A 47,574-nucleotide genomic window follows, 5' to 3' on the forward strand; every position below is an offset into this window, starting at 1 on the left:
GCGTTGATAGCTGAGCCCATGTAGGAGCTGGCTTGCCAGCGATTGGCGGCCATTCGCTATTCTTGCAGTCTGGCCGCTCTCGCGTCGGCGCCGAGTGGCGTAGCCGGCGGGAATGGCGCAATACATCCACCACCGCATCGCCGGCAAGCCGGCTCCTACGCGATCGCGTTGATAGCTGAGCCCATTTAGGAGCTGGCTTGCCAGCGATTGTTGGCCATTCGCTATTCTTGCAGTCTGGCCGCCCTCGCGTCGGCGCGGAGTGGCGTAGCTGGCGCGAATGGCGCAACAGACTCACCACCGCATTGCCGGCAAGCCGGCTCCTACGCGATCACGTTGATAGCTGAGCTCATGTAGGAGCTGGCTTGCCAGCGATTGGCGGCCATTCGCCATTCTTGCAGTCTGGCCGCCCTCGCGTCGGCGCCGAGTGGCGTAGCCGGCGCGAATGGCGCAATACATCCACCACCGCATCGCCGGCAAGCCGGCTCCTACGCGATCGCGTTGATAGCTGAGCCCATGTAGGAGCTGGCTTGCCAGCGATTGTTGGCCATTCGCTATTCTTGCAGTCTGGCCGCCCTCGCGTCGGCGCCGAGTGGCGTAGCCGGCGCGAATGGCGCAACAGACTCACCATCGCATCGCCGGCAAGCCGGCTCCTACGCGATCGCGTTGATAGCTAAGCCCATGTAGGAGCTGGCTTGCCAGCGATTGGCGGCCATTCGCTATTTTTGCAGTCTGGCCGCTTTCGCGTCGGGGTCGGGTGGCGTAGCTGGCGCGAATGGCGCAATACACCCACCACCGCATCGCCGGCAAGCCGGCACCTACGCGATCGCGTTGATGGCTGAGCCCATGTAGGAGCTAGCTTGCCAGCGATACACGTTCAGCCGACACGTCGTAACGGAGCGAGGTCAGCCTCTCCGAAACCACCACCCCTTACGCCAGCAGCTAAACACGGTAACCTGCCCACCACGTTTCCAACGGCAAGGAGCTCACCATGAAGCTGGGATACACCATCATCTACGTGCCGGACGTCGCGGCCTCGCTGGCCTTCTTCAAACAGGCATTCGGCCTGGAACAACGTTTTCTGCACGAGTCCGGTACCTACGGCGAGTTGGACACCGGTGCCACCACGCTTGCCTTCGCCGCACACGAACTCGGCGATATGAACTTCCCGGGTGGACACGTGCGAGCCGACACGTCCATCCAGCCGCTGGGCATGGAAATCGGGCTGGTTACGGAAGACGTAGCCGGTGCACACCAACAAGCGATCGCCGCAGGTGCGACGGAACTCAGCGCCCCCACTCAAAAACCCTGGGGCCAAACCGTCGCCTATATCCGCGCCCCGGACGGCACGCTGATCGAACTCTGCTCACCGATCGGCAGCTGAGCGTTGCCGCCCCCTCTATCTGGCGGCTGCAAAGGTTGCCATCACCTACCCCGCGAGCTAGAGTGCGCCCGTCACGGTCTATCCCGTGACCGGGTGTAGCAACCTGAATGTTCGAGACGCGGTGCGTCCAATTGCCTAGCCGGTATCGATTGCCGTGCTACCGCATTTTTGGGCACGCCGTTCAAGGCAGGCCTCGGCTTGTCTGGCACTCAATCGTTCAAGGAGCATAAGGACAATGCGCTACCTCACTTTCAGTTCAGAGCACCACCCACCCCGCAAAACTACGCCAATGACCTCCCCCCAGGAGGTGCACCATGGCTGATTCACCAGGCCGCGTACTGCCCTTCCCGTCACGCCCGAGCCCAGCCCGCGTCACCAGCTACAAGGCCTGCCCCGCCCAGGCGGATGCCGAACTGCGTGCCGATATGCTGAGAGAGCTGCTGGATGATCTCGTCATTCAGGAGCAGTTGGAAACCGATTACCTGCGAATACTCGCGGCTTCGCTGGCAGCCAATGCACTGCTGAATGAATTGGTGGTGTTGTACCGGCGAGCGATATCACAGGTTCAGGGAGGAGCTCGAGGTGAGTAGTCGGACCGTCACCACTCTGCTTGCCAGAGGGCTGAAACATGGCATGGCCTTAGAGCTAGTGCACCGCAAACCAACCGCTGCACGCCAGGCTACAGGGCTGAAGCCCAAGCACTAAAACAACGATCCCCATCGTTGCAAGCTAGCGCAACGATGGGGATCGTCTTTCCGCGGCAGTAGAAGCGCGTTAAACCAGTGGCTTCTTGGCTGCACGACGCACATGCATCCAGTCGACGATCTCGCCCTCAGGGGTGTAGCCGCAGACAGTGTCACGCAGCAATTGCCGCACGCGATCGTAATCGTCCTGCTCCACGGCCTTGAGCAAATCCGCCATGACGATCTTGAACGTTTCCCAAGGCAGGTGCTCTTCGTTGGCGCGCATGATCATCGGGTGATCGGTAGGGCTCACGTTGTCGCCGATCAGCAGCTCCTCATACAACTTCTCACCAGGACGCAGCCCCGTGAACTCGATGGCGATATCGCCGCTGGGGTTGTGATCAGAAGCCACGCTGAGGCCTGTGAGATGAATCATCTTTTCGGCCAGCTCGGCGATCTTCACGGGTTGCCCCATGTCCAGTACGAATACGTCTCCACCCTGCCCCATGGAGCCAGCCTGGATCACCAGTTGCGCGGCCTCGGGAATCGTCATGAAGTAGCGGGTGATGTTCGGATGAGTGACGGTAACCGGTCCGCCCTTGCGGATCTGTTCGTAGAAGCGTGGGATCACAGAACCCGATGAACCCAGCACGTTGCCAAAACGCACCATGGTGAAACGGGTTTTGTTGACCTGATGCAGCCCTTCTTTATCACCGAACAATACCGGCGCCGTTTCTTCGCTCAGGGCCTGCAGCACCATTTCCGCGAGACGTTTGGTGCTGCCCATTACGTTGGTGGGGCGAACTGCCTTGTCGGTCGAGATCAGCACAAAATGTTCGACGCCTGCGCGTAACGCAGCCTGGGCCGTGCACATCGAACCAAACACGTTGTTCAAAACGCCTTCGGCGACATTGTGCTCAACCATTGGCACGTGCTTGTAGGCTGCTGCGTGATAAACCGTATTGACATCCCAGGCGCGCATCAGCTCGACCTGGCGATTCTGGTTACGAACCGAACCGAGAATGGGCACCAAGCGAACGGGCAAAGACTCGCGGCGAATCCGCTGCTCCAGCTCACTGTGGATGGAGTAAAGATTGAATTCGCCATGCTCGAGCAGCAGCAACGTTCTTGGCCCGGAGCCAAGGATCTGCCGACACAACTCGGAGCCAATCGAGCCACCCGCCCCGGTGACCATGACCACCTGATCGCGTATGCATCGTTCGAACAACTCGCGCTGTGGGGGAACGGCGTCCCGCCCAAGCAGATCGGCAATGTCGACCTCCTGAACATCCTCGACCTTCACACGACCGCTGGCCAGATCCATAAAGCCCGGGACCGAACGTACGTGTAGCGGGTACTGTTCGAGTAGCTGCAATACCGAGCGGCGTCGAGTACGAGAAACGGATGGCAGCGCGAGCAATATCTCGACGGCGCCCGTTTCATCGATCATCTGCTGAATATGCTTGGGCGAATAGACACGCAGACCGGCAATGATTCGATTGGAAATGTTCGAGTCGTCATCGATGAACGCGACCGGCCTCATCGAGCGGCCCAGCCGCAAGGAGGCGGCCAGCTGATTACCCGCCGAGCCTGCACCGTAGATGGCGACAGGCGGCAACCCGGCATCGCGACTACTCAATTTGAACGGCTGATCGGCGGCGAACCAGTGGCCCATGAAGAACTGCCGCATCCCCAAACGCAGCCCACCGATGAGCATGATGCTCAGCCACCAGTAGTTGAACACCATGGAACGTGGGATTACTGCGCGTGCATCCTGATGCCAGTAAATGGCCAGCGCCAGAATCAAGGCGGATAGCGACACGGCCTTGGCGATGGCAATGAGTGCTTCGGTACCGAAGTACCGCATCACGGCCCGGTACATACCGAAACGGATGAACATTGGAATGGAGATGAGAGGTGCTAGCGCGAAGAGCCATAGGTGCCCGTCCAGCGGATAGACCTCTTCGAAATCCCCGAGGCGAACGACAAAAGCCAACCACAGTGCAGCCCACACCAACATCACGTCGATGGCGACCTGAATCAGGCGCTTCTGACGACGGCGCAGCCGTACCAGGCGAGTACGTAGCAGCTCAGCAAACCTCAACACAACGACACCTCATATCCCTATAGCGAGCCAGTGCCAGGTTCACACCCAGCAGCACAAGCATGAATGGTTCTAAACCATCTCACGGTAACGATTCAACACTTCAAGGCCGTTCCGGGTGCATGCACCGCACCCTCCTCGACCACTACATGATAGCCAGCGCAGCAGCCGGCCTGCAGCCAGGCTCTGGCACCGACCTTTACACCTCCGGCAAGCTGTACGCCGACACCGAGGTGGGCGTAAGCGCCCAGCACCGCATCATGGTCAACGGTGGCATTCGCGTTCACGATAGCACCCTGCCCCAGGATGGCACCTACGCCAACCATCGCCATCGCCATTACGGCAACGCCGCGCCCCACCTCGGCATCGTCGCTGACGAAGGCCCTTGGATGGACGACGGTCGCCAACGACAGCCCAGCAGACTCGATCAGCTGACTCCACCGTTCACGCAGGGCATTGTTGCCAACGGCGGCAATCGCTGCATTGCCAGAGCCAGCATGAGCGCTGAGATCATCAGGCTTGCCGACAAGCGGTATCCCATAAAGCTCGCTCAAGCCCGGCCAGCGATCGTCCAGAAAACGAACCGACTGCCACTGGCCGGATGCCAAAGCCGCCTCGGCAACGGCCCTGCCATGCCCCCCGGCTCCCAGTATCAGCAATGTGTTGTCGATCATTTAGGCTCCAAAGACCCGGCGTTGAACTTGATGGCCAGGAAGACCAGCGGAAGATAGGCCATCACCAATCCAATAGTTCCGTCCACGCCACCCAACCCGACCCACAGTGCGATGGGCAATAGCCATAACAGGTTGATCGCGGTCACCGCCAAGGTGACAGGCAAATGGCGACCGTAATGACGCGAGGCGTACTGATAAGCATGACTTCTGTGGGCCTCGTAAACCCGATCGCCACGTACTAGCCGACGCAGCAGGGTGAAGGTCGCGTCGACGACAAACACGCCGAGCAATATCAGCCAGGCCCACAGCAACTGAGGAAACGCAGCAGCAGCCTGCAAGGACAGAACACCGAGCGTAATGCCCAGAAAGCCACTGCCCGCATCGCCCATGAAAATACGAGCCGGAGGGAAATTCCAGATCAGAAAGCCGAGCACGGCGGCTGCCAGCGACAAGACGATAATCAGTGAGCCATCGGCATTTCCGAGCCAGACGTATAGCAAGGCTCCTCCAATACAAACGCAGATGGCCTCCACACTGGCGATACCGTCAATGCCGTCCATGAAGTTGTACAGGTTGAGCAACCAGACCAGATAGATGGCTGCCAGCACATGGCCGAACCAGCCTAGATCGACCACGGAGCCAAACAAACTGATTGCCGGCAGGCCACCCAGCCAGAAAAGCGCCCAGGTAGCGGCCGCAAAATGGCCGAGCAGCCGCCAGCGAGCCGCGATGTGCCCGTGATCGTCAAGAAAGCCAACCACAGCCACCAGCCCGCCTGCCCCGCCCAATGCAAAGGCTGTAGCACTGTCGACTCGACCAAGTAACGCTAGGCCGAACACGGCAAGGATGAAGCACACCACGATGGCCACACCGCCACCGCGAGGTGTAGGCACCGAGTGTGAGCTGCGTGCATTGGGGATATCCATCAGGCTGCTAGCCAGGGCGTAGCGCCTCAACAACCAGGTCAGTAGACAGGACGTGCTGGCGACTACCAGCAAAACAGTGATCAACAATTAATCTCTCCTAACCCCCGCCGCTCACGGCAGGCATTGCTGTTCAGCCAGCGTCGAAGGCAAGTGCCGTTTTGCGCAATGCGTCATCGACGCTCACGGCCGGCGTCCACCCCAGCAGTTCTCGGGTTTTAGCGATGTCCACCTGCAAGGAACCACATAGCCGCTGAGCGATGGCGCGTCGGCCAAGCATTGCCGCACCGGCTTGCAGCAGAGTGGCTGGCACCGGGAGCAATCTTGCGGGTCGCCCAAGCGCGTTACCCATGCGCTGCAGCAATTGAGTCGTGGATAGGTCCTCACCGTCACTGACCAGAAATGTCTGGTTGGCCGCCGCCGGGTGATCGATACAAGTGGCTATCAGATCCACGAGGTTGTCCACTGCAACCAGACTGCGCTTGTTTCCTGTAGCGCCAAGCGGCAGTGGTATGCCTTTGCGCAACCAGCTCATCATGCTGCGGAAGTTGGCTTTCACGCCCGGGCCGTAAACGAGCACGGGCCTGATGATCACCACCTGCATGCCGGTCTCGTTCGCCAGTGAGCGCAGGCCCTGCTCGGCCTCCATCTTGGATACGCCATAAGGGTCCTGGGGGGCGGGCGTATCGTCTGCCCGATAAGCATGCCCTGGCTGGGTGCCCTCGCCATTGACCTTGATCGAACTGATGAACACGAAGCGCTGCACGCCAGCTGCGGCCGCCTGCCTGGCAAGGCTCAGGGTGCCGTCAACGTTGGCCTTGCGAAATTCCACCAGAGGATCGGCGGCCGTATCGTTCATGACGTGAACGCGAGCTGCGCTGTGGATGACGACCGAAACGCCCTCGAGCGAGGTGGTCCAGTCCACATCTGCCGCCAGCCCACCTACCAGCGGGTTAACGACGCTCACTGGTGCCTGGGTCAAGGGGGAGCGCGAGGGGGCAATCAACTCGTGGCCTTCCTGATGCAAACGTTCGAGCAGTGTGCGGCCGACAAAACCACTGCCACCTGTAACCATTATTCGTTTCATGATTGCTTTCGATCCCTGCGCGTTCCCTGCCGGAACAGGCGCTCCAGATTAGAGAAGATCTTTTCCTTGGAGAACTGATCATCGTAATAGCGCTTACCTGCTTCCCCCATAGCAACGCGCTCCTGCGAGGTCATAGCCGCCATGCGTTGCACGATGAGAGACAGGCCCTCCTGATCGCCAGAAGCGCAGGCGAGCCCTGCTCCCGACTCCTCGATGACACGTGCGGCCTCGCCACCAATCATCCCGAGCACAGGCTTGCCTGACGCCAGATAAGCCTGAACCTTGCCCGGAATGGTCTTGGCGAATACCTCGTTGGTCTTCAGCGAAACCAGTAGCGCATCCGCCGTGGCGAAAAGCCCCGGCATGGCATCCAGCGGGTGGCGACCAAGCAAAAGCACGTTGTCGAGGTTGCGTTGCGCGACCTCACGCTGCAGCCAATCGCTCATGCGGCCGTCCCCTACCAGCACCCAGCGGACCTTGACGGTGTCTCGCAGGGCCTGAGCCACATCGAGAATCGCGGGAAAATCCTGCGCTTCGCCCAGATTGCCGGCGAACAGAATGGTGAATTCGTCCGGAGAGCGCGCCAGCAAAGGCGATGCCCCTTCAGGTAGCTCGTTGAACCCGTCTTCTGCCCAACTGGGGAAATACACCAGCCGCTCGTCATCGATAGGCCGGGTACAGTAAGAACGCACGCTATCCAGGAAAGCGCGTGATTGAAGCAGCAGGTAATCGGTACGGTTGTAGATCCAGGAAACCATCTTGCCCACTAATGCGAGGGCCCGGTCATCATGGACTACACCGACCGCGCGCAGGGTCTCCGGCCACAAATCCAGCACCCACACGCTGACTGGTGCCTTTTTCAGCCTGCCGATCACCAGAGCCGGAATGGCCGACATGATCGGCGAGACTGCATAGACGAAAACCCCATCGAATTCTCGGCCCCGCAGCTTCCAACTGCCCAGCAACGAACCACTGACTACGAACGACAGGTAGTTGAGAATAAGGGTGAGGCTGCGCTTGCCGCGCGGGATGAACGGTACGCGCACCACCTCCGCGCCGCGATAACTGGCGAATTGCTCCGGCGCCTCGCGATAAGCCTCGAATACCTGACCCTCAGGGTAATTCGGCAATGCCGTGAGCACGGTAACCTCATGCCCTCTACGCACCAGCTCTTCGGCCATGTCATTGACGCGCATGTTCTCGGGCCAGAAATACTGGCTGACGATCAATATCCTCAGTTTTCCCTCTCGCATGCGCGTCAGTCGTTCCGTTTCCATACCGTGCGCATCACGTAGTCGCGATAGCTATGAACGATCCGTACGACTTTGTCCGCTACATTGGGCATGCTGTAATCGGCAACCAAGCGCAGGCTGCGTTCGTCACCGCGGCCCTGGGACTCGAGTACCTGAAGCGCCTGCATCACTCGCTCTACCTCTAGCCCCACCATCATCACCGAGGCTTCTTCCATCCCCTCGGGACGCTCATGGGCCTCACGAATGTTCAGCGCAGGGAAGTTCAGAATCGAGGACTCTTCCGAAATGGTGCCGCTGTCGGACAACACAGCTTTGGCGCAGGCCTGCAGCTTGTTGTAATCCTTGAACCCCAGCGGTTTGAGCAGCCGCACATTGGGATGGAAGGTCACGCCCAATGCATCCACGCGTTTCTGGGTGCGGGGGTGGGTAGAAACGATGACCGGCATGCCGTAATGCGCAGCGACCTGGTTCAAGGTCTCGGCCAGTTTGCGGAAGTTCTTTTCCGAGTCGATGTTCTCTTCACGGTGCGCGCTGACGACGAAGAACTTGCCCTCCTCCAATCCAAGACGCTGAAGGACGTCGGAGGCGTCAATGCCTTCACGATAGTAGGTCAACACTTCGAACATCGGGCTGCCGGTCTTGATCACCATATCCGGTGATAACCCTTCACGCAGCAGGTAGTCGCGGGCAATGGTGCTATAGGTCAGGTTGATATCCGCCGTGTGATCGACGATCCGGCGGTTGATCTCTTCCGGCACACGCATATCGAAACAGCGGTTGCCTGCTTCCATATGGAAGGTGGGGATCTTGCGTCGCTTGGCTGGAATCACCGCCATGCAGCTATTGGTATCACCCAACACCAGCAACGCATCCGGTTGGACTTCAGCCAACACCTTATCGACCGCGATGATCACATTGCCGATGGTTTCTGCGCCCGTGGCGCCCGCGGCGTTGAGAAAATGGTCAGGCCGGCGAATACCCAGGTCGTCGAAGAAAATCTCGTTGAGCTCGTAATCGTAATTCTGACCGGTATGGATCAACACATGATCGCAATGCTCGTCCAGCTTGGCCATCACTCGGGCCAGGCGGATGATTTCGGGACGGGTGCCAACGACCGTGGCAACTTTCAGCTTTTTCATGGTTTCACCTGGCAGGCGTAGGTATCAGGGTGAGCGCGGTCGAAGATCTCATTCGCCCAGAGCATCACGATCATCTCGTCATCACCAACATTGGTAATGTCGTGTGTCCAGCCGGGCACGGTTTCAACGATCTCCGGCTTGTCGCCTTCCGTAATGAGTTCATGGAGCTCGCCGGAAACTATATGCCGGAAACCAAAACGGGCGCGGCCCTTGATGACCAGGAACTTCTCGGTCTTGGTGTGGTGATAATGACCGCCGCGCGTGATGCCGGGGTGAGCCGTGAAGAATGAGAATTGCCCACTGTCGGGGGTTTTCAGCATCTCGACGAACACACCACGCGGATCACCATACTTGGGAACTTCGTAGGTGAATCGCTCTGGAGGCAGGTAACTCAAATACGTCGAGTAAAGGGCACGCACGAAGCCTTCACCTACCCGATCCGTAATCAGGGTATTGCGACTTTCCTTGAAACCACGCAAACGATCAGCGATCTCGCCAACACTGACCCGGTATTGCGGTTCAACGTCAACGCCTTTGGTTTCTCCCGACATTAACGCAAGGAAGTGGGCAATGACGTCGTCGATATACACCAGAGTGATGACGGCTGCGGGGTCGTTGATCTGGATAGGCAGATCACGGGCAATGTTATGGCAGAACGTGGCCACCGCCGAGTTGTAGTTCGGCTTGGCCCATTTACCAAATACATTCGGCAAGCGCAGAAGATGCACAGCGCTGCCGTGCTGCTGTGCAAGTGCATGCAAGGCCTCTTCAGCTCCACGCTTGCTGACTCCGTAAGGGTTGTCCAGCGAGGCCTGGCTCGACGAGGTATATACAACCGGAATCTGCCGGCCGCTGGCTTCAATCGCCTTGCAAAGCTCAACGGTAAGCTCGGTGTTGCCCTCTCTGAACTCGGCAGGATCCTGAGGCCGATTCACGCCTGCCAAGTGGAAGACGAAGTCTGCCTGGGCAATACGCTCACCGAGCGTGCTCAGGTCGTCAGAACGGCCAAAAGTGAGAATCTCGACATCCTGGCGCTCCTTGAGATGAACGATCAGATTCTTGCCAACGAAACCATTAGCACCGGTGATCAGAACTTTCATGCTCACTCCTCGGGCGCCGCGTCTTCGCCGCGCTGAATGGCACGCATGAAATTCAACTTGAGCAACAGCTCCTGCATGCCCGGCACGTCCAGACGTTCTGTGTTGTGCGAGTTGTAATCTTCCGTGTGGGAGATGCGCTCTTCACCTTGCTCGACGAACTTGCTGTAGTTGAGATCACGCAGATCCGGCGGCACACGGTAGTACTCACCGCGATCTTCGGCGCAGGCCATCTCCTCGCGACTCAGCAGCGCTTCGTAAAGCTTCTCGCCATGGCGAGTGCCGATGACCTGGATGGGATGGTCGGGCTTGCCCAGCAGCGAGGTCAGCGCTTGCGCGAGCACCTCAACCGTTGCAGCCGGTGCTTTCTGTACGAACAGATCACCATTGCGGCCATGCTCGAACGCGTACAGAACCAGATCGACCGCATCAGCGAGTGTCATCATGAAACGGGTCATGTTCGGATCGGTGATAGACAGCGGCTTACCCGCGCGGATCTGATCGACGAACAGCGGGATCACCGAGCCACGTGATGCCATGACGTTACCGTAACGGGTACCGCAGATGACGGTGCTGGTTTCATCCAGGTTACGCGATTTGGCAACCATGACCTTTTCCATCATGGCCTTGGAAATACCCATGGCGTTGATTGGATAGACAGCCTTGTCGGTACTCAGGCAGACCACGCGCTTGACGCCATTCTGGATGGCAGCTTCGAGCAGATTCTCGGTACCCAGCACGTTGGTCTTTACAGCTTCCATCGGGTGGAACTCGCAAGACGGAACTTGCTTGAGGGCAGCCGCGTGGAAGATGTAATCGACACCACGGGTTGCATTCAACACGCTTTGATAATCGCGTACGTCACCGATATAAAACTTCAGTTTCGGGCTGGAGTAATGCTTACGCATGTCGTCCTGCTTCTTCTCATCCCGGCTGAAAATGCGAATTTCAGCGATGTCGGTGTCGAGAAAGCGCTTGAGCACGGCATTACCGAAGGAGCCCGTACCACCGGAAATGAGCAGTTTCTTTCCATTGAACATATGCAATCCTGAGATCTGAATGCGAAGCAGCCTAGCGGCGGCCTTGCAGGGCTGAATAAATAGAGTCACGTTTCTGCTGTGCGGTGGGGTAGCTGATCAGCACCGCACGATAAGGGCCTTTGAACACGAAAAAACTACCTGCAGCGACGCCCACAACCCCGCAGACAGCGACCACCTTGTGCATATCGTCGAGGCTACCTCCCCCGCCCAGCACCGTGAGTGGCACGGTCAGCACCTCACGCAAGTGAGCAGCCAGCGCTAAGTCATAGCCTTTCATCTTTCCATCGTTATCGATGGAGTTGATGACGATTTCGCCCGCCCCGAGCTTTTCCATCTCCAAGGCCACATCGACGACGCTGCGTTTTGTGTTGCGAGTGCCATTGTGCGTCCAGACGTCCTGGGTCTTGCCCAGCAACCGCTGCTTGTGATCAAGCACCACGACAACACTTTGGCGACCGATCTCAGCGGCGATTTCACTGATCAGGCCGGGGTTGGCCAGCGCAGCGGAGCTGATGGCTACCTTCTCGACACCTAGCGCAATGATGCGCTTGGCCTGCTCGGCAGTGCGCACGCCGCCACCGTAGCAAAGCGGCATTCTGCACTCCGACGCAAGGTGGGCGATCTGCTGATAGTCCGGCTCACGATCATGGGCACTGGCATCGATATCGATGACGATGAGTTCGTCCGCTTCCTTCTCATTGAAGATCTTCACGGCATTGATCGGATCGCCGACGTATTTGGGATCCTTGAATCGCACGGTCTTGACCAGACCGCTATCCTGGATCAACAAGCAAGGGATGATACGTGGTCTCAACATTTCACAATTCCGCGAAGTTCTTCAGCAAGTCGACACCGCAGTGGTGGCTCTTCTCGGGATGGAACTGCACCCCATACACGTTGTTCGAGGCAACGGAACAACTGAAACTGGCACCATAAGTCGCAGTCGCAGCGATATGCGCAGGCTCAGTGCACTCGAAAAAGTACGAGTGAAGGAAATAGAACAACCAGCTTTCCTGTTGGCCCTTGAACAGAGGGCTGCCAGGAGCAGGCTGTACATCATTCCAGCCCATGTGGGGCAATGCCAGCTCGCTCGATTCAGGTACCGAATGGAAGTTGCGCACTCGACCCGGGATCCAGCCCAAACCAGGTAGCACACCCTCGTCACTGGATTCGGCGAGCATTTGCATGCCTACGCAAATGCCTAGCACAGGAATGCCCTGGCCAAGAATCATGTCATCGAGCGTCTGCCGCATGCCTGACGCGTTCAGGCGCTGCATCGCATGGTCAAATGCGCCCACGCCGGGCAGGATCAGCTTGCTGGCACCGGTCAGCTGATCAGCATTGGTCGCTACCGTGACCGGTATATGCAGTCGCTTGTAGACGTTTACGAAGGCCTGAATATTACCCAGACCGTAGTCGATGATGGTGATCATCTGAAAAGCCTTCTCTCCAATCCGAGGGCGCTCATTACACGCGAACCGATACCGATTAGAAAGCGCTTGTTCTTGTAATCCTTATACGTTTTGTTTTCTCCCTCGAAAATCGCCTGCAATTCCGCGACCGACAGCCCCAATTTGTTGGCCACGAACTCGAATTCAGTTTTCAGGAACTGCTCATCCATCTCCGGCTTGGCAATACGCTCCAGAGCTTGGTCACGAGTCATTTGCCCGGTCATGATCAGGCTGGAGAAATGCGCGCGGCGCTTCTCATAACCGAATTTGCGCGGCATCCAGTAGTCTTCGTAGAAGCGCGTGAAGCGGGACTCGTGGTGCTTGTGCTGGAACTTCTGCCAACCGAAACGGCGTTCGAGCTCGGCTTCAGCCTCTTTCTTGACGTACGGCACCAGATTCAGCGGCTTGACGATCTCCATGCCCAGCACTCGCTGATAGAGGATCTTGTAGGTCATGATATCGACCAGCGGGAAGGTCTTGAGCGGACGCTTGCCGAAGCGCTTGTGGATGTCCGCGAACAACGTCTTGTCGATGCCCGGATAGCCGCCCCACTCTTCAGGCTCGCGGCAGCACTCGGTCGAATAGTTACCACCGGTCAATACGTACTTGATGCCATGCTTGCGTGCGAACTTATACAGGCCGGAAAAAAAGGCGGCATCCTGGGGTAGATCCTGGTCTGCAATCTGCGAACGCAGGAATGCCACCTGCAGATCCTTCATCTCCTCCCAGTTGATGACTTCGGTGTAGAGATCCAGACCAAGCCCATCCACCAGTTTTTCGATATTGCCAACCGCTTGGTCAGTATTCCAGCCTGCATCCACATGGAATAGCAATGGCCGCAATCCCATTTTCTCTTTGGCGATGTAAGCCGCATACGAGCTATCGAGGCCGCCACTCAGCCCAATGATACAATCGAAATCCTTACCTTCACCTTGTTTCTTTATCTTTGCCGCGAGATTTGCAAGCTCGGCCTCCCCGCGTGCATCGGGGTGCCAGTTAGGTGCAATTTCAGCTTTGAAATTATTGCAGTATTCGCATACCCCTTCAGGGTCAAAAGAGATACGTGGATCACTAGTGTCCATTATGCAATTACGGCAGATTGCACGTGACGATTGATTGGTCGACATATAATTAGCCTTTTTTCACTAACTGAATTACTTCAGCATATTGATTAGCTTGAGCTCGCCTTGAAAGACCTTTCGCGAAATCCGAGACGAAGCTATCTTTCCTCACATAGAAGTCCTCATCAAGGAAGGCATTCAAAAATACATCGGAATGAATTCCAACTACATGAGACTCGCTAGCACTAACCAAAAATGAGCCAGCAAGAGTTTGAGAAGATATATCCGCAACGATAGGACGACCGGAACCAAGATACTCGAATAGTTTAGTGGTCAAAATACCCTGAGCACTGAGTGTGCCCTGCGAAGATGTCTCAGAAAACAGCAAGTAATCCGCTGCAACTACAAGCTTCAGAGACTCTATGTACGGGACTGCATCGTAGAATGAAAATGCTCCTTGAATGCTTGGATAACTACTTGACAGAGCAGCCTTGATCAAATCAGCACCGCCATAAAACTCAAACCTGAGTTTCTCAAAGGCGGGTAGATTGACCTCACGCAGGCGCACAAGCGCTTTCATAACGTTATGCGGCACTCGTCCAGGCGATACAATTCCCATATAGCGAATGACGGTTAAATCCGAATCAAACGACGTAACTTTACTACGAGCAGCATCCAAAACCTCATGATCGTAGCCGTTCATTATCGTGGTGACTTCAGGAGTCATACCGCGATAATAGGAGCTCATCGGTTCAGAAATCGCAACAACATGATCAGAGTTCCTAACCAGCCACTTATCAAATCTTAACTCCAACCACTTTGCAAAAGCCCCACCAGGCATCTCATGGCACTCACTGAAGTGATCCCTATAATCTAGAATACAGGGAACACCGAATCTTTTTTTGCATATTACAGCTGCGAGAATCATGGGCCACGGCGGAGCAGACCCGATTACAACGTCTGCAGACTCCAATGCAAGCTTCACTTCAGGACTTAATGATGGCTTCAGGAAAGCGAGCGCGAAGGGTAAGCGGGGGTCAGGTATCTGGCCTAGTATCTTTAGGACAAAATCTTTGATTCGCCGCTTTAAGGACGGTGCTTTTGTATACATCGGCTCAAAAACACCATCAGTCGCGCTTGATACTTTTTTTCTACCAAAACCATCCAGCTCGATGACATTGACCCCTTTAGGATAAACCTCCGTAAATCTACCGTCAGAAGCAGTTTTTTTAGTTGTAATAACTGTAACAGAGTTACCATCCGAAGCGAGATACTTAGAAATCGCCTCAACACGCTTAGCCCCTGAGCTATTTACAGGTGGAAAATAGTGCACGATAAAAACAACATTCATAAAATAACCTCAGAAATATCTATATAAGCGGCGAATCATGCAGCCTTTATCTTGGGGCACAATAAATCCGGAGAAACAGCGCATGGAACAGTATGTATAGAAAGCCATTACTCATAAGCATTCCAATCAAAGAAGCAGAATATAGTGTCAAAGCAAACACGGGCCATAGCGACTTGAAGGCGATATCACTTGACAGCCTGAACCATCTGAAAACCTGACCGATAAGAAAGGAAAAGCAAAAAATGCCAACCCAGCCAAAATTAACATAGGCGTCAGATACAAAAACAGCATTAGCGTTCGCAATCTCATTCCAACTTCCAAACTGGTGCTGAAAAACATATCGTTCTATATTAATCCTATCCATACCTGAAATTAGTGACAGGAGGGTACTGGTAGCCCCCATCAGAAATTCTCCTTTGAAAATCTCGGAATGCACCAACAAAGTATCAGTAGCCGTAAAAAGCGGCACTGCAAATATGCGCCAAAACAAATAATCCATGCCACCAACCGGCAGATACTTAGAAGAAAAATAATAATCCAGCTTTACACCCTCACTCACTAAAGCGGTTGACGCGTCCCCGAGCGAAAGAAAAACAGCAGCTACCAAAATAAGAGGTATACCAAACAAGCAACCTAAAAACATACGAAGTGAAAGTCGACCCGTTATTGCAAAGCAAACTAAGACAGGCAAAAAAATATTGAGAAAAAGAGCTTTCTGCAAAAAACTGACGCAAAATGCAAAGGACATCAAAAACAAAAAATGCCTATATCTATTATTGTCCCTATACATTAGAACTAAACTATAAGGAATAAGCACTGTTGTAAAAATTGTACTCAAGTACAACAGCATTGATTCCGCACCTGTACGTCCTTTGAAAAAATCCCCTCTTTCCTGGCTTAAAGCATCTGCACTGGCGCCCAACAACGCACTATATAGCGGTATAGATTGAGCAGTATAAAACGTGTAGGCAGCAAAAACTAAAAAAAACGCCCACACCACAGAATTAAAAAAAGAGCTACTAATAACTATTCGACGCGCACCTTCAGAGAACTGACCATCAATTAATGGAGTGAAATACCCAACTATTAGTATGATAATGGAGAAAAAAGTCAGCCCCGATAGTTTTATAAAAAACTCATCCACTGAGAAAAACATGAAAAGAAAAAACGGGATGATGCAATAAGTAACACCAATAAACAAAACAAAAACAAAAAAACCAAACCCAGGAAAGAAAAGCCTCTCAGCTAGATTTTTTAAAATCAACATATCTATATCTCTAAGAGGCAGAGGCAGAAGTCAGTTATCGAGCGTTAGAGACCAATACATCTATAATTTTAGATGCTGTGTCACCCCGACCATATATAAACTCACTGAAATCGTATTTCTTGGAAGAGTTTATAGCATCCTTTATCAACTCAGCAGAATCACCAACCAAAACGTTAACACCTTTCTTCACAAGCTCGACCCACTCCGTTTCATTGCGCATAGTTACACAATATTTTTTATGGAAATATGCCTCTTTTTGTACACCACCTGAATCAGTAGCTATTAATCTACAATTAGCCTCCAGCCAGTTCATTTCGAGATAGCCGACCGGGCTCACTACTCGGACATTATCTGGTATTGATATTGACAACGAGTCGAGCTTCTTTCGGGTGCGAGGGTGCATGGGTAAAATCACGGGCAATTTAGAGCTGCCCAGCCCCAAAAGGATATTTCTAATTCTAACTTCAGAGTCAGTATTCTCAGCCCTGTGAACAGTGCAGAGAATAAATTCGTCAACCTCGAACCCACCGAGATCGAACCAACTAGGCTTAACAGCACGGTCCAAATAAAAAACTGTCGCATCGTACATTACATCGCCAACAACATGGATTTTTTTGTCAGCAATACCTTCCCTCAAAAGGTTTTCTTCAGCCACTTTAGTGGGAGAGAAGAGAAGCGACGACACATGATCGGTCAGAACACGATTAATTTCTTCGGGCATTGCACGATTGAATGAGCGCAGCCCAGCTTCAATATGCGCAATTGGAATATGAAGCTTAGCAGCAGCAAGTGCACCAGCAAGCGTGCTGTCAGTATCACCGTACACTAAAACCCAGTCTGGCTTTTCGGCAACCATCAACTCTTCAAGCTTTTCCAACATGCGCCCTGTGTTTTGCCCATGCGTGCCACCGCCAACAGCAAGATTGTAGGAGGGCTGAGGGATACTTAACTCACTAAAAAAAACATCTGACATATCGTTATCATAATGCTGCCCCGTGTGTACAAGAACCTCTTCAATGCCGTGCAATAAAAAAGCACGAGAAAGAACTGCCGCTTTTATAAACTGGGGCCTAGCCCCAACCACAGTAAGGACTTTCATTTAACCTCCAACGAGTTTCGATCAATCAAAATTAAAGTCACGACAACACTTACAGCATAGAAAAAAAACATCAAAATGCTGTAGATTAATATCGAAACAGAAAAACCAACCTGATAAATACCACAAGCAACGAGACAGCCCAAGACAACTATTAGCCGACAAAGATCCCAAATCAACTGAACATCTTGCCGTCCAATTACATTGAGAGTCTGACTTAATGGAGAGGCCACAAACTGCCCTAGAAAGAAAGGCGCCAAGACTATTACTAGAGCAGATATCCCGAACCACTCACCACCAAATATAAATTCTGCATAATAAAAAAGTATTAGCGTTGACACGGCAATCAAAGGCAACCCGGCCAACACTAAATTCCGAAGAGATTTTATGTAGAATTTTTTTGCTTCAGCTGGATCTCGCTGTAATATTCTTGGTAGCTCAGCCAAATAAACGTTTGCGATAGCAGCTCCTAGAAATGCCATAGGCACTCCCATGGCTCGCTGAGTCAGCGCAAAAAGACCTGCTTCTCCGACTGACCAGAAATAAATAATAAGAAAAGGCAGGGAGTTGGTAGCGGCTGTGTTCAGGGTGCTCGCGGAAGCGGAGAATTTGGGAAATCTTATATATTTCCGGCACAACACAAGCAGCCTCAAAAAACTTGGAAACTTAAATCCTTTCAAGGCACGATATAGAATCTCAAAACTTCCTAAAGCCTGACTAAAAACATAACTCAGTATAAGAGCGCCACCGCCTAGTGAAAAAATGCCCGAAAGGACTTGCAAAACTGCCTGTCCGGAGCTTCTGCTCACATTAGCCTTAGATAGTAAGTAAAAATCTTTTTCCTTAATCGAATAGTAGGTGGCAACTTGGAAAGAACCAGCAAAAAAAACGGCCAAAGGTAAGAGCCAAAAGTAAGCGTCCGCATGGTAGAAATCAAAAGCCCACAACAAAAACAAAGAAACCGCAACGAGAAGGGACATGGCAAACAATATATAAAGACACAAAACCGTTAATTCTAGTGAATGCTTTTTCGTTGAGACCTGTGGTATAGCAAATTCATACTTTAAAGATGAAAAAGAAATCAAAATTGTCAAAATCGCAACAAAAGCGCCCAGCACACCAAAGTCACTAGGCGAAAACAACCTGCTCAATAGAGGTGTTACTGCGAATGTAATGCCCTGAGCTAAGACAGTGCCCCCAAACATCACCGCTATCGAACGCGCCACTATTGAGTTGAATTGACTAAAAATATTAAGCTTCATTTTGATAGAGCTTTTACTATCAAACCAATATGTTCCTCCAACATATAAGGATGCATAGGCAAGCTCAACACTTTCTGTGAAAGTTTGTCACCGATCGGAAGATACTTCTCATTAGCAACAGCAGGCTGCTTGTTCAATGGTATAGGGTAATGTACGGCAGTTGGTACGCCCTCACTCTTTAGCCTATGCTGCAAGGCCTCACGCTCTTCAACACATATCGTATATTGAGCATAAGCACTTATATTATGGGGTTCAATATAGGGTGTTTTTATTTCATATGGTGCCAGCAGCTCACTATAAGAAGCGGCGACATTCAGACGAGCAGCTAATTCATCAGGAAAGATATCGAGCTTCGGTAGTAAAATGGCGGCCTGCAGTGTGTCAAGACGACTGTTTACCCCTACACGCATATGATGATAGCGGCGGTCTTGTCCGTGGCGGGCTATTTGGCGAAGTACTTTGGCGAGTTCATCATCGTTTGTAAAAATAGCTCCACCATCACCATAGCAGCCTAACGGCTTGCTCGGAAAGAAACTCGTACAAGCGATAGTCGATAGATTACACGAGCGACGCCCTTTGTAAGTAGCGCCGAAACTCTGTGCCGCATCCTCGATGACGGGAATGCCGTGTTTCTTCGCTATGGCATTAATGGCATCGAAGTCGGCACATTGCCCATACAGCGACACTGGGATGATCGCTTTGGTGCGAGGTGTAATAGCTGCCTCCAACAATTGCGGATCAAGGTTATAGGTACGCGGGCAGACGTCAACGTATACCGGTTTGGCTCCCAACAGTGCGACAGTTTCCGCCGTGGCGATGTAGGTAAAACCAGGGGTGATGACTTCATCTCCTGGGCCAATCCCGAGGGCCATCTGCGCGATCTGAAGCGCGTCGGTACCATTCGCCACGCTGATACAGTATTTGGCACCAACGAAATCGGCGAGTCGCTCCTCTAATTCAGAGACCTCAGGGCCGAGGATGTACTGCCCATGGGCTAGCACGCGCTGAATGGCAGCATCGATCCTATCCTTGATCAGTGCCTGCTGCGCTTTGAGGTCGATGAAATCGATCATTACAGATTTTCCTTGGAGAGAGTGTTGCCGTTAAGAACGTAGCGGGCGCCACTGTATTCACAGGTGGCTGCACCCTCACCCGTGACGGGCAAGGGCAGTTGTTCACCGTATTCACTCATCCAGCCGATCTGACGCGCGGGAACCCCCACCATCAGGGCATAAGCTGGAACATCCTTGTTGACGACCGCTCCGGCACCAATGAAGGCGTACTCGCCAATCACCACCCCACACACAATCGTGCAGTTGGCGCCTAGCGTCGCACCCTTTTTCACCAACGTGTTGCGATATTCGCTTTTGCGCTCTATCAACGAACGCGGATTGTAGACATTGGTGAACACCATGCTCGGACCACAGAACACACCTTCTTCAAGAGATACGTTGTCATAGACCGAGACATTATTCTGGATCTTGCAATTATCGGCGATGACCACTTTGTTGCCGACGAATACATTTTGACCAAGAGAAACACCGGCACCGATGCGTGCCCCCGAACAGATGTGCACGAAGTGCCAAACGCGTGAGTCCTGACCAATTTGTGCACCGTCATCAACTATTGCGGAGGGATGTTTATAGTAATTCATAGTTATTGGTGATCTTTAAGTAAGAGGGCCAAGTCCGATGCTACGAAACGCCCATAGTGCCTAGCACCTGTTTCATTGAGATGATGAGCGTCCATATACATTAGCTCGCCTTGATCGAACGGTGCATTCGCGAAAAAGGTTGAGCCGGAATAGTCGACAAACTGTGCGCCTGGAAATTTCGTGACCAGCTCCTTGATCTGCTGATTTGCATGTCTCCACTCCGCGTCCTCGTGGACTGCGACGGACAACCCCAGTGCTTCAAAGTGGCGAGCCCTCAGAAGATTGCCGTCGAACATGGGTATCTGCGCAAGGACAATGACTTTCTTACCCTCGGCAACCGAGCTGCTCACGAAGGACGCGATAGCACTGAGAAACCGCTGGCTTCCGAAGTGCCACCGCCATTTACCTGCTAGCACGATTACTTTGAAATCACTTAGCGAATCCTGTACAGCCTTGATCTGGTGGCGGCAGTCCTCTTGAGCGTAGTCAGGAAGACGCTCGACATCGAAGTCAGGTACAGGCACGCAACTGCTGCCAGTGATTAGCTTCACAGAGAAACCTTCGGCCTGGCCTGCGACATCGAAGAAATAATTGAGCTGGGCGCCGTGGCTGTCGCCAATAACCAACGCCTCTGGAGGTATGTGCTTGTCTCCCCGAACACAATTGCCCACCAAGCGTCCATGGCATATTTCTTCTGGTATTGCATACCGCGCCATAGCCGCGGGAACTTCCGCTTGCGGTCCGGAACCCAAGCGCGGCGAAGCCACCATGACCAGCACACACAGCGACGCCATGGCAGCGGCTATGCCAAAGCCCGACGCCGTCAACTTCAAACGTCTCGCGGGCGTCTCTATCCAGCGCAATGAAATCACGGAGATGATCAATGTCATTGCCACGATTACAACCACCGGCAACCATGAAAGCTCGTAACCTCCAGTGTAATAACGATAAATGGCAAGCAGCGGCCAATGCCACAAATAGATGGAATACGACAAGCCACCGACCCAAACAGCGGCGCGGTGAGACAATAGAATATTGATCCAGCCGTTGCGTGCGGCGATCAAGAGAGCTGTGCCTAGACAAGGTAATAGCGCCCAGAGGCCGGGAAATCTACCTTGGTCGACTACGGTGAAGCCCGCGATGAGCAGAACAAGACCTACTCCACCAGCAGCGGTGGCTAGAGCAATAGACCAACTTCGCCCCAGCGATAAGACCGCCAGCAAAGCCCCGATCAAAAACTCGCCGGCCCGGCCAATAGATGAAAAATAAGCGTGCGTGGCTTGATCTGCTAAAAGCTGGTACTGCGAGTACCCTAACGTGACGACTATTAAAAACGCTAGAGCTAGCGCTCGGTAGCGGACGGGAGTCAAACCAAAAAAGAGTGGAAAAAACAAATAGAACTGCATCTCGATGGCCAAGGACCACGTATGCAACAGAGGCAGTTCATGGCTTGCAGGCGCGAAATAACTACCGAAATCGGAAAAATAAAAATTGCTGTAGAAGCCCAGAGCGGAACCTAGGCTGTCTTGGTATATGTCGAAGTCAGGAGGCAGAAACATCCAGGCTGCCAATAAGGTAACCAAGGTCAGCATGACCAGATAGGCCGGCACAATTCTGCGTGCGCGTGCCCAGTAGAACAGCTTCCAATCGACAGCATCGCCTTGCTTCAACAACATTGACGTTATGATGAAGCCGGATATGACCAGAAACATATCAACGCCGGTAAAGCCTGAAGGCAGCCAATCCTTTTCGATATGGAACACCAAGACAGCCAGCACCGCCAATGCACGAAGCCCCTGAACATCGCGCCGAACATCGCGCGCAGAAGAGCGGCTGATTGTCTTGGTATTAAACATCGGAAATAGCCCGTGAGATCAGCGTCAATTCAAACGACCGAGAAAGGGATGCCCTTCTCCATTCACTGCAGTAACTGCAGTGGCAGAGCGAATGGTATCGACTGTCTGAACACAATGCCTGGCGTCCTCAATTCCGTAACCGCGACCCGCCAAAATTTCCTGGTAGCTGATGGTATGTAGGTCGGTGAAGCCTTCAGAAAACTCGATTTCATCGCCGTCCACGGTGATCGAACGATAGGTCGGCTTCTTACCCTTCACGCTTTCTGGCAAATCATCAGCGTCGATGGACAGGAACCAGCGCACACGTGCTTTCTCATATTCGAGGTAGCCAGCCGCTTTGTAGTCGTTAGCGTAATGCAATACATTGCGCTGCAGCTTGCCGAAGATGAAATGCAGCATGTCGTAGAAGTGCACACCTATGTTCGTAGCGACACCGTATGATTTGCGCGGATCCCCCTTCCAACTCTCCATATACCATTTGCCGCGGGACGTGATGTAAGTTAGCTCGACATCGTACTTGGCCTCGCGATTTTCGCTGGCAACCTTTTCCTTTAGGCTCAAAATTGCTTGGTGATGCCGCAACTGCAGAATGTTGTAAACACGCTTGCCGGTCTCCTTCTCTACGCGAGCCAGCTCATCCAGCACTTCAGACGTAGGTACCAGCGGCTTCTCGCAAATAACATCACATCCCAGCCGCAGACCGGCGGCGATATGCGCGTGATGCAAGTAGTTGGGCGAACAGACTGCGACATAATCAAGAGCCGTGGCCGGATCTCGCTTGATGCGGTTGGCATGCTCGGCGAAACGTTCAAACTCAGTGAAGAACTCGCTCTGAGGCGACAGGCTGTCGATGATCCCGACAGAGTCATTGATGTCATAAGCGGAGACCAACTCGTTACCCGTATCCTTGATAGCTCGCATATGGCGAGGAGCGATATAACCAGCGGCGCCGATAAGTGCAAATCGTTTCAAAATGACCTCCCCCACTTAAGCTTTGATTACGTTGGCAGCAGGCGCACGGTACTTACCGCGGCTATCGACTATCAACTTCGCATGCTGACTGATCAAATCGTAATCAAACTTATCATGATCAGTGGCGAGAATAACTGCGTCGAAGCGCTGGAGGTTCTCGGCGGTAAGCGGCTCGCTAGACAAATCGAAATTATGCTCACGCATTTTAGGAAATTTAGGCACATGTGGATCGCTATATGCGACTCGACATCCTTTCGCCTCGATCAACTCCATGATCTCCACCGAGGGCGACTCACGCATATCGTCTACGTTCTTCTTGTAGGCGATACCAAGTACGAGCACATTACTGCCTTTAAGCGGTTTACCCGCGTCGTTCAGGCCATCCATCAGCTTGGTGACGACATATTCAGGCATAGCTTGGTTGACCTCACCAGACAGTTCGATGAAACGGGTGTGCAGGCCATACTCGCGAGCCTTCCAGGTCAGGTAGAAAGGATCGATTGGGATGCAGTGACCGCCGAGCCCAGGGCCAGGATAGTAAGGAGTGAACCCGAATGGCTTGGTTGCTGCGGCATCAACGACTTCGAAGATGTCGATACCCATGCGATCAGCGACGATCTTCATCTCATTTACTAGGCCAATATTTACCGCACGGTGGATATTTTCGAGCAGCTTGGTCATTTCTGCAGCTTTAGTGGAGCTGACGGACACGACTTTGTCGATGGCCTGCTCATAGAGCGCAACACCTACATCGAGACAGGCAGGCGTATGACCACCAATTACCTTCGGAATGGTGCGTGTTTCAAAATTGGGATTGCCTGGGTCTTCACGTTCTGGCGAGTAGACCAAGAAGATATTCTCACCGACTTTCAGCCCTGCATGCTCGACACGTGGCAGCAGCTCCTCCTCGGTGGTGCCTGGATAAGTGGTGCTTTCCAATGACACAACCTGCCCCTCACGTAGGTAGGGTTTGATCGCGTCAGTAGTATTTATAACGAAGCTCATGTCCGGCTCGCGATACTTATTTAGCGGTGTCGGTACGCATAGAATCAAAGCGTCGCACTCACTGACGCGCTGAAAATCCGTTGTCGCTTCGAATCCCGAAGAACGTGCGGAAGCTACTTTTTGAGCGGGAATGTGCTCAATATAACTCCCGCCAGCATTGAGCGTATCGACCTTATTGACATCGATATCGATACCTAAAACGCGGAATCCAATTGCGTTGTAGCGCAACATAAGCGGCAACCCTACGTAGCCAAGACCGACAATACCAATCAGGGCCTCCCTGCTCTTGAACTTGGCAACGCTTGTCTGCTTGATAGCTGACGTCATGTAACACTCCAGATACTTATAGAATATAGATATAAAAATTAACCGGCGTCGCTAAAACGAGAGTGCGTTTTAGGCTTACTGGTCAAAACGCTCATCAGCGCAATGAATAGACCCAACATGGTGCCCAATACAGCACCTAGCGCCACCACCAAAATCCTCTTAGGCTTGATGGCAGAGCGTGGATATATCGCTTGCCTATCGATGTTCACCAATTGCAAGGCATTAAGGTTCAGATTGAGACCCTTGAGCTCCGCAGCCTCCTGATTCCATTTCGCATAGTTCTCGATATATACATCCTCATCAGCGCGCTGTTTGAGGAGTTCAACTTCGCGATTCTGCTCAAGCAACCGTAAGTCGGCTTGGAGCTTTGCAACACGGGGCTCGGTAAACTCATCCGAGCGGCGCTTTTGTAGCGCATCGCGCTCTGCTTCGAGCGCCTCAGTGCCCATGAAATAGAGAGGGATCTGCTGGTTATTGACCTCCGTGCGGATGACATTGCCAGAGCCAGACACTGGTGCGCTATCAGAAAGGGTGGATGGCGTACTCGGCTTCTCGATGCCCAGCGACTTCGCGATCATGACAGCTTCATTTAGTTGTGCGATTCGGTCATCACGACGAGTACGGAGTTGCTTGCGCAAAGAGTTCAGTTCGTCCTGCAGCTGAGCTCGCTTGAGAGCATCAGCCTCCGAAAGCGATGCAATCTTCGCTTGCTTGTCTGCCTGGTAGGCAGCACGCTCGGCTGCCATACGCTGCTCCAGCTTGGCCAAGCGGTTACGGATGATCACTTCCACGTCTTCAGCGAGGGCAGTACGCTCTTGCTGGATCACGTACTGGATCAGCCCATTGACGATATCGGCACCTTTCACACCCCATGGGTAGGTATAAGCGAGCCCTATATAGGAAAAACCACCGTCGGGGCGATTAGGGTCAGGCCGCAGTATTTCAAAGTCTTCGATGATTTGGTTCATCGCCTGCTCAGCGGTCTGCCCATCACTCATAGCATCTGGCCCAAATAGCTCCTGATTGGCATTGAAGTACTCGAGCCGATACTCGTAGGAGCTGATCCCCGCACCGACTCGCTGCAGCGCCTCTTCAGGCGTCAATTCGTAGAGGCCGGATGCATTGAGCTCATCCAATACATTCATCGCAACCGGGCGCAGGATGCTCTGGGTGCGATAGTACTTGGTAGCCAACAGCGCATAAGCAACTGCCAATAGGGTGACCACGGCAGCGACACCGATGATCAGCTTCTTGCGCTCCCACAGTGCGCGCATTAGCTCGCCGAGATCGATGTCATCGTTCTGCGGGCGGACGTTTGGGGCTTGCGACATGGGCTCAGTCATCCTGTTTCAAAGCGATTGGAAAATGAATGTCCACACCCCAGCTCACAGCGCCAGCGGGCCATGGGCAGTTCGGGGGTAATAGGGGCAACAGGCACTCAACAGGCATGGCGCATAACGTCCAGCTGTTTCATGGCGGAAATGGAGTCTTTTTTCTGGTTGCATGGCATGGCCCCGTAGCCAAGCTGGTCGATAACCAGGCGGGCAGAGGCTGCGCGAAGGGGGCGGCTAAGCTTGAAGAGCTTTAGCGAACGCAATGATTTCTTGATCGATTCAGGCATCGTTTTCCGGGATCCGGCAAAACCATTGCCGTCACTGCAGTCCTATTGAACCCACGTGCGTAGCGCGGGCTGTGATTTTCACCATCGGCCGACACCCGGTAGCGCAGATGCCATACACCTGCCGCCGAGCTGAAGTTTCTATTAGCGGTACCACTACCAGCGAACAGAATCTGTCGAGCGCGGCATTCTACCCAATTTTGTTTGTGGATTTCGTCATGGTTGTGATGAAAATCTCAGTGAAAAGCGCATTTTTCCAACGACTGCTCTTCACGGTTGGCGGCAACCTGCCTCTGAACAAGCCGATTGTCCACGCTCGTTCATATCCTCAGAGCTTGAGTTGCAGTTGATCGGCGGCTTGCATTCGGACGAACGGCTGGCGAGGTCAGCCTTTGGCTGCTTATAGCACGGCTCTTTCTCATGTGAATTTTATATCTACAATTTATTGCCGTTTTACGTATGAACCCTCGAATGCTCTGACCAATGCCTTTTGGCGCTCCCCCACCACCATGTCCGTCACAAGCTACCTCGCGCGGATCCTCAGCATGCGCCGAGGCGGGTCTTTAGGCGCGCCCTAAGCCGTCACTGGGGTAACACTCGCGCCAGGGTGGCGCTCGTGAGCAGGCATCGCGCGGAGCGCTGCGGCCAATGCTTGAGTTCGGTTTTTACCAGGCTTTCCGGGCAAAGCAATAACACATTGCCAAAACCGAACAGCTTGAAGGCTTCGATTCTGGCGGAGCCTTTCTGCCTGGCCTCGACCGACCATTCGCTCGAATCCAGTTCACCAAGCACATACGTGTCGGTGAGCATATAGGCCCGTACCTGATTATCACGCATGCCCATGGAGCTCGCCGCAGCATAGGTGATGATGCCTAGCGTGGCTGGCGACAGAACGAGGTACACCATTAGCGCAGCGACCAGGCTAGCCACGCATAACTGCCAGCGGCGGGCAAGATCACCACGCGCCTTGTAGAACACCCACACGGGCAGCAACGCAAGAATCATCGAAAGCACCGCAATCAGCATAAGTTGTCCCACGGCATCGGGGGTGTCTTCTCCTCGGTAAGCCATGAGCACCATTTGCGCGGGGAAAACACCTGCCACTACCGTGCCCAGCAAAGCCAGGAACAGGAAGAAGAGCAGAGCCCAGGGCGATGCCGCTTTGCCTTTTTTCGGCCTGAGCGCGGAGAGCACGACCGGAATGTGCAGGTTGGGATTAAGGAAGTAGAACAGCGTGGTCGCCAGGGCAGTGACCAGACAGACCGCCACCGCCACCCACTCAACCCCCCAATCGGATGCCCAAAGAATCAGACCACCGAAACAGGCATACCCGGCCGAGACGATGAACAGCAGCGAATTGATCGCTCGGCGCTGCAAGCGGTGATGAGTGTTGAGCATCGAGACCGCCAAGGCGAGTAACACGGCAGCGCTCGCCATGATAAGCATGAAGGCGACCGACATCAGCCCTACCCAGGCCAACCAAACGAGCAGCATCGATTGATTCGCCGCAGCGGCCTGAAAGAGATCAATACGGCCAATTGCATGGGTGTAACAGAACAGGCTCGCGAACCCCGCCAGTAATCCAAACAAACTGAGCAACCAGGCAATTGCGCCCCAGTGGGCTAGCACACGCTCCAGTTTCGACTTGGGTGAAGGATCGCTAGCTGGTGTGCCTTGCGCAGTTGCGGATATAGCGGTCATCGGGGCTCATGTTCCGTTTCGAGGTCAGAACACGCATTTTATTCGAAACGAGCGACAGAATAGGCTCGCCTCAAGGGGATCCCGGATGCCCCTCGGCTAACCGAGGCTATGGGTCTATCGGGTCAGTGATAACGACTGACAACCCCTCGCGGGCATATACAGCAAGCAGCGCTTGCCGCAACGCGGCTTTGGCCCCCTCCTCCCCATGCACCAACCGAATCTCCCCGGGCCACTGTTCCATCCCGGTCACGAACCCGACCAACCCCGCATGATCGGAATGCGCCGACTACCCGCCGATGCTGGAGGTCGATATCCACATATCCCTTCTTCGGCCCGAAGCGTTGTATGGCGTGGCCCGGCGTTCCCCTGGCCTGGTAGCCGACGAACAGCACGTCGTGTCGCGGGTCGCCGAGCATGGCCTTGAGGTAGTTGACGATACGGCCGCTGGAGCACATGCCGTTGCCAGCGATGACGATGGCGGGTCTGGCGCGGCTTGCCAAGGCTGAATCCAGGATGATGGGCAGGCGTGGCCAGTCGATTTCAGCAGGGTCATTTGGTGCAGTTTTGAAAGCTTCGCGGGCATGGCCCGCTCCCACAAAGGTTTCTGGTACGGCTGTAGTATGCAGTTTCTTGCTGTGGATGATGCCTTCCAGCTCGTAGAGCATCTCTTGCGTGCGGCCGACGCTGAAGGCAGGGATCAACCCAGGCTACGAAAACGGGTGCCAGGGCGATCAGCGGCATTGCGCCGCCGACGGCCCTGACTGGCGAGCGCCTTAAAGCTTGAAGGTGCTCACCAGGTTGTTGAACGAGATGGCAAGGCGCGACAGCTCCTGGCTGGAAGCGCTGGTCTGATGGGCACCTGCCGAGGTCTGGGTCGACAGGTCCTGGATGTTGACCAGATTGCGGTCCACTTCCCGGGCGACGTTGGCCTGTTCTTCGGATGCCGTGGCGATCAGCATGTTGCGGTCGTTGATCTCGGCGATGTTATGGGCGATTCGCTCGAGGGACTCACCGGTGGCCTTGGCCAGCTCTTGCGTGCTGTTGGCCAGGGTTCTGCTATTGCCCATCGCTTTCACTGCATCGTCGGCGCGTGACTGAACACTGGTAATCATCGACTCGATTTCACCGGTGGATGCCTGGGTGCGCGCAGCCAGCGCTCTCACTTCGTCGGCCACTACCGCAAAGCCCCGGCCCTGCTCTCCCGCTCGTGCAGCTTCGATGGCCGCGTTGAGAGCCAGCAGGTTAGTCTGTTCGGCGATACCGCGAATGACATCGAGCACCTTGGCGATATCGCGAACGCTACCGGCCAGCTCGTCGACGATGACGGTCGAATGGCCAATCTCGCTGTTAACGCTGGTGATCGCCTTGACGGCCTCGCGCGCCTGGTCGCGGCCGCTGGCGGCTTCCTGGCTGGTCAGCCTGGATGCTTCGGAGGTCGAGGTGGCGTTGCGGGCGACTTCCTCGACGGCTGCGCTCATCTCGGTTACAGCCGTGGCGGCAAGCTGGATTTCGTCGTTTTGGCGAACCAGCCCTCGGCTGCTCTCCTCGGTCACCACGTTGAGCTCTTCGGCAGCCGAAGCCAGCTGATCGGCTGCGCTGGCAATCTGCTGAATGGTGCCTTTGAGGCCACCTTGCATCGCACCGAGCGCTGTCAGCAACTGGCCGACCTCGTCGCGATGACCGCTGGCGATGGTGTGGGTCAGATCGCCGCCGGCAATGCGCTCGGCGTTGCGCACCGCCAAGGTGATAGGCGCGCTGATCACCCGGCTGATGAACATGCCCAGCAGGAAGGCAGCGAGAAACGCCAGGCCGATGCCGATATACAGGTTGAGCTTGGCGGCCGCCTCCCTCTGCCGAGCATCTTCGGCACCTTCGCCGATCTGGCGGTTGTTGGACTCCACCATGATGCCCATTTCATCGATGACTGTGCGGTAGGCCTGTGACACGTCACCGGCAATCAGCAGCCTGGCCGCATCGAAGTCGCCACTCTCGATCAGCGCCAACGCGCGCTCGACGAGTGCCTGATAGGCGGGCCAACTCTTGTCCATGCGGTCGCCAGCGGCTCGTTCGTCGTCAGCCAGAGGCGTGGCGCGGTACGTAGCGAAGGCACGTTCACTGGTCTGGCGGTTCTCCTTCATGGAGGTGAGGATGGCGCTTCGCTCAGATTGCGGAGCGCCAGCCGTGGCCGCATCCAGCAAGCGATACAGGTCGCGGTTCTGGGCAACGGCGTTGGAACGAGCCTCGGCGGTCTTGGCAACAGACACGAGGTTATTGGAAAAAACCAGCTGCAGGCTGGAGGACAGTGAGCCGATCCCCTGACTGCCTACCGCACCGACAACGAGAGTGATCGTGGCGCAGAGGGCGAATGCCAGGTACAGCTTGGTCGCGAGCTTGGCGTTGTAGAACCAGTTCATATGCAAACCTGTAGATAGGAGGGTGAGCTGCAATCGCAAGGTATGCGCTGGCATCGTTACCAGTATCGGCTAAGCCACAGGCGGCTGTAGGGCGGTATGGCGCTTTATTATTGGGTGAGTTAGATCTGAGGTGCCTTGGCTCGTTGCGAGCTCACGGCGTAGCCAATCCGAATAACGGTGGCATAGACGCGGGATGGTGCGCGAAAGACGTTGAAAGACCCAGGCTAGAGCGACACCGGGTACATCATCATTCCTCTTCTTCGTTCACTCGGTCGCGCAGTTCTTTACCGGGTTTGAAGTGCGGAACGAACTTGCCATCCAGACGAACGGATTGGCCGGTTTTCGGGTTGCGGCCTACACGCGGCGCCCGATAGTGAAGAGAAAAGCTGCCGAAGCCACGAATCTCGATGCGATCGCCGGTCGCCAGCGCCTGGGACATCTGTTCCAGCATGGTCTTGATGGCCAGCTCGACATCTTTGTTTGAAAGCTGTCCTTGGTGGGTGACGATTCTTTCGATCAGCTCCGACTTGGTCATACTTTTCCCTTCGTTTTCAAGCGGCTATGTCACTCGATGGAATGGTTGTAGCACGCTGATCAGCTTTTGAACAGTCTAAAAAACCACCAATTCGGAAAATGTGGTTCGGTTCTTGAATCGACTGCAGCAGATTCGGGCAGATGAACGTAAGTCGTTGTCTGGGCTGGAATGTTGCTTGGTCGCCAGGTTGGCTCGGGATAGTCGTCTGTGATGTTGCATGCCGAGCAGCGAAAGAGGTGATCAAAACAACGCGAGCGCCGTCCAAGAGAGCCAACGCAATTGATGGTAAGAGGCCGAGAGCGCCTTAGGAGAAAACCTTGCTGATCCCCGCCAATCTGCTAGAAGCAGACACCCTCACCCGCCTGATCGAAGACTTCGTGACCCGCGATGGTACCGACAACGGTGACGAGACACCGCTGGAAACCCGGGTGATCCGCGTACGTCGCGCACTGGACAAGGGCGAAGCGGTGATCGTGTTCGATCCGGAAAGCCAGCAATGCCAATTGGCGCTCAAGCGTGACGTGCCGAAGGAGTGGCTGGTAGAGGATGAGGAGTAGCGACGATTGGGTGATGGCTGCAATTGCCTTCGCGCCGGGGGCGACGCTCCTACGGCCGGACGAAATGCCGCATTGGCGTAGGAGCCGCGACCTCTCGGCGAATAGTGGTGGCGCTGCGGTGTTGTGAAATGGCCGCAATCGCCTTCGCGCCGGGGGCGACGCTCCTACGGTCGGAGGAAACGCCGCATTGGCGTAGGAGCCGCGACCTCGCGGCGAATAGTTGTAGCCCTTCGGTCTTGTGGAATGGCCGCAATCGCATTCGCGCCGGGGGCGACGCTTCTACGGTCGGAGGAAATGCCGCATTGGCGTAGGAGCTGCGACCTCGCGGCGAATGGTAATAGCGCTGCGGTCTTGCGGAATGGCCGCAATCGCCTTCGCGCCGGGGGCGACGCTCCTACGTCCGGACGAAATGCCGCATTGGCGTAGGAGCCGCGACCTCGCGGCGAATAGTTGTAGCGCCGCGGTCTTGCGGAATGGCCGCAATCGCCTTCGCGCCGGGGCGACGTCCGAGGAGCTAGCCGCGCAGGCCACCTTCTCGTTCCCAGGCGCAGCGCACGCGCAAGCCACCGTCGTGCGGGCTGTGCCGGCCGGTGTCCGACTCCCAGCGGAAGGTGTGGGTGCCGTTCAGCTCGGTTTCCAGATGCACCACGGCACTGGCCCAATACAGGCGTTTGAGCAGCGCCTCGAACTCGGCGACCCAGAGCTTCCATTCGTATTCGATGGTCTGGTAGCTCGCGCCGAAATGGATGACCTGGGTCTGGTACAAACCGCTGCCAGGCCGCTGGCAGCAGGAAAACATCTCGCGCCCGAGAAACGGCCAGGCATCACCGACAGGCAAGGCCTCCAGCACCTGCTGGTTGAGCAGACGCCGCAAGCGGCTCTCCGATGGGCTGTCCGACGGCCAGTCACGAATGCTGCCATAGACGATGGATTCCGATTCCACGGGTCACTCCGCAAAAAAACTGGCTGCCTTCTATCACAGGGAGCGATTCAGGGAAACTCCGCGGGTGAGCCCTGTGACGGGTTTGGTCATTGCGCACCTCCCCACCCTGCTACGGCCGGCGTGGCCCCTTGCGCATCGCCCAGGCCACCAGCACCATCACCGCAGCCATGCCGGTCAGCACCATGAACGGCACCTGGTAGGTACCGGCCATGTCCCGCGCCAGGCCGCTGAGCACCGGCGTGAGGCAGGCCACGCTGTAGCCCAGGCCGAGCATCATCGCCGTCCAGCGGCTGACCGCCATGGGCGAGCCCGCTTCGTAGATGGGCAGCAGCAGCGACAGGGCGAAAGATCCGCTCATGCCGAAGCCCAGGGTCAGCGCCCAGAACTCGGGGACGAAGGTAGGCAGGAAGGTGATCATGCTCAGACTGGTCAGCGTCATGGAACCGCAAGCGACCATCAGCAGATAAGGGTTGCTGACACGCTGCACCAACCAGGGCAGCAGAAAGGAACTTGGCAGGCCCATCAGCATGGCCAGGCTGAACAGCGTATTGCTGTGCATTGCCGACAGCCCGGCTTCCTGATAGCGCGCCACTGTCCAGGTGGCAATCGCGTAGAACAGCCCGGCCTGCAGCGAAAAGTAGCCGGCGATCAACCAGGCCCGCGCCTCGCGCCAGGGCAAGCCGGCGGATGCTTCTTCATGGCTCAGCGGCTCGGCCCGGTGCTTGGGCAGACGCCACCAGATGGCGACGGCTAAGGCGGCGGGCAATGCCCAGATGGCCAGGCCGTAACTCCAGTCATCGGCGAACAGATGGGTAACCGGCATGGTCAGCACCACGCCAACCGCCCCGCCGATAGCCATGCTCAAGGAGTACCAGGCCAGCACCTGCCCCATGCGCCCGACGAAATGACGCTTGATGAAGCCCGACAGCAGCGGCCCGGCAATGGCAATGGAGGCTCCCATCAGCACTGCGCTGCCGATCAGCATCACACTGGAATGGCCAATCAGGCGCAGCATCAACGCCAGGGTAATGGTGCCCAGGCACAGGGTGATGGTGCGCTCCAGACCGAACCTGACCGCCAGGCGCGGAGCCAGCGGCGCCAACAGCCCCATGCACAGCACCGGCAGCGCGGTAGTAAGGCTGATGAAGCCACGGCTCAGGGAAAGCTCCTGAGCGATGCGTTCGATAAGCGGCGCCAGCGAGGTAATGCCGGGGCGCAGGTTCACCGCTGCGGCCACGAGGGCCAACAGCAACAAAGCGCGAGAAACGGGTTTCACAGGATATCCTGATCAGGTGGCCAGGTTTAGCCGAGGCGGCAACCCTACCGGCAGACCTGGATTAGAGCAAGCCTGGCAGCGGCCTTGTCTCTAAAAGCGCTGCAGTCATGAGTCGGGAGGACCACATTTCCCACAGTCGGGCTCACCCAATAATGTAGGAGCCAGCTCGCTGGCGATTGCTGGCCATGGCGCACGATTGCATGACGGCTACGATCGCATCGCCCGCAAGCGGGCTCCTACATGGCGGTGCCGCGGGCGACAGGGGCTGGTCCTTGCTGGCGATTGGCGGCCATGGCGCACGAGTGCATGACGACTACGACCGCTTCGCCCGCAAGCGGGCTCCTACATGGCGGTGCCGTGGACGGCAGGGGCTGGTCCTTGCTGGCGCTTGGCGGCCATGGCGCACGATTGCATGACGGCTACGCTCGCATCGCCCGCAAGCGGGCTCCTACATGGCGGTGCCGTGGACGACAGGGGCTGATCCTTGCTGGCGGTTGGCAGCCATGGCGCACGATTGCATGGCGGCTACGATCGCATCGCCCGCAAGCGGGCTCCTACATGGAGGTGCCGCGGGCGGCAGGGGCTGGTCCTTTGTAGGAGCCAGCTTGCTGGCGATTGCTGGCCATTGCATGGCGGCTAAGACCGCATCGCCTGCAAGCGGGCTCCTGCAGGGTTGCGGCGGTACGGTTGCGTAGGGCTTCAGGATTCTCTGTGACCAGTTGCCTTGGCGCGCATCTTTTCGCACATGAGCGTCATTTCGTCATAGAGCAGTTGCGGGTTCTTCTGCTTCAGCGCCCAGGCCTGGCGGCCCTGCTCGTGGGGCAGGATCATGAACTGCCCGTCGGCCACCGCCTGGAAGATGTAATCGGCGATGAACTCGGCATTGATCGGCGAGCTCTCCAGCAGCTTGCCGACCTGAGCCTTCATGGCAGGCGTAGGGCCGCGGAAGGAATCGAGCAGGTTGGTCTGGAAGAACGACGGACACACCACGTGCACGCCAACCTGCAGCGGTTTGAGCTCGACCAGCAGGCTCTCCGACAACGCCACCACGCCAGCTTTGGCGACGTTGTAGTTGCTCATGCCCGGCCCCTGCATCAGTGCCGCCATCGAAGCGATGTTGACGATGCGCCCCTGGCTGCGTTCTAGCAGCGGCAGAAAGGCTTTGCAGCCTTTCACCACGCCCATCAGGTTGATCGCCAGTTGCCAATCCCAGTCTTCGAGGGACAGCTCGGCGAAGAAGCCGCCCGAGGCGACACCGGCGTTGTTGACGATGATATCGATGCCACCCAGCTTCTCTTCGCACGCCTGAGCGAACGCGGTGAGCTGGCTGTAATCGCGCACGTCACAGCGCAGGGTGAAACCTTCCCCGCCGGCGTCACGCACCAGCTTCAGGGTCTCGGCCAGCCCCGCATCGTTGACGTCCGACAGCGCCAGGCGCCAGCCCTCACGGGCCCAACGCAGCGCGATCTCACGCCCCAAACCGGACCCGGCACCCGTGATCATCATGCGATTGTGCATACGCAACCTGCCCTGCTGGCCAATGAAAGACAGCCCGAGTGTAGCGAAGGCAAACCCAGGCCCCAGCCATCATCAGCCTGTTGAATGGGCAGACCGCGGGCCGGGTATGGCGGGGAGATCGTGTGTCGGTCATGTCGTTGGTATCGCTTCGCTCGACCCAGGCCGCCATTCCGACGGTTGCTCGCACGTAGCCGGGGTCGAGCGCCGCGACACCCGGGAGTGTTTTTCACGTCACTGAAACAGCCGCGTACTCAGCTCATGGCTGGCTTCCAGCAGGATCGGCAGGAAACGATTCTCCAGCTCCTGTCGCGAAACGCGGCCAACGTGGGTACCGACATTCAGCGCTGCCAGCACCTGGCCGGCAGAATCCTTGAGCGGTACAGCGATGGAACGCAGGCTGACTTCCAGCTCCTGGTCGATGATCACCCACCCCTGCCGGCGAATCTCCTCGATATTGGCGCGCAGGTCTTCCGCCGTGTGCAGGGTGCGGCTGGTCTTTACCTGCAGATCGGCATGGCTCAGGTAATCGTCCAGCGCCGCATCTCCCAAGGCTGCAAGCAGGATGCGGCCCATGGACGTGCAATACGCCGGCAGCCGGCTACCCACGCTGAGGTCAACGGAGATGAGCCGCTGCGGCGTGGCCGAACGGGCGATGTAGAGAATCTCGTCGCCCTCCAGCGTGGCCATGGAGCAGGCTTCGTGCAGTTGCTCGCTGAGCCGGTCGAGGATCGGCTGGGCAGTGACCGCCATGGGCGTCGAGGACAGATAGGCGTGGCCCAGCGTCAGCACCTTGGGCAGTAGCGAATAGACCCGCCCGTCGGTGGTCACGTAGCCCAGCTTCATCAGGGTGTGCAGGCAGCGGCGCACGGCGGCACGGGGAATCTCGGTACGGTGGCTGATCTGCGCGATGGTCAGGTGGCGCTTGCGCTCCTGAAAGGCATGGATGACCGCCAGCCCGCGCGCGAGCGAAGTCATGAAATTCGGATCGCCCGTGAACGCTTCGATACGCTTAGCCGGCGATGCAATGATCGGTGGCGCCATCGGGCTTGGCAGGGAACGGGATTCGGTCATGGCTATCAACTCATCCTGACGATATGCGCGATTATCGAACTGCGGTGCGATAATCGCAAGGCAATCGGCAGCGATCCTGAGCTTGCCCCTGTATTCGAGGCTCAAAACTGGCACTCGGTGACAGCGAGACTGTCACTGGCAGAGCAAGTCATGCCTCTAGGAAAAAGGAGTGAGACGAGTGACCTCCAGGGCCAAGATCATCGAGCGGGTGATGCACCCCATCGCCCGCCGCTGCCTGACGGTGGCACGGGTAGCGGATGTCACCCCACGCATGCGCCGCGTGACCTTCACTGGCGAGGCGCTCGAGGGTTTCGTTTCCGCCGCTGCGGATGACCACATCAAGCTACTGTTCGCACACAACGAAGACGAACAACGCCGCCTCGATGATTTTCTGGCGGGCCGCGATGGCGAACGACCGTTAACGCGGGACTACACGCCGCGCCGCCACGACCCGCAGGCTGGTGAACTGGACGTGGACTTCGTCCTGCACGGCGACGGGCCTGCTTCCACCTGGGCGAGTCAGGTGCAGCCAGGGCAGCAGTTGTATATCGCCGGGCCACGGAGCTCTCTGGTGGTGCCGGATATCTTCGATGCCTACCTGCTGATCGGCGACGAAACCGCCCTGCCCGCCATTGGTCGATGGCTGGAGGCGCTCACACCAGGGCGCAAGGCGACGGTGCTGGTGGAGATCGAGAACGAGGCGGAAAAACAACGATTGCCCAGCGCGGCCGAGGTGCAACTGCACTGGCTGATTCGCGGCGAACGCAGCCTGCTCGACGCCACGCGCGCGCTGCGCAAGCCTGAAGGCGAGCTGTACGCCTGGGTCGCCTGCGAGGCCAATCAGTCTCGCAAGGTTCGTCGCCTGCTGATCGAAGAGCAGGAGATCGATGAGAAACGCATCAAGGCGGCAGGGTACTGGCGGCGGGATGACGCCTGATACGAAACGCCAGTGTTGGTGGGCTGAAGCCCACCCTACGCCGCTGGACACCTATCTATTGCATCGCCCGAAAGCGGGCTCCTACGGGCCGTAGGGTGGGTCGCGCTTCATCGACCCACCAAGCCACTCACCATCGCAGTGGCTGGATACCTACAATCGCATCGCCCGCAAGCGGGCTTCTACGGGCCGTAGCGTGGGTCACGCTTCATCGACCCACCAAGCCATTCGCCATCGCAGTGGCTGGATACCTACAATCGCATCGCCCGCAAGCGGGCTTCTACGGGCCGTAGGGTGGGTCACGCTTCATCGACCCACCAAGCCATTCAACGCGGTAGCGGCTGATGTTCACGCGGCGTCGGATACCGCGTCGAAGGCGACGCTTACTGGGCGTGATGCCGGTAGAGGGCTGGGGGTACGCCGCTGCTGTCCACGGTTTGCCATGGGCCCTGCAAGGTGCCAGCCCAGCTCCAGCCATCGCTCCAGCGATAGAAGGTGCGCTCGCGGTAGTAGGTGTCCCGCTCGGAGTCGACGACATAGACCCCCAAACCGCCATCCCAATGGCTGGAGACGCCCGGCGGCGGTGCGAAGCGCGGGTGGGATTTGCTGGCTGGCGGTGAGCCAGCAGGTGCCGAGGGGCCATCGGTACCGGGTGCGGGGCTGTGCAAGGTACAGCCGGCGAGGCTCAACAGGGTGGCCGCAAGGGCAGCCGACATCAGTTTATTCATGGTTGTTTGCCGTCAGCGCTATCGATGATCAGGCGCTGCACGGTCTGGGTGGTGCTGGACAACGGTTGCCCCTGGCCGACCCACTCGCCGCTCTTCGCATCGCCGGCGCGCGAAATGCGCGCTACCAGTTGAACCTGGTCGAACGCGGAAAGTTTCAGTTGCGGCATCATCGCATCGCTGTCCGAGAGGCTGACCTGCGCTGGCAGATCGGCCACGCTCAGGCGCTTGACCGCCAACGGCATGGGCGGCCCGGATGCAGCACGGGCGAAGACGAACACCGTGTCGCCCGGCTGCACCTTGTCACGCAGCGCATCCGCCAGTTCGACACGCACCTGCAGGCTGCCGATTTCCGGCGTCTGCGCGGTGGCGGCAGCGCCGGCTTGCGGGTCGATTTCCTGACGGGCACGAGCGATGCCGCCAGCGATTGCCTGACGGGACGGATCGCCCTCGGGCAAGATCGCGACGAGGCGTTCCCAATAGCTGATGGCGTCCTGAAAGCGCTGCTCCTCGTAAGCGGCGATGCCCAGCAAGCCCAGGCTGGTGACTTCTTCCGGGTCGGCCCTCAAGGCTTCGCCGGTCAGCGCATCCAGTTGCGCGGTCCACTGTTTATTACCGGCAAAGTACAGGGCCTGAGCCCACTGCCCAAGCAGCTCGGGCTCGCGACCAGCGACCTTTACCGCCTGCTCGAACGCGCGCGCTGCATCCGCCGGGCGCTCCTGCGCCATGTAGCTGCGACCCAGGAAGTACCAGCCCTCGGGGGACTCCGGGTTGCCTTGCACGGCCTGCTCCAGGCGCGCGGTCATTTCCTCGATGCTGCGCGGCTCGCCAGTGAAGGTCCGCGCCCGCTCGACCTCGCCGATAGCGCCCCACTGCGCATAGAGCAGCACGCCAAGCAGCGGAACCAGCACGGCGGCGATCAGCGGCACGGTGCGCCCCAGGCGCCCGGCCTTCGTCTCACCGCTGCCTTCGGTATCGGCAATCAGCTCACGCGCGGCCTCGTCACGGGCCGTTTGCAATCGGGCGTCATCCAGCGTTCCGGCCTGGTGCTGCTGCTCCAGCTCGCGCAGGCGCTCCTGGTACAGGGTGACGTTCAGGGCGGTGCGATCCTCCTCGGTTTGAACCTTGCGACCGCGCAGCAGCGGGATCAGCAGAAAACTCACGGCGAGCAGACACAGCAGCCCGGCGGACAACCAGAATTCGATCATGGCTCTTTCTTATCCAGAGGCGCCTGCTCGAGCAGTTGCGCCAAACGTTGCTGTTCATCGCTCGACAGACCGGTGGAGACCTCCCCGCCAGCCTTGCGACGGCGCAGGACGATCACCCCGAGCAGCACGAAGCCACCGACCAGAAGCGCTGCCGGGCCATACCAGAGCAACAGCGTGCGGCGGGTGACCGGCGGCTTGTAGAGCACGAAATCGCCATAACGGGCGACCAGGTAATCGATGATCTGCGCATTGCTGTCACCCGCCTCCAGCTTGCGGTAGATCTCGGCACGCAGGTCCATGGCGATCGGCGCGTCGGAATCGGCAATGTTCTGGTTCTGGCATTTCGGGCAGCGCAGTTCTTCGGTGAGTTGGCGGTAGCGGGCCCGTTCTGCCTCACTGGCGAACTCGTAGGTATCGATGGCCGCGTGGGCGACACCGACCAGCACCAGCAACAGGCTCAGCCCGATCAACAGGCGCTTCATCGCCCGGCCTCGTCGACCATCTGCTGGTACAGCGGCGCGAGCTTCTCACGCCAGATCGCCTCGTCGATCACGCCGACGAACTTGTGACGGATGATGCCCTTGGCGTCGACGAAGAAGGTCTCCGGCGCGCCGTACACGCCCAGATCGAGGCCCAGCGTGCCCTTCGGATCGCTGATGTTGAGCTGATAAGGATCGTGGAAATCGCTCAGCCATTTCTGCGCGGCAGCGTTGTCGTCCTTGTAGTTGACGCCATGGATGGTCACGCCCAGGGCGGCCAGTTTGTTGAGCACCGGGTGCTCGACCTTGCAGGCGACGCACCAGGTGGCCCAGACGTTGACCAGCGAAGGCTTGCCCAGCAGGTTTTCCTGGGTGATCAGTTGGTGGCCCTGCACTGCTGGCAGGGAGAACGCAGGAAAGGGCTTGTCGATCAGCGCCGACGGCAGCTCGGCAGGGTCGAGAAACAGGCCGCGGTACAGAAACACCGCCACGCCGAGAAAGATCACCAGCGGTAGCAACAGAATCAGCCGTCTCATGCTCGTGCCTCCTGCAGGCCCAGGGCGTCACGGACGCGCGTCTTGACCTTCATCCGGTAGCGTTTGTCGGCGGCGGCGAGAAAGCCGCCAAAGCCCATCATCAGGGCACCCAGCCAGATCCAGCGCACGAAGGGCTTGATGTGCACGCGCACGGCCCAGGCGCCCTGCTCCAGCGGCTCGCCGAGCGCGACGAAGAGATCGCGGGTCAGGCCGGCGTCGATGCCGGCTTCGGTCATCACCGATTGCTGCACGGTGTACAGGCGTTTTTCCGGGTGCAGCAAGGCGATCTGCCGCTCCCCTTCGAAGACCGGTACCGTACCGCGGTCGGAGATGAAGTTCGGCCCCTCGTGATGCGCCGCACCTTCGAACACGAACCGGTAGCCGCCCAGCTCCACGGCATCGCCCGGCGCCATACGCATGTCACGCTCGAAGCTGCCAAGGCTGGTGAGGATCACCCCCAGCGCGCACACCGCCAGGCCCAGGTGCGCCAGCTGCATGCCCCAGTAGCTGCGACCCAGGCTGGCCATGCCCTTGAACAGGCCCTTGTGACGGGTCTTGTCGTGAATGTCGCGCAGCCCGGCCAGCACCACCCAGGCGGCCAGCAGGCAGACCCCGAGCACCGCCCAGTTAAAATCACCCCACAGCCAGCTGGCCAGCAGCGCCACTACCACACTGGCGACCAGCACCGGCGCGAGCATGCCGAGCAGCCAACGCAGCGGCGTGTCCTTCCAGCGCACCAAGACGCCAACCGCGAGTACCGCCATCAGCAAGCCCATCAAGGGCACGAACAGCGCGTTGAAGTAAGGCGGGCCGACCGACAGTTTGGCGCCGCTCAAGGCATCCAGCACCAGCGGATAGAGGGTGCCGAGCAGGATCATAGAAGCCGCCACCACCAGAATCAGGTTGTTGGCCAGCAACAGGGTTTCCCGCGACCACAGGCTGAAGCCGACCTGGCTGCGCACCACGGGGGCGCGCAGGGCGAACAGGGTCAGCGAGCCGCCGACCACCAGCAGCAGAAACGCGAGAATGAACACGCCCCGCTCCGGGTCGCTGGCGAACGCGTGCACCGAGGTCAGCACACCGGAGCGAACCAGGAAGGTACCCAGCAGGCTCAGGGAGAACGCGGCAATGGCGAGCAACACCGTCCAGCTCTTGAATACCCCGCGCTTCTCGGTCACGGCGAGGGAGTGGATCAGCGCGGTGCCGACCAGCCAGGGCATGAACGAGGCGTTCTCCACCGGATCCCAGAACCACCAGCCGCCCCAGCCCAGTTCGTAGTAGGCCCACCAGGAGCCCAGGGCGATGCCGATGCCCAGAAAGGCCCAGGCGACGATGGTCCAGGGCCGTGACCAGCGCGCCCAGGCGGCGTCCAGCTTGCCGCCAAGCAGTGCGGCAATGGCGAAGGCGAAGGCCACGGAGAAACCCACATAGCCCATGTAGAGCATCGGCGGGTGAATGATCAGGCCGAAATCCTGCAGCAGCGGATTGAGATCGCGACCATCGGCGGGCACGTTCGGCAGCAGGCGGGTGAACGGGTTGGACGTGATGATCAGAAACAGCAGGAAACCGACGCTGATGATGCCCATCACACCCAGCACCCGGGCGAGCATCTCTTCCGGCAGTTGTCGGGAAAAGATCGCCACGGCGAAGGTCCAGCCACCGAGGATCAGCGCCCAGAGCAGCAGTGAACCCTCGTGGGCGCCCCATACCGCGCTGAACTTGTAATACCAGGGCAGCGCGGTATTGGAGTTCTGCGCCACGTAGGCCACCGAGAAATCGTCGACCATGAAGGAATAGGTCAGACAGGCGAAGGCGAACGTCAGAAAGGCGAACTGCCCCCAGGCGGCCGGCTGCGCCAGGCTCATCCATTGCCGGTCGCCGCGCCAGGCGCCGATCAGCGGCAGCGTGGACTGCACCAGGGCCAGGCACAGCGCCAGGATCATTGCCAGATGGCCAAGTTCGGGAATCATCGCGCGGCCTCCCCGGCCTTCTCGTAGTGCTTGTTCATGCCACTCTGCTCCAGGGCCTGCTTGACCTCCGGCGGCATGTAATTCTCGTCGTGCTTGGCCAGCACTTCGTCGGCGAGCAGCATGCCGCTGTCGTCGACCTTGCCCATGGCGACGATACCCTGCCCCTCGCGAAACAGGTCCGGCAAAATGCCGTGAAAGCGGATGGTCACCCGCGCCACGCCATCGGTAACCACGAAGTCGGTCTGCAGAGAGTCGCTGGAACGTTTCACCGAGCCCTTCTCAACCAGGCCGCCAGCACGAATGCGGGTGTCGTGTGGCACGTCACCATTGGCGATCTGCGTCGGCGTATAGAACAGGTTGATGTTCTGCTGCAGCGCGCTCAAAGCCAGCGCCACGGCGATACCAACCCCGGCGACGATGGCCAGAACGATGAACAGGCGTTTCTTGCGAACAGCGTTCAACGTGATTCCTCCCGACGCATACGACGCGCCTCGTCCTGCAGGTGGCGACGCCGCGCACGCAGCGGCAGCACCACGTTGAGCACCAGCACGGCCAGGCAGATACCGTAGGCCGACCATACATAGGCACCGTGGTTGCCCATGGCGAGGAAGTCGGCGAATGACGCGAAGCTCATCGTTTACCCTCCACCAGCGCGCGAATCTCGGCCTTCACCCAGTTGCTGCGCGCTTCCCGGCGCAACACTTCGAGGCGCATGCGCATCAGCAGCACGGCGGCGAAGAAGCAGTAGAAGCCCAGCACCATGATCAGCAGTGGCAGCCACATCTGCATGGGCATCGCCGGCTTGTCGATGACGCTGAAGGTGGCCGGCTGATGCAGGGTGTTCCACCACTCCACCGAGTACTTGATGATCGGAATGTTGATCACCCCGACCACCGCCAGCACGGCACAGGCCTTGGCGGCGCTGTCGCGGTTGCTGATCGCCTGGCCGAGGGCGATCACGCCGAAATACAGGAACAGCAGGATCAACATCGAGGTCAGGCGCGCATCCCAGATCCAGTAGGTCCCCCAGGTCGGCTTGCCCCACACCGCGCCGGTGATCAGCGCGATGGCGGTCATCCAGGCGCCGACGGGGGCAGCCTGCTGCAGGGCGACATCGGCCAGTTTCATCTTCCAGACCAGACCGACCACGCCGGCCACGGCCAGCATCACGTAGATCGACTGGGCCAGGAACGCCGCGGGCACGTGGATGTAGATGATCCGGAAACTGTTGCCCTGCTGGTAATCGGGCGGCGCGAAGGCCAGGCCCCAGACCGTACCCACGACCAGCAGCACGGCAGCGGCGATCGCCAGCCCGGGCAGCCAGCGGCCACTGATCTCGTAGAACCATTTGGGCGAGCCCAGCTTGTGAAACCATGTCCAATTCATCAGGTCACTCATCATTCTCCGAGGTAGGGGCCATCGCTGGCCATCCTCGGTAGCACGGTTGAATCATTCGCCGACACTGATGGTCAGGCCAGCGGCAATGGCGAAAGGCGTCAGGGTTACTGCCAATGCGGTGAGGCTGGCCAGCCATAACAGATGACCCGCCACCGGCAGCCCCTGCAGGCTCGCCTGCAAGGCCCCGCTGCCAAGAATCAGCACCGGGATGTACAAGGGTAAAATCAGCAGTGCCAGCAGCAGCCCACCGCGTTTCAGGCCCACGGTAAGGGCGGCGCCGACCGCGCCGAGCAGGCTGAGGATGGGCGTGCCGAGCAGCAACGACGCGAGCAGCACCGGCAGGCAGCGCACCGGCAGCCCGAGCATGAGGGCCAGCAAGGGTGACAGCAGCACCAGGGCCAGGCCGGAAAACAGCCAGTGCGCGCAGACCTTGGCCAGCACCAGCAACGGCAACGGGTGCGAGGAAAGCACCCACTGTTCGAGGGAGCCGTCCTCGAAGTCGCTGCGAAACAGGCCGTCGAGGGAGAGCAGCACCGCCAGCAAGGCCGCTACCCACATCAGGCCGGGTGAAAGGCTTTGCAGCAGTTGCGTTTGCGGGCCGACGGCCAACGGAAACAGGGCGATGACGATAGCGAAAAACACCAGTGGGTTGGCCAGCTCTGCAGGGCGCCGACAAAGCAGTCGCGCCTCGCGCACGGCCAGCAGCATAAATACGCTACTCATGCGGCATGCTGTCCCAGATCAAGATCGCGGTAACTCGCTGGCATGCGGCTCAACGTATGGTGGGTGGTCAGAATCACCAGGCCACCCTGCTGGCAATGCGCGGCCAGATGGTCCTCCAGTTGGCTGACGGCGTGCTTGTCCAGAGCGGTGAACGGCTCGTCGAGAATCCACAACGGCGGGCCATCGAGATAAAGCCGCGCCAGTGCCACACGGCGTTGCTGGCCGGCCGAGAGGGTGTGACAGGGCACATCTTCGAAGCCGCGCAGCCCCACCGACTCCAGCGCCTGCCAGATCTGCTCGCGGCTCGCAGGGCGATGCAGGGCGCACAGCCAGGCGAGATTTTCCTCGGCACTGAGCAAACCCTTGATGCCAGCGGCATGGCCGATCCACAGCAGATCACTGGCCAGATCGCCGCTGCGGCTGGTCAGGGGCTGGCCCTTCAGGCGAATTTGCCCTGAAGTGGGTTGTCTCAATCCGGCGAGCACGCGCAGCAGGCTGGTCTTGCCGCTGCCGTTGGGGCCCGATACCTGTAGCATCTGCCCGGCGTCCAGCTGAATATCGAGGTTCTCGAACAGCAGGCGCCAATCCCGTTCGCAGGAAAGTGCCATGGCTTCGAGAAAGGGACTGCTCACAGCGCGGACACCTGGTTCAAGTCAAGACGAATGTGGCCGCTATAATGATGCGGACATTGAAGTGGCCGGAATTATACATGCCCAATAGGCCCACTCGCAGTGCGCTTTTGGCTACAGAGTATGAGACTTAATGACCGAGATCAGTGGATCGCGTCCTATCGCCGCAGCGGCTCCCGCCAACAGGCCGCCAGTCAACGCTGCCGACCTGGCGGTAAAGCTTCTGCAGCCCCTCGACGGCCTGATGAGCAGCGGCGAGAGTGCCAAGGCAGAAGTGGTGGGCCTCAAGGAAGTGTCGCAGAACTTCCAGCTGATGCTGCGCGTCACCCTGGAAAACGGTCGCCAGGCTACGCTGCAGGCCAGCAGCCCGCAACCCATCGCCCAGGGCACGGCGCTGGCGGTGACGGCGCTTTCCGATACGCGCCTGGCGCTGGCAGTACTCGCCGGCGGTAAACCGCTGACCAGTATCGACCTCGAACAATTGCCCGTCGGTACCCTGCTGCAGGGCAAGGTCATCGCCCGCGAAGCCCTTCCCGCTCAAGCTGCACAAACCGTCTACAAGGTGCTGGTGAACCTGCTCAACACACCACTGGCCGGCAGCAAGCTGAGCCTGGAAACCCATCTCGACCTGCCCCTCGGCAGCCTGCTCAGCGCGCGCGTGCAGGGCGATCAGTCCCTGGCGTTCCTGCCATTGAGCGGCAGGCTCGATCAACTGGCGCTGCTCCAACAGCTCGGTAACCAGCAGAGCCGCCAAGGCTCGCTGGAAGGCTTGCTGGCAGCCTTGAAAGGCATGGGCGGCCAGGATGGCATGCCCGATGGCCTGCGCGGCAGCATCGACAAGCTGCTGGGTGGGCTGCCAAGTGGCGAGCAGATGAGCAGCGGCAAGGGCCTGATGCAGGCGCTGGAAAACAGCGGCCTGTTTCTCGAAAGCAAACTGCTGACCGGCCAGCCTGGCGCACTGGGCGCCGACATGAAGGCCAACCTGCTGCGCCTGGTCAGCCAGCTGCTGCCGTTGCTACCCGGTTCCGCGCCTCTGGCTGCCGCCACCGCGTCGACCAATGCCATGACCCAGGCACTGCCCGCCTTCGCCCGCAACATTCTCGGCAACATCGGCCAGAGCAGCGGTCGTCAGCAGGCCATGAGCTTCCCCCTGCCCAGCCGCCTGATGCAGGCGATGGAAGGCGAAGGCGACCTGGAAGCGTTGCTCAAGCTTGCCGCCGCCGCCATTTCTCGCCTGCAGACCCATCAACTGTCCAGCCTGGCGCAGAGCCAGACCGGGCCCGACGGTGCACTGGTGACGACCTGGCAGATCGAGGTGCCCATGCGCAACCAGCATGAACTGGTGCCCCTGCAGGTGAAGATCCAGCATGAAGAACCCGCGCCCTCCGCCAAGCAGGATCCCAAGGAAGCGCTTTGGCGTATCGACCTGGCGTTCGATCTGGACCCGTTGGGGCCACTGCAGGTCCAGGCGCAACTGGCCCATGGCAGCCTGTCCAGCCAACTCTGGGCCGAGCGTGCCAGCACTGCGGGGTTGATCGACCGCGAACTGGGCAACCTGCGTGAGCGCCTGGTGGCAGCTGGCCTTACCGTCGGCGACCTGGCCTGTAGCCAGGGCACGCCGCCGCAAGGCCCGAAAACCTCACTGGAACAGCGTTGGGTCGATGAAACCGCATGAGCAATAAAGCCCCCCGTCAGGCCATCGCCCTCACCTACGACGGCCAGAACGCTCCCAACCTCAGCGCCAAGGGCGACGACGAACTCGCCGAAGCGATACTCGCCATCGCCCGCGCCCACGATGTACCGATCTACGAGAATGCCGAGCTGGTGCGCTTGCTGGCCCGGCTGGAACTGGGCGAGGCGATCCCCGAGCAGCTGTATCGCTGCATCGCCGAAATCATCGCGTTCGCCTGGTACCTGAAAGGCAAGTTCCCGGCCGGCTTCGATCCGCGCGGCAAGCCGAAAGACGGCCCGCTGCTGCTCGGCGGACCGGAGCGCACGAGTAGCAAACGCTAAGCCGGCACCCCGAACGTCGCTTCGCTCGACGCAGGCGGCGATTCGTGCTGTACGTAGGAGCCAGCTTGCTGGCGATCCCTGGTCCTGATGCGATGTTGCGGTATGGCCGCTATCGTATCGCCCGCAAGCGGGCTCGCGCAGCTGTACGTAGGAGCCAGCTTGCTGGCGATCCCTGGTCTTGATGCGATGTTGCGGTATGGCCGCTATCGTATCGCCCGCAAGCGGGCTCCTACGGAGGCAGGTAGCGCCGCTGTACGTAGGAGCCAGCTTGCTGGCGATTGCTGGACTTGATGCGATGTTGCGGTAAGGCCGCTATCGCCTCGCCCGCAAGCGGGCTCCTACAGGACTGTCGTAGCGCCGCTGTACGTAGGAGCCAGCTTGCTGGCGATCCTTGGTCCTGATGCGATGTTGCGGTATGGCCGCTATCGTATCGCCCGCAAGCGGGCTCGCGCCGCTGCGTAGGAGCCAGCTTGCTGGCGATCCCTGGTCCTGATGCGATGTTGCGGTGTGGCCGCTGTCGTATCGCCCGCAAGCGGGCCCTACGGGAATGTCGTAGCGCCGCTGTACGTAGGAGCCAGCTTGCTGGCGATTGCTGGGCTTGATGCGATGTTGCGGTATGGCCGCTATCGCCTCGCCCGCAAGC

General features: G+C 57.7%; 45 protein-coding genes and 2 pseudogenes. 6 read left to right on the forward strand and 41 right to left on the reverse strand.

Translation table 11 applies throughout. From position 1 onward, the window contains the following. Positions 1-988: 988 nt before the first annotated feature. Positions 989-1,381 (forward strand): VOC family protein, encoded by a 393-nt coding sequence (locus ACT9T4_RS22775; RefSeq protein ID WP_042554010.1) that lies wholly within the window; start codon positions 989-991, stop codon positions 1,379-1,381. A gap of 314 nt (positions 1,382-1,695) precedes the next feature. Further along, complete coding sequence (locus tag ACT9T4_RS22780; RefSeq protein WP_042554009.1) at positions 1,696-1,971, forward strand: hypothetical protein; 276 nt, start codon at positions 1,696-1,698, stop codon at positions 1,969-1,971. Between the two features lie 184 nt (positions 1,972-2,155). Here the strand turns inward: ACT9T4_RS22780 and ACT9T4_RS22785 are convergent, their stop codons facing one another. The 27 genes and pseudogenes from ACT9T4_RS22785 to ihfB all read right to left on the reverse strand — a co-directional run bounded on the left by ACT9T4_RS22785 (position 2,156) and on the right by ihfB (position 30,951). Further along, positions 2,156-4,171, reverse strand: a complete 2,016-nt coding sequence (locus ACT9T4_RS22785; protein ID WP_042554008.1) for a polysaccharide biosynthesis protein — start codon at positions 4,169-4,171, stop codon at positions 2,156-2,158. 92 nt (positions 4,172-4,263) lie between these two features. After that, the gene (locus ACT9T4_RS22790) at positions 4,264-4,842 is read right to left on the reverse strand and encodes an acetyltransferase (RefSeq protein WP_042554007.1); all 579 of its coding nucleotides are present in this window, start codon (positions 4,840-4,842) and stop codon (positions 4,264-4,266) included. Next, positions 4,839-5,849: an MraY family glycosyltransferase gene (locus ACT9T4_RS22795; protein ID WP_373565150.1), complete on the reverse strand. Its 1,011-nt coding sequence runs from the start codon at positions 5,847-5,849 to the stop codon at positions 4,839-4,841. Before ACT9T4_RS22795 ends, ACT9T4_RS22790 begins: the two co-directional genes overlap by 4 nt. Before the next feature lie 49 nt (positions 5,850-5,898). Then, a complete protein-coding gene (locus ACT9T4_RS22800; protein ID WP_042554005.1) occupies positions 5,899-6,852 on the reverse strand; it encodes a UDP-glucose 4-epimerase family protein in 954 nt (317 codons plus the stop codon). Further along, entirely contained in the window at positions 6,849-8,105 is a 1,257-nt protein-coding gene (locus ACT9T4_RS22805; RefSeq protein WP_042554004.1) for a glycosyltransferase family 4 protein, read from the reverse strand. Before ACT9T4_RS22805 ends, ACT9T4_RS22800 begins: the two co-directional genes overlap by 4 nt. A 5-nt stretch (positions 8,106-8,110) precedes the next feature. After that, a complete protein-coding gene (gene wecB, locus ACT9T4_RS22810) occupies positions 8,111-9,244 on the reverse strand; it encodes a non-hydrolyzing UDP-N-acetylglucosamine 2-epimerase (protein ID WP_042554003.1) in 1,134 nt (377 codons plus the stop codon). Then, positions 9,241-10,344 carry a UDP-2-acetamido-2,6-beta-L-arabino-hexul-4-ose reductase gene (wbjC, locus tag ACT9T4_RS22815; protein ID WP_179538452.1) on the reverse strand — a complete coding sequence of 368 codons (1,104 nt, stop codon included), beginning with the start codon at positions 10,342-10,344 and terminating at the stop codon, positions 9,241-9,243. The genes wecB (ACT9T4_RS22810) and wbjC overlap by 4 nt, the downstream gene beginning before the upstream one ends. Before the next feature lie 2 nt (positions 10,345-10,346). Further along, entirely contained in the window at positions 10,347-11,381 is a 1,035-nt protein-coding gene (locus ACT9T4_RS22820) for a polysaccharide biosynthesis protein (RefSeq protein ID WP_042554001.1), read from the reverse strand. Positions 11,382-11,412: 31 nt separating this feature from the next. Next, positions 11,413-12,198: an AglZ/HisF2 family acetamidino modification protein gene (locus tag ACT9T4_RS22825; protein WP_042554000.1), complete on the reverse strand. Its 786-nt coding sequence runs from the start codon at positions 12,196-12,198 to the stop codon at positions 11,413-11,415. A 1-nt stretch (position 12,199) separates the two neighbouring features. Then, the gene (gene hisH, locus ACT9T4_RS22830) at positions 12,200-12,814 is read right to left on the reverse strand and encodes an imidazole glycerol phosphate synthase subunit HisH (RefSeq protein WP_042553999.1); all 615 of its coding nucleotides are present in this window, start codon (positions 12,812-12,814) and stop codon (positions 12,200-12,202) included. Further along, positions 12,811-13,959: an N-acetyl sugar amidotransferase gene (locus ACT9T4_RS22835; RefSeq protein ID WP_179538454.1), complete on the reverse strand. Its 1,149-nt coding sequence runs from the start codon at positions 13,957-13,959 to the stop codon at positions 12,811-12,813. Before ACT9T4_RS22835 ends, hisH begins: the two co-directional genes overlap by 4 nt. Before the next feature lie 4 nt (positions 13,960-13,963). Further along, positions 13,964-15,244: a glycosyltransferase gene (locus tag ACT9T4_RS22840; RefSeq protein WP_179538455.1), complete on the reverse strand. Its 1,281-nt coding sequence runs from the start codon at positions 15,242-15,244 to the stop codon at positions 13,964-13,966. 46 nt (positions 15,245-15,290) lie between these two features. Then, entirely contained in the window at positions 15,291-16,511 is a 1,221-nt protein-coding gene (locus ACT9T4_RS22845) for a hypothetical protein (RefSeq protein ID WP_179538456.1), read from the reverse strand. A 34-nt stretch (positions 16,512-16,545) separates the two neighbouring features. Further along, positions 16,546-17,610, reverse strand: a complete 1,065-nt coding sequence (gene wecB, locus ACT9T4_RS22850; protein WP_179538457.1) for a non-hydrolyzing UDP-N-acetylglucosamine 2-epimerase — start codon at positions 17,608-17,610, stop codon at positions 16,546-16,548. Then, complete coding sequence (locus ACT9T4_RS22855; protein WP_179538458.1) at positions 17,607-18,869, reverse strand: oligosaccharide flippase family protein; 1,263 nt, start codon at positions 18,867-18,869, stop codon at positions 17,607-17,609. Before ACT9T4_RS22855 ends, wecB (ACT9T4_RS22850) begins: the two co-directional genes overlap by 4 nt. Then, positions 18,866-19,942: a DegT/DnrJ/EryC1/StrS family aminotransferase gene (locus ACT9T4_RS22860; protein ID WP_499119085.1), complete on the reverse strand. Its 1,077-nt coding sequence runs from the start codon at positions 19,940-19,942 to the stop codon at positions 18,866-18,868. Before ACT9T4_RS22860 ends, ACT9T4_RS22855 begins: the two co-directional genes overlap by 4 nt. Continuing rightward, the gene (gene wbpD / locus ACT9T4_RS22865) at positions 19,942-20,523 is read right to left on the reverse strand and encodes a UDP-2-acetamido-3-amino-2,3-dideoxy-D-glucuronate N-acetyltransferase (protein ID WP_179538460.1); all 582 of its coding nucleotides are present in this window, start codon (positions 20,521-20,523) and stop codon (positions 19,942-19,944) included. The genes ACT9T4_RS22860 and wbpD overlap by 1 nt, the downstream gene beginning before the upstream one ends. Before the next feature lie 2 nt (positions 20,524-20,525). After that, a complete protein-coding gene (locus tag ACT9T4_RS22870) occupies positions 20,526-22,379 on the reverse strand; it encodes an acyltransferase family protein (protein WP_179538461.1) in 1,854 nt (617 codons plus the stop codon). A gap of 24 nt (positions 22,380-22,403) precedes the next feature. After that, on the reverse strand, positions 22,404-23,351 hold the full coding sequence (gene wbpB, locus ACT9T4_RS22875; protein ID WP_179538462.1) for a UDP-N-acetyl-2-amino-2-deoxy-D-glucuronate oxidase: 948 nt from the start codon (positions 23,349-23,351) through the stop codon (positions 22,404-22,406). 15 nt (positions 23,352-23,366) lie between these two features. Further along, positions 23,367-24,683, reverse strand: a complete 1,317-nt coding sequence (gene wbpA / locus ACT9T4_RS22880) for a UDP-N-acetyl-D-glucosamine 6-dehydrogenase (protein WP_084307831.1) — start codon at positions 24,681-24,683, stop codon at positions 23,367-23,369. A gap of 38 nt (positions 24,684-24,721) precedes the next feature. Then, complete coding sequence (locus ACT9T4_RS22885) at positions 24,722-26,014, reverse strand: Wzz/FepE/Etk N-terminal domain-containing protein (RefSeq protein WP_156152706.1); 1,293 nt, start codon at positions 26,012-26,014, stop codon at positions 24,722-24,724. Between the two features lie 107 nt (positions 26,015-26,121). Beyond that, positions 26,122-26,304, reverse strand: coding sequence for a hypothetical protein (locus ACT9T4_RS22890; RefSeq protein WP_042553992.1), 183 nt, complete (start codon positions 26,302-26,304; stop codon positions 26,122-26,124). 579 nt (positions 26,305-26,883) lie between these two features. Then, positions 26,884-28,002, reverse strand: a complete 1,119-nt coding sequence (locus ACT9T4_RS22895) for a hypothetical protein (protein WP_042553991.1) — start codon at positions 28,000-28,002, stop codon at positions 26,884-26,886. Between the two features lie 106 nt (positions 28,003-28,108). Next, positions 28,109-28,703, reverse strand: a pseudogene (locus ACT9T4_RS22900) (MBL fold metallo-hydrolase RNA specificity domain-containing protein); the annotation flags it as partial. Between the two features lie 72 nt (positions 28,704-28,775). Further along, a complete protein-coding gene (locus tag ACT9T4_RS22905) occupies positions 28,776-29,639 on the reverse strand; it encodes a methyl-accepting chemotaxis protein (RefSeq protein ID WP_499119107.1) in 864 nt (287 codons plus the stop codon). Continuing rightward, positions 29,634-30,470: pseudogene (locus tag ACT9T4_RS22910) on the reverse strand (MCP four helix bundle domain-containing protein); the annotation flags it as partial. The pseudogene ACT9T4_RS22910 and the gene ACT9T4_RS22905, both read right to left, overlap by 6 nt. Positions 30,471-30,663: 193 nt before the next feature. Next, positions 30,664-30,951, reverse strand: a complete 288-nt coding sequence (ihfB, locus tag ACT9T4_RS22915) for an integration host factor subunit beta (protein ID WP_042553988.1) — start codon at positions 30,949-30,951, stop codon at positions 30,664-30,666. Between the two features lie 317 nt (positions 30,952-31,268). On the opposite strand from ihfB, the gene ACT9T4_RS22920 reads away from it, so the two are divergent. Beyond that, positions 31,269-31,508 carry a YheU family protein gene (locus ACT9T4_RS22920; RefSeq protein WP_042553987.1) on the forward strand — a complete coding sequence of 80 codons (240 nt, stop codon included), beginning with the start codon at positions 31,269-31,271 and terminating at the stop codon, positions 31,506-31,508. Positions 31,509-32,022: 514 nt separating this feature from the next. Here ACT9T4_RS22920 and ACT9T4_RS22925 read toward each other — a convergent pair. The 4 genes from ACT9T4_RS22925 to ACT9T4_RS22940 all read right to left on the reverse strand — a co-directional run bounded on the left by ACT9T4_RS22925 (position 32,023) and on the right by ACT9T4_RS22940 (position 36,316). Next, positions 32,023-32,451: a hypothetical protein gene (locus tag ACT9T4_RS22925; protein ID WP_042553986.1), complete on the reverse strand. Its 429-nt coding sequence runs from the start codon at positions 32,449-32,451 to the stop codon at positions 32,023-32,025. A gap of 109 nt (positions 32,452-32,560) precedes the next feature. Further along, positions 32,561-33,727: an MFS transporter gene (locus ACT9T4_RS22930; RefSeq protein ID WP_499119091.1), complete on the reverse strand. Its 1,167-nt coding sequence runs from the start codon at positions 33,725-33,727 to the stop codon at positions 32,561-32,563. 699 nt (positions 33,728-34,426) lie between these two features. After that, positions 34,427-35,245 (reverse strand): SDR family oxidoreductase, encoded by an 819-nt coding sequence (locus ACT9T4_RS22935; RefSeq protein WP_499119093.1) that lies wholly within the window; start codon positions 35,243-35,245, stop codon positions 34,427-34,429. A gap of 231 nt (positions 35,246-35,476) precedes the next feature. After that, positions 35,477-36,316, reverse strand: coding sequence for an IclR family transcriptional regulator domain-containing protein (locus tag ACT9T4_RS22940; protein WP_042553983.1), 840 nt, complete (start codon positions 36,314-36,316; stop codon positions 35,477-35,479). Positions 36,317-36,527: 211 nt separating this feature from the next. Here ACT9T4_RS22940 and ACT9T4_RS22945 point away from each other — a divergent pair, with 211 nt between their 5' ends. Then, complete coding sequence (locus ACT9T4_RS22945; RefSeq protein ID WP_499119108.1) at positions 36,528-37,253, forward strand: siderophore-interacting protein; 726 nt, start codon at positions 36,528-36,530, stop codon at positions 37,251-37,253. Positions 37,254-37,633: 380 nt separating this feature from the next. Here the strand turns inward: ACT9T4_RS22945 and ACT9T4_RS22950 are convergent, their stop codons facing one another. From ACT9T4_RS22950 to ccmA, 10 genes are read right to left on the reverse strand one after another with little or no spacing between them, the layout of a single operon-like run. After that, the gene (locus ACT9T4_RS22950; RefSeq protein WP_179538469.1) at positions 37,634-37,978 is read right to left on the reverse strand and encodes a hypothetical protein; all 345 of its coding nucleotides are present in this window, start codon (positions 37,976-37,978) and stop codon (positions 37,634-37,636) included. After that, positions 37,975-39,183 (reverse strand): c-type cytochrome biogenesis protein CcmI, encoded by a 1,209-nt coding sequence (ccmI, locus tag ACT9T4_RS22955; protein WP_499119095.1) that lies wholly within the window; start codon positions 39,181-39,183, stop codon positions 37,975-37,977. Before ccmI ends, ACT9T4_RS22950 begins: the two co-directional genes overlap by 4 nt. Next, a complete protein-coding gene (locus ACT9T4_RS22960) occupies positions 39,180-39,665 on the reverse strand; it encodes a cytochrome c-type biogenesis protein (RefSeq protein ID WP_179538471.1) in 486 nt (161 codons plus the stop codon). The genes ccmI and ACT9T4_RS22960 overlap by 4 nt, the downstream gene beginning before the upstream one ends. Further along, complete coding sequence (locus tag ACT9T4_RS22965; protein ID WP_042553979.1) at positions 39,662-40,198, reverse strand: DsbE family thiol:disulfide interchange protein; 537 nt, start codon at positions 40,196-40,198, stop codon at positions 39,662-39,664. Before ACT9T4_RS22965 ends, ACT9T4_RS22960 begins: the two co-directional genes overlap by 4 nt. Further along, positions 40,195-42,168, reverse strand: coding sequence for a heme lyase CcmF/NrfE family subunit (locus tag ACT9T4_RS22970; protein ID WP_499119097.1), 1,974 nt, complete (start codon positions 42,166-42,168; stop codon positions 40,195-40,197). The genes ACT9T4_RS22965 and ACT9T4_RS22970 overlap by 4 nt, the downstream gene beginning before the upstream one ends. Then, a complete protein-coding gene (gene ccmE, locus ACT9T4_RS22975) occupies positions 42,165-42,629 on the reverse strand; it encodes a cytochrome c maturation protein CcmE (RefSeq protein ID WP_042553977.1) in 465 nt (154 codons plus the stop codon). Before ccmE ends, ACT9T4_RS22970 begins: the two co-directional genes overlap by 4 nt. Beyond that, entirely contained in the window at positions 42,626-42,802 is a 177-nt protein-coding gene (gene ccmD, locus ACT9T4_RS22980; RefSeq protein WP_499119099.1) for a heme exporter protein CcmD, read from the reverse strand. Before ccmD ends, ccmE begins: the two co-directional genes overlap by 4 nt. Beyond that, complete coding sequence (locus tag ACT9T4_RS22985) at positions 42,799-43,557, reverse strand: heme ABC transporter permease (RefSeq protein WP_499119110.1); 759 nt, start codon at positions 43,555-43,557, stop codon at positions 42,799-42,801. The genes ccmD and ACT9T4_RS22985 overlap by 4 nt, the downstream gene beginning before the upstream one ends. 60 nt (positions 43,558-43,617) lie before the next feature. Next, complete coding sequence (ccmB, locus tag ACT9T4_RS22990) at positions 43,618-44,289, reverse strand: heme exporter protein CcmB (protein ID WP_499119101.1); 672 nt, start codon at positions 44,287-44,289, stop codon at positions 43,618-43,620. Next, positions 44,286-44,921 (reverse strand): cytochrome c biogenesis heme-transporting ATPase CcmA, encoded by a 636-nt coding sequence (gene ccmA / locus ACT9T4_RS22995; RefSeq protein ID WP_499119103.1) that lies wholly within the window; start codon positions 44,919-44,921, stop codon positions 44,286-44,288. Before ccmA ends, ccmB begins: the two co-directional genes overlap by 4 nt. A gap of 130 nt (positions 44,922-45,051) precedes the next feature. Here ccmA and fliK point away from each other — a divergent pair, with 130 nt between their 5' ends. Together fliK and ACT9T4_RS23005 are read left to right on the forward strand one after the other, a co-directional pair. After that, positions 45,052-46,593, forward strand: coding sequence for a flagellar hook-length control protein FliK (gene fliK, locus ACT9T4_RS23000; protein WP_499119105.1), 1,542 nt, complete (start codon positions 45,052-45,054; stop codon positions 46,591-46,593). Then, entirely contained in the window at positions 46,590-46,931 is a 342-nt protein-coding gene (locus tag ACT9T4_RS23005) for an EscU/YscU/HrcU family type III secretion system export apparatus switch protein (RefSeq protein ID WP_042553972.1), read from the forward strand. Before fliK ends, ACT9T4_RS23005 begins: the two co-directional genes overlap by 4 nt. The last annotated feature ends 643 nt before the right edge of the window (positions 46,932-47,574 follow it).

The organism is Pseudomonas sp. SZ40 (genome assembly GCF_052958135.1).

Excerpts from the sequence above, each read along its gene's own strand:
- ACT9T4_RS22775 (WP_042554010.1), top strand. The coding sequence starts at position 989 with ATGAAGCTGGGATACACCATCATCTACGTGCCGGACGTCGCGGCCTCG.
- ACT9T4_RS22780 (WP_042554009.1), top strand. The coding sequence starts at position 1,696 with ATGGCTGATTCACCAGGCCGCGTACTGCCCTTCCCGTCACGCCCGAGC.
- ACT9T4_RS22790 (WP_042554007.1), bottom strand. The coding sequence starts at position 4,842 with ATGATCGACAACACATTGCTGATACTGGGAGCCGGGGGGCATGGCAGG.
- ACT9T4_RS22800 (WP_042554005.1), bottom strand. The coding sequence starts at position 6,852 with ATGAAACGAATAATGGTTACAGGTGGCAGTGGTTTTGTCGGCCGCACA.
- ACT9T4_RS22805 (WP_042554004.1), bottom strand. The coding sequence starts at position 8,105 with ATGCGAGAGGGAAAACTGAGGATATTGATCGTCAGCCAGTATTTCTGG.
- wecB (WP_042554003.1), bottom strand. The coding sequence starts at position 9,244 with ATGAAAAAGCTGAAAGTTGCCACGGTCGTTGGCACCCGTCCCGAAATC.
- wbjC (WP_179538452.1), bottom strand. The coding sequence starts at position 10,344 with ATGAAAGTTCTGATCACCGGTGCTAATGGTTTCGTTGGCAAGAATCTG.
- ACT9T4_RS22820 (WP_042554001.1), bottom strand. The coding sequence starts at position 11,381 with ATGTTCAATGGAAAGAAACTGCTCATTTCCGGTGGTACGGGCTCCTTC.
- ACT9T4_RS22825 (WP_042554000.1), bottom strand. The coding sequence starts at position 12,198 with ATGTTGAGACCACGTATCATCCCTTGCTTGTTGATCCAGGATAGCGGT.
- hisH (WP_042553999.1), bottom strand. The coding sequence starts at position 12,814 with ATGATCACCATCATCGACTACGGTCTGGGTAATATTCAGGCCTTCGTA.
- ACT9T4_RS22835 (WP_179538454.1), bottom strand. The coding sequence starts at position 13,959 with ATGTCGACCAATCAATCGTCACGTGCAATCTGCCGTAATTGCATAATG.
- ACT9T4_RS22840 (WP_179538455.1), bottom strand. The coding sequence starts at position 15,244 with ATGAATGTTGTTTTTATCGTGCACTATTTTCCACCTGTAAATAGCTCA.
- ACT9T4_RS22845 (WP_179538456.1), bottom strand. The coding sequence starts at position 16,511 with ATGTTGATTTTAAAAAATCTAGCTGAGAGGCTTTTCTTTCCTGGGTTT.
- wecB (WP_179538457.1), bottom strand. The coding sequence starts at position 17,610 with ATGAAAGTCCTTACTGTGGTTGGGGCTAGGCCCCAGTTTATAAAAGCG.
- ACT9T4_RS22855 (WP_179538458.1), bottom strand. The coding sequence starts at position 18,869 with ATGAAGCTTAATATTTTTAGTCAATTCAACTCAATAGTGGCGCGTTCG.
- ACT9T4_RS22860 (WP_499119085.1), bottom strand. The coding sequence starts at position 19,942 with ATGATCGATTTCATCGACCTCAAAGCGCAGCAGGCACTGATCAAGGAT.
- wbpD (WP_179538460.1), bottom strand. The coding sequence starts at position 20,523 with ATGAATTACTATAAACATCCCTCCGCAATAGTTGATGACGGTGCACAA.
- ACT9T4_RS22870 (WP_179538461.1), bottom strand. The coding sequence starts at position 22,379 with ATGTTTAATACCAAGACAATCAGCCGCTCTTCTGCGCGCGATGTTCGG.
- wbpA (WP_084307831.1), bottom strand. The coding sequence starts at position 24,683 with ATGACGTCAGCTATCAAGCAGACAAGCGTTGCCAAGTTCAAGAGCAGG.
- ACT9T4_RS22885 (WP_156152706.1), bottom strand. The coding sequence starts at position 26,014 with ATGTCGCAAGCCCCAAACGTCCGCCCGCAGAACGATGACATCGATCTC.
- ACT9T4_RS22890 (WP_042553992.1), bottom strand. The coding sequence starts at position 26,304 with ATGCCTGAATCGATCAAGAAATCATTGCGTTCGCTAAAGCTCTTCAAG.
- ACT9T4_RS22895 (WP_042553991.1), bottom strand. The coding sequence starts at position 28,002 with ATGACCGCTATATCCGCAACTGCGCAAGGCACACCAGCTAGCGATCCT.
- ACT9T4_RS22905 (WP_499119107.1), bottom strand. The coding sequence starts at position 29,639 with ATGCAAGGTGGCCTCAAAGGCACCATTCAGCAGATTGCCAGCGCAGCC.
- ihfB (WP_042553988.1), bottom strand. The coding sequence starts at position 30,951 with ATGACCAAGTCGGAGCTGATCGAAAGAATCGTCACCCACCAAGGACAG.
- ACT9T4_RS22935 (WP_499119093.1), bottom strand. The coding sequence starts at position 35,245 with ATGCACAATCGCATGATGATCACGGGTGCCGGGTCCGGTTTGGGGCGT.
- ACT9T4_RS22940 (WP_042553983.1), bottom strand. The coding sequence starts at position 36,316 with ATGACCGAATCCCGTTCCCTGCCAAGCCCGATGGCGCCACCGATCATT.
- ACT9T4_RS22945 (WP_499119108.1), top strand. The coding sequence starts at position 36,528 with ATGCACCCCATCGCCCGCCGCTGCCTGACGGTGGCACGGGTAGCGGAT.
- ACT9T4_RS22950 (WP_179538469.1), bottom strand. The coding sequence starts at position 37,978 with ATGAATAAACTGATGTCGGCTGCCCTTGCGGCCACCCTGTTGAGCCTC.
- ccmI (WP_499119095.1), bottom strand. The coding sequence starts at position 39,183 with ATGATCGAATTCTGGTTGTCCGCCGGGCTGCTGTGTCTGCTCGCCGTG.
- ACT9T4_RS22960 (WP_179538471.1), bottom strand. The coding sequence starts at position 39,665 with ATGAAGCGCCTGTTGATCGGGCTGAGCCTGTTGCTGGTGCTGGTCGGT.
- ACT9T4_RS22965 (WP_042553979.1), bottom strand. The coding sequence starts at position 40,198 with ATGAGACGGCTGATTCTGTTGCTACCGCTGGTGATCTTTCTCGGCGTG.
- ACT9T4_RS22970 (WP_499119097.1), bottom strand. The coding sequence starts at position 42,168 with ATGATTCCCGAACTTGGCCATCTGGCAATGATCCTGGCGCTGTGCCTG.
- ccmD (WP_499119099.1), bottom strand. The coding sequence starts at position 42,802 with ATGAGCTTCGCGTCATTCGCCGACTTCCTCGCCATGGGCAACCACGGT.
- ccmB (WP_499119101.1), bottom strand. The coding sequence starts at position 44,289 with ATGAGTAGCGTATTTATGCTGCTGGCCGTGCGCGAGGCGCGACTGCTT.
- fliK (WP_499119105.1), top strand. The coding sequence starts at position 45,052 with ATGACCGAGATCAGTGGATCGCGTCCTATCGCCGCAGCGGCTCCCGCC.
- ACT9T4_RS23005 (WP_042553972.1), top strand. The coding sequence starts at position 46,590 with ATGAGCAATAAAGCCCCCCGTCAGGCCATCGCCCTCACCTACGACGGC.